Raw genomic sequence first — 55192 nt, 5'->3', positions numbered from 1 at the left:
AGATCCCCGGCCACCCGGTCGAGGAACGCGACGACCTCGACCGGGTCCAGGCCATGACGGCGGGTGGCGAAGGCCCGGCTGCGCACCTGCCACGGGCGAAGCGGGGGATACGACGGGGAGCGGTACGCGCCTGCCGGCGGCCGGTTCGACGGACCAGATCTGGTCGCCGGCCCGCCGTTGCGCCGCATGAGCAGTGGTCGCAAGAGGTTGCGCACGATGTTCGGTCCCTTCCTCGACTGGTTGTGCGGGGCTGGAAGGAGCGGCCCGGCCGGGCACCGTTGATCAGCCGGGCCGCCCCGCCCTGCCGCCGCAGCCCCGCTCGGCAGTACGACAGCAGGGCACGCCGGGAGGGGTCGGGACGGACTCCAGGGGCACCCGCCCCGACCGGGTGAGCGCCCCAAGTGCCATCCGGAGGCGTTCACGAGGAACCTACAATCGGTACCGGTCGTAGGTCAACGACCAACCCGCGATTGCTTGAGGTTGGAGGTTGCTGCGTGATCGAATGGGTGTGCCATCCGGGGAGTGTGTATGCCCAAGCAGCAGTACCAGGTGCTCGCAGACGAGCTGAAGAACAAGATTGATTCAGGAGAGTGGCGGCCTGGCACGAAGCTGCCCAGCCGCTCGCAGCTGTGCAAGGAGTACGGCGTATCGGACACGGTGGTCGGTAAGGCCATGATGATCCTCCGCGCGACCGGCCTCACCGAGACGCTGGAGGGGGTCGGGGTGTTCGTCGCCGGGCCGAAGTAGGAGGCGAAGACCTAGCCATCGGGTCAGTCGCCGTCCAGGATCAGCTTGATCCAGCGCCGGTTGGCGGTCCACCCCGTGCCGAGAATGACGTCGTCCGGCCCGAAAGCGGCGATCGTGCCGTCGGCGAGCACCGTGAGGTAGTGCTCGGCCGTGAGCGGCCAGTCGAGGTGGTAGTAACGACCCCCGGCCACCATTCCCACCCCGTCGGGGCCGATCACCGCCATCAGCCCGACCCCGATCGGCGCCACCGACCGGGCCTGCGCGGGGTGCCCGACCGCGGGCTCCGGCTCCCAGGACCGTGGACCGACGAAACGCCAGAGCGCCGGGAAATCGGTCCGGTCCGGCCGCTCCCCGATCAGCCAACCCGCGCCGTCGGGAGCGAAGGCCACCCGCAGCACCCCCACCTCGCCGCCGGAGAACGGCACCGGGGTGCGCAGCCAGTGCCGCCCCCGGTCCCCGGACACCGCGGCGTATGGCCGGCCTGCGGCCGCACCGGCCGCCACGATCAGGTCACCGTAGCGACCGGCAGTGTTCAACCCGGGTACCGACGGCTGTACGGTCAGTGGGCGCAACCGCCGGCCGTCCCACTCACCGACTTCGCCCCGGCCCTCGATGACCTGGTAGTCGCCCCGCGCGGCCACCAGCGGCAGCGGCTCCGCCCCGGTGGTATGGGTGAAGGTGACACCACCGTCGGTGGAGGTGTACCAGCCGTACGGCTCGGCGAGCAGCACCAGCGCCCCCGGTACCGCGTAGAGCTGCTGGTCCTGCGCGACCGGACGGGGATGCCGCAGCGCTCGCCAGGAGCGTCCACCGTCCACGGTGGCGAAGAGCAGGGCGGCACAGCCGCGACCGGGCGGCACCCCGTCGCAGGCGGCGAAGAGCGCGTAGCCGTGCGCCGCGTCGACGAACTCGACGTACGGCCGGTCGTACCGTGGTGGGACGGCGACCCGGACGTGCCGTACCTCGTCGAAGCCGGCGGCCCGCGGCGGCGCCGGCGCGGTCACGACCGGTCGGGGTGACGCGGACGCCCAGTTCGGCGGCGGCCGGCGGACGTCCCCGATCGAACAGGCCGCCAGGGCCGGCAGGAACAGCAGTGCGGTCACCGAGCGGGCTGTCCGCCGATTCATGGCGCCTCCAGCACACGGCAGCCAGCCTCACCTGGGTGCGAGTACCTACAGATTGTCCTACCGAGACCGGGACGGGCAGCGCGACCAGCGGAGAAGATCTCCCGGGCTCATCAGATCTCCGACGCAGGGTAGCCTCACCTGGGTGCGAGTACGTGTCGAACAGACTGCCCTACCGGGGATCGGCGTACGTCATGACCTGGTGACCGAATCTGGCCGCCGGTTGGGGGTGGTCTCCCACCGCAACGGCCGCCGGGACCTCGTCCTGTACGACCCGGACGATCCGGACGCCTGCCAGGCAGACATCCCGCTGACCGACGACGAGGCGGAGGCGCTCGCCGACATCCTCGGCGCGTCGCTGATGCTCGGCCAGCTCTCCGGGCTGCGCGAGCAGGCCGCCGGGCTGCTCACCGAGCAGATCGCCATCACGGCCGGCTCGAAGTACGTCAACAAGCGGCTCGGGGACACCCGGGCACGCACCCGTACCGGCGCCTCCATCGTGGCGGTGCTGCGGCAGGGCGAGGTGAACGTCTCGCCGGATCCCACCTTCCGCTTCGCGGCCGGTGACGTGGTGGTCGTGGTCGGCACCCGCCAGGGTCTCGATGGAATGACCGCCATCCTCGCCGACGACGGCCCGGACGGCTGAGGCGGATGCACGAAACCACGACTCTGCTCGTCGAGGTCGGGGCGCTGCTGCTCCTGCTCGGCCTCCTCGGCCGGCTCAGCCGTCGGGTCGGCGTCTCCCCGATCCCCCTCTACCTGCTCGCCGGTCTCGCCTTCGGGCACGGTGGCCTGCTCCCGCTCAACGCCAGCGAGGAGTTCTTCGCGGTCGGCGCGGAGATCGGCGTGATCCTGCTGCTGGTCATGCTCGGCCTGGAATACAGCGCCAACGAACTGGTCGGCAACCTCCGCTCCGCGGCACCCGCCGGGCTGATCGACGCGGTGCTCAACGCCCTGCCCGGCTTCGCGTTCGCGCTGCTGCTCGGCTGGGGCTGGGTGGCCGCCGTGGTGCTGGCGGGCGTCACCTGGGTCTCCTCGTCCGGGGTGATCGCCAAGGTCCTCGGCGACCTGGGCCGGGTCGGCAACCGGGAGACCCCGGTGATCCTCTCCGTGCTGGTGATCGAGGACCTGGCGATGGCGCTCTACCTGCCGCTGGTCACCGCGCTGCTGGCCGGCGTCGGCCTGGTCAAGGGCGGGATCGCCCTGGCCGTGGCGGTGTTGACGGTGGTGCTCGTGCTGGCGGTCGCCATCCGGTACGGCCACCTGATCTCCTCGGCGCTCTCCGCCAAGGATCCGGAGGCGCTGCTGCTCGGGGTGCTCGGCCTGACCCTGCTGGTCGCCGGGGCCGCCGCCAAGCTCCAGGTCTCCGCGGCGGTCGGCGCGTTCCTGGTCGGCATCGCGCTCTCCGGGCCGGTGGCGCACCACGCGACCCAGCTGCTCTCCCCCCTGCGGGACCTCTTCGCCGCGGTCTTCTTCGTGTTCTTCGGGCTGGTCACCGACCCGCTGGACATGCCGCCGGTGCTGCTGCCGGCGCTGGCGCTGGCCGTGGTGACCATGGGGACCAAGCTGCTCACCGGCTACCTGGCCGCCCGGCGAGCCGGGATCGCCGAGCCCGGTCGCTGGCGGGCCGGCTTCGCGCTGACCCCGCGCGGGGAGTTCTCCATCGTCATCGCCGGGCTGGCGGTCGCCGCCGCCCAGCCCGTGGAGCCCCGGCTGGCGGCGCTCGCCACGGCGTACGTGCTGATCACCGTGGTGACCGGGCCGATGCTGGCCCGGCTGCCCGACTTCCCGTGGTTCAAGACCTGGCTGCGCCGGCGCAGCCAGGTCCGCCGGCCGCAACCGGTGCCGACGACCGACTGACGTCTACCGATGCGGATAGGACCGGGTCGGCCGTACGGTGGACCCGGCCCGGCCAACGGTTGCCGAATTGGTCCCGCAGAGGTCTTCCGCCGCCGCGCGAAACCGCGTTACCGTGTCGCCCCAGCAGCCAGGTCCGCGGGTGGCTGGTTCCCCCGCAAGCGGAAGCGGAAGGTTGGCCGTGAGCGTTCAGGAGTCGACGTTCCACGGCTTTGCCAACCCCGTTGATCCGTCGTCGGCGGAGCTGCGGGCGTGGGCGTACCAGCCGGATTCGGTGCCGCTCGCGTCGATGCCCCCGGACTGGGACCTGCTGGTCGCCGGCGACCATCTGGTGACGACGCTCTTCGAACTGGCGATGGACCCGGCCTGCCCGGCCCGGCGGTTCGCCCTGCACTGCCTCTACATCTATGCCGCCGACGGCATCCGGACGAACTTCCGGGCCCACCCGAAGCGCCGCTTCCGCAAGCTGGTCGAGCAGGCCGAACGGGCCGGCGACGAGCCGATGCGCAACTGGGCGCACAACAGCCGGGTGCTGCTGGCCCGGCCGGACCTCTTCGTCTACCACCACTGGTGCGAGGGCGGCCTGGTCCGGGAGAACAGCCGCCTCGGCTGAACCACGGCGGCCCGGCGCTGCTCGCCACGCGTCCACCCGACTGGAACCCCGCCGCCTTGAACGGCGAACGGGCCGGGACCCCCCGTGGGTCCCGGCCCGCACGTCGGCGGATCGTCAGCGTCCCGATCCGCCCTGCTTCCGGCGTCTGGCCTCGGTCCGCCCCTGGTCGATGCCGTGGTCGACCTGATCGGCGAACCTGCCGTTCTTGATCTCGTCGGTGAACTTGCCCTCGGTGACCTGGTCGAACTTCTCCCGTACGTTCTCGGCCACCTCTTCGAGCCGGTCCTCCGTCTGTTGGGCCACCTTCTTCGCCGATTCCGCCATGGCTCCCCCTGCCAGTTCGGAGTCCGGATTGAGCTGGTTGGACCTGATTCCGAGGCTAGCGAAACGGCCCGACCCGCGCCCGGGGATTCCCCGAACTGCGAGCCGGGCCGGTGTGGACCAGCGATCGAGCGGCGGGCGGGTCAGCGCTCCGGGTTACGGCGGGGACGCCAGACCACCAGCGCCGTCGAGGTGCGGTTCGTGGGCACGAGATCCCGGCCCGGGAAGGTGGCCAGCGCCTCCAGCTCGGCGATCCGCCGGTACGCGGCGTCCAGCTCCGCCTCCAGCTGGGCCACCCGCTGCTGCGCCTGCTCCAGCAGCCGCTCCAGCCCGATGATCCGCTTGACCCCGGCCAGGTTGATCCCGTCGTCCTGACTGAGCCGCTGCACCTCGCGGAGCAGCACCACGTCCCGGACGCTGTAGCGACGGCCGCCGCCGGCGGCGCGGCCCGGCTGCACCAGGCCGAGCCGGTCGTACTGGCGCAGGGTCTGCGGGTGCATCCCCGCCATTCGCGCGGCGACCGAGATCATCAGCACCTTGGCCTCGTAGGCAGGGTCACCCGAGCCGATGAACTCCTGCGACATCCCCACTCACCTCCGCAGCACCCGACCGGATCAACTGAACCGACGCACCCGCGCGTCGAGATGTTCCCGCGCGGCGTGCGGGGTCTGGTCGGCGAACGACTCCAGCGCCGCCCGCGCCTCGTCCGACACCTTCGCCGGCACCACCACGTCGAGGGTGACCAGCAGGTCCCCGGCCCGGCCGTCCTTGCGCACCACACCCTTGCCCCGGGCCCGCAGCACCCGACCGCTCGGCGTACCCGGTGGCACCCGCAGGGTCACCGTGCCGTCCAGGGTCGGCACCCGCAGGTCGGTGCCGAGCACCGCCTCCGGGAACGTGATCGGCACGGTCAGGGTCAGATCGTCCCCGGAGCGCCCGAACAGCTCGTCCGGGCGCACCTTCACCTGGACGAAGAGGTCGCCCGCCGGGCCGCCCCGCTCGCCGGGCTCGCCCCGCCCGGCGAGCCGGATCCGCTGGCCGTCGGCCACTCCGGCGGGGAAGCGGACGTTCAGGGTGCGGGTCTTGGTGACCCCGCCGGTGCCGCGGCACTCCGGGCACTTCTCCTCGACGACGGTGCCCACGCCCTGGCAGTTGCGGCACGGCTCGGAGAAGCTGAACGACCCCTGGTTGCGGGTGGTCACCCCGGCACCGTGGCAGGCCGGGCAGGCCACCGGCTGGGTGCCCGGCTTCGCCCCGTTGCCGTGGCAGGTGTCGCAGACGCCGGGAGCGCGCAGCGAGAGCGGCAGGGTCACCCCGCGTACCGCGTCGTCGAAGTCCAGGGCGACCTCGGTCTCGACGTCCCGACCGCGCGCCGGGCCTCGGGGGCGGGCCGGACCGCCGGCGCCGGTGCCGCCGGAGAAGATCGAGCTGAACAGGTCGGTGAAGCCACCTCCGCCGAAGCGGGTGTCACCGCCGCCACCCGCGCCGCCGGCGAACAGGTCGGAGACGTCGAACGGCACGCCGCCGGGTTGGCTCCCGCCGCGGGCGTTGCGGCGGAACGCGCCCGAGCCGAAGAGCGAGCGCATCTCGTCGTACTCGCGGCGCTTCTTCTCGTCGCCGAGCACCGCGTACGCCTCGGAGACGGCCTTGAACCGCTCCTCGGCCTTCGGGTCGCCGGGGTTGTGGTCCGGGTGCGACTCCCGGGCCACCTTCCGGTACGACTTCTTGATCTCGTCCGAGGAGGCGGACTTCTCCACGCCCAGCTCGGCGTAGTAGTCCTTCTCGATCCAGTCCTTGGAACTCAACGGTCCACCCCCTTCCACGGGACGTACCCCGTCGTCCCGCCCACCCCGGACGGGCGGGCGGGACGACACGGGTCGGTACTACTCCGGATCGGCCACCGCGACCAGCGCGGGCCGCAGCAGCCGCTCGCCGAGCTGGTAACCCCGGCGCATGACCTGCACGCAGGTCGGTTCGGTCACGTCGGCGGAGGTCTGGTGGGCCACCGCCTCGTGCCGGGTCGGGTCGAACGGGTCGCCCTGCTCGCCGAACGCGGTCAGGCCGAACTTGCCCAGCGCCGTGGTGAGCTGCTCGGCGACCGTGCCGAACGGGCCCACCAGGTCGCCGTGCTCGCGGGCCCGGTCCAGGTCGTCGAGGATCGGCAGCAGCGCGGCCAGCACCGAGCCGGTCGCCTGCTCCTGGACCAGGCTGCGGTCCCGGTCCACCCGCTTGCGGTAGTTGGCGTACTCCGCTGACACCCGCTGCAGGTCCCGGGTCCGCTCGTCCAGCTCGGCGCGGAGCGACTCCAGCTCGGCGCCGAGCAGCGCACCGCCGCCCTCCGCCGGCTGGGCCGGTGCGTCCACCACCGGCGGCCCGGCGGGCGCCGGACCGTCGACCGCGTTCGCCTCGACCTCGATCTCGTCGACGACGACCTCTGCCTCCTCGACCAGCCCCTCGGCCGGTGCCTCGGCCGGCGCGTCGGCGGGTGCGTCGGCGGCGGCCGGCTCCTTCGTCTTACTGATCTTGCGCTTGTCACGGATGACGACCCGCGGCTCCTCGCCAGCGGCCTGCCCGGCGCTCGCGGAGCCACCCGACGCCGACCCGGTGGAGCCCGGGCCGGCGGCTCGCGGCTTCTCCGTCATGCGGCTACCTCATCCCTCTGCCGTGGGTACGTGTCCGTCGGCGGCAGGTCACTTCTTGCCGTCCTCGTCCACGATCTCCGCGTCGACCACGTCGTCGGCGCCGCCGGCCTGCGGGCCACCGGTCGCACCCGCGCCCGGCCCGGCCGCACCCGGCTGCTCACCCTGCTCGGCCTGCTGCGAGTAGAGCAGCGAACCGGCCTGCTGCGAGACCTGGGCCAGCCGCTCGTGCGCCGCCTTGATCTTCTCGATGTCCTGGCCGCCGAGCGCACTGCGCAGCTCGCCGAGCGCCTCGTTGAGCTGCTCCCGGTTCTCGGCGGGGAGCTTGTCGCCGCTCTCGGCCAGGAACTTCTCGGTCTGCCACTGGAGCGCCTCGGCCACGTTCCGGGTCTCGGCCTCCTCGCGGCGGCGCTTGTCGTCGTCGGCGTGCTCCTCGGCGTCCCGGCGCATCCGCTCGATGTCGTCCTTCGGCAGCGAGGAGCCACCGGTGATCATCATCTTCTGTTCCTTGCCGGTGCCCAGGTCCTTGGCGTGCACGTTGACGATGCCGTTGGCGTCGATGTCGAAGGTGACCTCGATCTGCGGCACGCCACGCGGCGCCGGCGGGAGCCCGGTGAGCTCGAAGGTGCCGAGCTTCTTGTTGTAGGCCGCGATCTCCCGCTCGCCCTGGAACACCTGGATCAACACCGACGGCTGGTTGTCGTCCGCCGTGGTGAAGACCTCGGAGCGCTTGGTCGGGATGGTGGTGTTGCGCTCGATCAGCTTGGTGAAGATGCCGCCCTTGGTCTCGATGCCCAGGCTCAGCGGGGTCACGTCGAGCAGCAGGACGTCCTTGACCTCGCCCTTGAGCACACCGGCCTGCAGGGCGGCGCCGACCGCGACGACCTCGTCCGGGTTGACGCCCTTGTTCGGGTCCCGGCCGGTGAGCTGCTTGACCAGGTCGGTCACGGCCGGCATCCGGGTCGAGCCGCCGACCAGGATCACGTGGTCGACGTCGGAGACCTTGATCCCGGCGTCCTTCACGGCCTGCTCGAACGGGCCCTTGCAGCGGTCCAGCAGGTCCTGCGTCATCCGCTGGAACTCGGCGCGGCTGAGCGACACGTCCAGGTGCAGCGGACCGGCCGCGCCGGCGGTGATGTACGGCAGGTTGATGTTGGTGGTGGTGGCGGCGGAGAGCTCGATCTTGGCCTTCTCGGCCGCCTCGCGGAGCCGCTGCAGGGCCATCTTGTCCTGGCCCAGGTCGATGCCGTGCTCGCCCCGGAAGGTCTTCACCAGGTGGTCGATGATCCGCTGGTCCCAGTCGTCGCCACCGAGGTGGTTGTCACCGCTGGTCGACTTGACCTCGATGACGCCCTCGGCCAGCTCGAGCAGGGAGACGTCGAAGGTGCCGCCACCCAGGTCGAAGACCAGGACGGTCTGCTCCTTGGAGCCCTTGTCCAGCCCGTACGCCAGGGCGGCCGCGGTCGGCTCGTTGACGATCCGCAGCACGTTGAAGCCGGCGATCTCACCGGCCTCCTTGGTGGCCTGGCGCTGGCCGTCGTTGAAGTAGGCCGGGACGGTGATCACCGCGTCGGTGATCTGCTCGCCCAGGTACGCCTCGGCGTCCCGCTTGAGCTTCATCAGCGTCCGGGCCGAGATCTCCTGCGGGGTGTACTTCTTGCCATCGATGTCGACGGTCCAATTGGTGCCGATCTCCCGCTTGACCGACCGGATGGTCCGATCCGGGTTGGTGACCGCCTGGCGCTTGGCGACCTCACCGACGAGCACCTCGCCGTTGCGGGCGAACGCGACGATAGAGGGGGTCGTCCGCGAGCCTTCAGCGTTGGCGATGACGGTGGGTTCACCGCCCTCGAGAACGCTGACGCAGGAGTTCGTCGTGCCGAGGTCGATGCCGACCGCACGTGCCATGTTCGCTTCCTCGCTTCGTAACGTCGAGCAGGTGACGGGCATCGCCCGCTGGGTTCCGGCGGGCGTCGCCGTCAGCGATCCCACCACAAGTTGAGTGAACTTGACTCAATAGTGCCACGCCCCCTGGAAACCGCAAGTCGAGGTTGAGTCGACCCGACGCAACCCGACCGTTATTACCGTCCGGTTGTCTTCCCTTGCATCGGTCGGGCACGCTTTAGCGGTGACGACGCATGGCGATCCCGCCACCCCGCCCGGCGCGCCCGCCGTCGCAGTCCGCACCGGACCGCACGAGGCCGGGGAGGCTCCGCCCGGCACCACCGGCGACGGCCTGTCCGCGGCGCTCGCCGGCCTGCGGGCCGCGATCGGCGCGGCCCGGTTCCCGCTGGCCCTGCCCTCGGCCGAACCGGCCCGGCACGCCGCGGCCGGCCTCACCGACCAGCTCGACGACTACCTGCTGCCCCGGCTGGCCCGGCTCGACGCGCCGCTGCTGGTGGTGGTCGGCGGGTCCACCGGGGCCGGCAAGTCGACCCTGGTCAACAGCCTGGTCCAGGCGCGGGTGAGCGCCGCCGGCGTGCTCCGCCCGACCACCCGCTCCCCGGTGCTGGTCTGCAACCCGACCGACTCGGCCTGGTTCCGCCAGGGCGACCTGCTGCCCGGCCTCACCCGCACCAACGAGCCGAGCGAGAACCCGGGCACCCTGCACCTGGTCACCGCACCCGCGCTCCCCGCCGGGCTGGCCTTCCTCGACGCGCCCGACATCGACTCGGTGGTCGACGCCAACCGGGCCCTCGCCGGCCAGCTGCTGGCCGCGGCCGACCTCTGGCTCTTCGTCACCACCGCCGCCCGGTACGCCGACGCCGTCCCTTGGGAGCTGCTGCGCAGCGCCCGCGCCCGGGGCGCGGTGATCGCCATGGTGCTCGACCGGGTGCCCCCGGAGGCGGCCGACGAGATCGCCGCCCACCTGTCGGAGATGCTCGCCGCCCAGGAGCTCGGCGCCGCGCCGCTCTTCGTGCTGCCCGAGACCTGGGTCGACGGCCAGGGGCTGCTCCCCGACAAGGTCACCGCCCCGCTGAGCGCCTGGTTCTCCCGGCTCGCCGCCGACGCCGACGTCCGGTCCGCCGTGGTCCGGCAGACCCTGGACGGGGCGCTCGCCGCCCTGCAACCCGCCGTCGACGGGCTGGCCGACGCCGCCGACGAGCAGGTGGCCGCCGCCGACGCGCTGGAGGAGCGGGTGCGGGCGGCGTACCGGGGAGCGGAGCGGACCGTCGAGCAGGGGCTCAAGGACGGCCGGCTGCTCCGCGGCGAGGTGCTGGCCCGCTGGCAGGAGTTCGTCGGCACCGGCGAGTTCTTCCGCACCCTGGAGGCGCGGATCGGTCGGCTCCGGGACCGGGTGGTCGCGGCGGTGACCGGGCGTCCGGCGCCCGCCGCCGAGCTGCGGAACGCGATCGAGTCGCAGCTGGTCATCCTGTTGCGCGGGGTCGCCTCGGAGGCGGCGGAGAACGCGTACACCGGATGGAAGGCGCACCCGGCGGGGGCGGCGCTGCTCGACCCCCCACTCGCCCATCCCTCCGAGGACCTGCCCGAACGCGCCGAGCGGCTGGTCCGCGACTGGCAGCGCGGGGTGCTGGACCTGGTTCGCGAGGAGGGCGGCGACCGCCGCTTCGTGGCCCGGACGGCCGCGTACGCGGTGAACGCCACCGGACTGGCCGTGATGATCGCCGTTTTCGCCTCGACCGCCTTCATCCCGACCGGCCTGGAGGTGGCCACCGGCGCCGGCACCACGGTCGCCGCGCAGGCGGTGCTCCAGGCGATCTTCGGCGACCAGGCGGTGCGCAACCTGGCCAACAAGGCCCGGGACGAGCTGCTCGACCGGGTCGGGGCGCTGCTCGAGGAGGAGGCGGCCCGCTACCTCGGCCGGACGGCGGAGGCCCGCCCGGTCGCCGAGACCGGCACCGCCCTGCGCCGGGCCGCCGCCGAGGTGGAGATGGCCCGGCACCGCAGCGGCCTGTCCCGCACCGACGGCCCGGTGCTGCCCCCCGCCGGAACGGGTGGGGCGCGGTGAGCGCGAGGAGCGAGCGTTCCTGGACGGCTCGCGTGACACGCCGCCGCGCCGGAACGCGAGTCGAGCCTGCGAGCCCCGCAGTCGCGAACGAAGGCTGGCGCAGATGACCAACATCGTCGGCCGGGTGCGCGAGGCGTTCCGGGGTGACCAGCAGGTCGACCCGGATGCGCTGATCGCCCGCCTGGAGGCCGTCCAACGCTTCCTCGGCGCCGTGGACGGCCAGGTGCCGGACGCGCGCCTGGTCACCGCGCACACCGTCGTCGAGCGGGCCGGCACCCGGCTCACCCTCTCCGGCGACCACACCGTGGTCGCCCTGGCCGGGGCCACCGGCAGCGGCAAGTCCAGCCTGTTCAACGCCCTCGCCCGGCTGGACCTGTCGCCGGTCGGCGTGCGGCGGCCGACCACCGGCGTGGCGCACGCCTGCGTCTGGGGGCCGCTGGGTGGCGCCAGCCGGCTGCTCGACTGGCTCGGCGTGCTGCCCCGGCACCGATTCGTCCGGGAGAGCGCGCTCGACGGCGAGGACGAGTCCGCCCTGCGCGGGCTGGTCCTGCTGGACCTGCCCGACTTCGACTCGGTGCAGCGGACCCATCGGCTGGAGGTGGACCGCCTGCTCGGCCTGGTCGACCTGGTGGTCTGGGTGGTCGACCCGCAGAAGTACGCCGACCGGGTGATCCACACCAGTTACCTGCGCGAGTTCCACCGGCACCGGGACGTCACCGTGGTCGTGCTCAACCAGGCCGACCGGCTGGCCCCGGCCGAGCTGCCCCGGGTGCTGGCCGACCTGCGCCGCCTGCTCGACGCCGACGGGCTGGACGGGGTTCCGCTGCTCCCCACCGTCGCGGTCGACCCGGCCGGGTTGGCCGGGCTGCGCGGGGCGCTGGAGCGTACGGTCGCCGAGCAACAGGCGGCGCTACGCCGGTTGGCCGGCGACGTGGACACCGTGGTGGCCGGGCTGGAACCGCTGGTCGGCGCGGAGCCGCCGCGTACCGGCCCGGACGACGGGTCGACGCGGGAACTCACCCGGGCGCTGTCCGGTGCGGCCGGAGTGCCGACGGTGGCGGAGGCGGTCGAGGGCGCGTACCGGCACCGGGCCGGCGGGACGACCGGCTGGCCGCTGGTCAAGGGCTGGCGCAGACTGCGGCCGGACCCGCTGCGCCGGCTGCACCTGCCGGGGCCGGGCGGGGACGCCGACGCGCCCGCGGAGAGCCTGGTCGCGGCGACGTCCGTACCGGATCCGACCACCGCGCAGCGCTCGGCGCTCAACCTGGCCATCCGCGCGGTGGCCGACCGGTCCGGCGCCGACCTGCCGGCGCCCTGGCCGACCGCGGTGACCGCCGCGGCCCGGTCCCGGCTCGGCGACCTGCCCGACGGGCTGGACCGCGCGGTGGCCGGCACCGACCTGGGGCTGGACCGGCGGCCGGCCTGGTGGCGGGTCGTCGGCGGCCTCCAGTGGCTGGTCACCGCCGCGGCGCTGGCCGGGCTGGGCTGGCTCGCGCTCGGCTACGGCCTGCGGGCGCTCGGCCTGCCGGAGCTCGACTACCCGAGGGGGGGCGAGGTCCCGCTGCCGACGGTGCTCCTCCTCGGCGGGCTGCTCGCCGGGCTGCTGGTGGCGGCGCTGACCAGACCGGTGGTCCGGTGGGCGGCGCGGCGGGCCCGCCGGCGGGCGGAGAAGCGGCTCATCATCTCGGTGGGGACGGTCGGCGAGGAGTACGTGCTCGTCCCGGTACGCGCCGTGCTGACCCGGTACGCGCAGGCCCGCGAGGCACTCCGGGACGCCGCCCGGCGCTGCGCGCCGACCGACCACTCCGGGACGCCGCGACCACCCGCCCGGCCGGACCGGCCGGGAGCGCGGGGGCCGGCTCGGCGTGCTGGCAGGTGTCCGGGCCGGGACGGCGGCGTAGGGTCGGTGCATGGCCACGCCACAGACCCCCTACGAGGCGGTGCTGCACGCCGCCCGCGACGTGACGAGGCTCGACTGCGCCCTCGACGCGGAGATGCTCGGCGCCGCGCTGCTCGGCAGCGTGTACGCCGTCGCGGAGACCGACCGGGAGACCGCCGTCCGGGAGTTCGTGACCGGCTTCCTCGCCGCCACCTCCCGCCGCCGCAGCGCCGCCGCCACCACCATCCGCGCCGTCTTCGCCGCCCTGGTGCCGGACGCCGACGGGACCGGCCGGGTCCGCCCCGGCGCGCAGGCGCCGGCCTGGGCCGGCCAGCTCGGGCGGGTCCACCTCACCGGCGTCTGGTCCTACGGCGACGTGTACGGCGACCAGACCTCGTACCTCGCCACCTACGCGTACGACGACGCCGAGGGTGGCCCGGAGCACGCCCTGGTGGCGCTGGTCGACCACAACATCGGCATCACGAAGGACGTGTTCGTCGGCGGCCCCGCCGAACGGATCCTCGAACAGGTCCGACAGATGTGCACCGAGGACGAGCTGACCTGGTTCCGCACCGAGGAGCCGGCCCGGATGCGCGGGGAGGTGACCCGGCACCTGACGGTCACCGACGACCTGGGCGAACTGCCCGCGGCGGGCTCGCTCGCCACCGACCGGGCTCTGGTCGGCGCGCGGCTGGCCGTGCTGCCCGCACCGGCTGGCGCGAACGGCGCCGCGTCCGTTCCGCCGCTCACCGACCACGAGCGCACCCGGCTGGTCCGGGGCTTCCTCGGCTCGGCGGACGCCGCCCGGTTCGGCCTGGACTCGGTGGCCGATGCCGAGCTGGCCTCGCTGCACTTCTGCCTGGGCCTGCTGCTCGACCACGCGCAGAGCTTCCCGGACGCCGACCCGATGCGGTGGAGCCCCACGGTCGCCGAGCTGTTCCTGCTCGACTGGGTGCACCGGCGGGCCGTGCTGGACATGGACGACGCCGCCATGCTGCCCCGGGTGCTCCGTGGCTGGGCGGCGTACGCGGCCCGGCAGCGGGGCCTGCCGGAGGCGGCGGCCCGCCGGACGGACGAGGCGGTCGAGGAGATGGTGCCCGAGTTCGCCCGCCTCTACAGCACGGGCGAGCGGCGCAGCCCCGCGACCGCCGCCGTGGCCCAGCTGATGGCCGACGGCGTCGACCCGGACGACCCGGCCGCCCTGGACGCCTGGATCGAGGCCAACCGGCACCGCCTCACCGACGACCCCGCCTGACGCACCCGCCGCCCCCGCCCCTCCGGGTGCGGGGGCGGCGGGGGCCGCAGCGGGCCGCTCAGGGCTCTACGAGGGTGAGGCGGCGGGGAGCGACGTCGACCGTGACGCGTTGGCCCCAGGCCAGGGTGAGGCGGTCGGCCTCCAGGCCGTCGGCGAAGGCGACCAGGCCGTCGGACTCGGCGACCAGCTCCAAGCGGTCGACGCCGTCGATCCGGCCGGCGGTGAGGCTCACCCCGGTGACCGGGGAGGGCCACGCCTCCCGGACGAACCAGCAGAGCGCCTCCTCCTCCGGGGCGGGCGGCCGCGGCGCACCCGGACGGTCGCGCGCGATGGACGCGCACCAGCCGGTCGCCCCCGTACCGCTGCCGATCACCACCCCGGAGGAGGAGTGCCGTTCCCGCCGGGCCCGCCCGGCGTCGGCGACGGTGAGCAGGTAGCGGGCGGACTGGTGGGAGGCGTGGCCGACGTACACCTCGTTGAGGCCGACCAGCTCCTGCTCGTCGTCGAGCGCGGCCCTGACCATCGCGCGGCCCCGGGTCGGCGCCGCGCCGGCGGCGACCGCCGGGAGCAGACCGGCGAGCTGCCTGGCGGCGAACCGGACCAGCACACCGGCGTTGCGGCCGGGCTCCGGGTCGACGCCGATCACCGGCTGCCGGTCCAGGTACTTCGCCACGTTGGCGACCAGGCCGTCCGGACCGACCGCGACCACGACGTCCTCCGGACCGAAGAGGAACCGGGGCAGGTCGTCACGGTCCACCGCGCCGCGCCGCCAGTTGGCCGGGACGGCGGCGCCGACCGTGGTCAGCGCCGCCTGCAGGGCCGCGTGCCGGTCGACCACCGCGGCGAGGTCCCGGCCCCGCTCCCGCAGGTACCAGGCCGCCGCCGCGCGGGTGCCGTGCCGGGCCAGCAGCTCGTCCAGCTCGCTGCGGCGGCTCACCATGACCACCCGCGGGGCCAGGGTCGCGCTCACCGGCCCGGCGCGCCGGCCAGCTTGGCCAGCAGGTCGGTCACCACGTCGGGGGTCACGGTGAGCTGGCCGATCTGCGGAAGTTGGCCGGCGATCTCCCGGACCGTCAGGGCCCGCAGCACCTCCGGCGGGAGTTCGGCGTACGCGGCCAGCTTCGCCGCCTCCGCCTCGGCCTCGGCGTGGCCGACCGCGCGTACGCCGTCGGCGCGGGCCGCCGCGAGCACCCGGTCCTTCTCGGCCGCGCCGCCGGCAAGGACGCGCTCCTTCTCCGCCTCGGCGGCGGCGAGCACTCGGGCCCGCTCGGCGGCCGCCGCGTTGGCGACCTTCTCGCGTTCCGCCTTGCCCTGGGCGGCGGCCAGCTCGGCGGCGGCGTCCAGTTCGGCCCGGCGGCGGGTGTTCGCCCCGTGCTGCTCGACGAGCTGCTGCTCCCGGCGGGCCAGTTCGATCTTGTTCTGGAGCTCGTTCTCGGCGATGGAGCGCTCCTGCTCGACGGCCTGGGCGCGGCGGGCATAGGTGGCCCGGTCGGCCTCGACCTGCACCGCCTCCCTGGTCGGCGTCTGGAGGGCGCGTTCCAGCTCGGGCTCGGGCCGGATCGCCACCACGCGGGCGCTGACCACGGCGACGCCGAGGTCGGTGAGGCGGGGGTCGTCGTCGAGCGCGCCGGAGACCGCCTCGCGGACCGGCGCCACGGTGGTCAGCGCCTCCGCCAGGGGCACCCGGGCGAGCAGGTCGAGGGCGGGCTGCTGGGCCAGCTCGGCCAGCAGGGTGGCCACCTGGTCGAGCGGCCGGGACCGGGCCCTGCCGGTGCGCGGGTCGACGGAGAAGTCGAGGCGGCCGGCGGCCCGCGCCGGGTCGGCGACCCGGTAGGTCACGGTGGCCTGCACGGTGATGTCGGCGAAGTCGCCGGTCCGGGCGTGGAAGAGCAGCGGCAGCTCCCGGTCGTCCACGGGCACCTCGCTGAGCACGGCGTTCAGCGGCCGGTACCAGAACGACTGCCCGGTCCCCTCGCGACGGACCTTGCCGCCCACGTGCAGCCGGACCCAGCTGGTCGGCGTCCCGCGCAGGTGGCGCAGGAACAGTCGCCTCGTCACATCGGCCATGATCGGCTCCTCCCCTTTTTCGTCTAACCGACGATAACTGTTCTGCTAGGTTATCGTCAAGGTGGTGATAAAGAGATGTCCGAGTACCCGCCCTTCGCCGTGACGGTCGACCTGGTCGTGCTCACCGTCCGGTCGGACGAGCTGAGCGTGCTGCTGGTCCGCCGCGGCATCCCGCCGTACCAGGGGCGCTGGGCGCTGCCCGGCGGCTTCGTCGGCATCGACGAGGACCTGCCCGACGCGGCCGCCCGGGAGCTGACCGAGGAGACCGGGCTACCCGAGCCCGCCGGGCACCTGGAGCAGCTCGGCACGTACGGCCGGCCGGACCGGGACCCGCGCGGCCGGGTGGTCACCGTGGCCTGGCTGGCCCTGCTGCCCGACCTGCCGACCCCGGTGGCCGGCAGCGACGCCGCCTCCGCCGACTGGCTGCCGGTCTCCCGGCTCACCCCCGGGCAGCTCGCCTTCGACCACGACCGAATCCTGGCCGACGGACTGGAACGGGCCCGGGCCAAGCTGGAGTACACCCCGCTGGCGAGCGCCTTCTGCCCACCCGAGTTCACCGTGGCGCAGCTGCGCACGGTCTACGAGACGGTGTGGGGCACCCGACTGGATCCGCGCAACTTCCACCGCAAGGTCACCGGCACCCCCGGCTTCGTGGAGCCGGTCGGCCGCGCCACCGAGGGCGAGCGCGGGCGGCCCGCGCAACTCTTCCGGCGCGGCCCGGCCACCCTGCTGCACCCACCGATGCTCCGCCCCGAACGCTGACCGCCCCGGCTCCGGTCGGGCCCGTCGGCCCTGCCTGGGGCAGACCCGTCAGCTCAGGGTCGTCGGGCTCAGCGTCGGCCCCGGAGACCCGACCGGCGGCCCGCTGGTGACGGTGGGCGCGGGGGAACCCTCCGGCGACGGGGTCCCGGTTGGTCCGGTGGTGGCCGTCGGCGAGGGGTCGGGCGCCGGCGCCGAGAGGGTGCTGGTCGGGTCGGCGGTCGGAGTCGGGGACGGATCCGGCGTCGGCGGGTCGGAGGGTGAGGGCGAGGGGGTCGGCGACGGGCGCGGTGAGCTGGTCGGCCTGGTCCGGATGGGTCCGGGGGTGGGCCCGGGCGGGGGTGTCGCCGGGCGCGACCGGCACACCGAGCCGGGATCGGCGGCCGGGGGCAGCACCGGGGCGGCCGCCAGCAGCGGCGGCGCGGGCGGCGGCAGGGTGCTCGTGGCGGTCGGGCCGACCGCCGGCGTCCGGGGCGTGCCCAGCATCGGCTGACCGGTCGCGGGGAGCGAGATCACCACCGGGCCGACCGACGGCGTCGGGATGAACGGCGTGCTGTTGTCCGGCAGCGCGGTGCTGCCGACGGTGGCCGACCCGGCGCTGATGGCGGCGAGGATCGGCATCGACGCGGTGCCGGCGAGCAGGGCGACGGTGAACAGGTAGCCTCGGCTGGGGCCGCCCAGTCCGGGCGCCCGGTGCGCCCCGACCACCGGTCGGTAACCGGCGCCGGGGGCCGCGTGGCGGCGGCCGAGGAATGGCGTTCCGGGACCCTCGCCTGGCTCGGACACCGGCACACTCCTCGTCATCGACATCGGCGGGCTCGTCGGTGGCGTGGGCGCGGGACCTAAACGGACAAACGCCACTTAAGGCTCACCAGATACCAGTCAGCTTGGACCAGTTACGCTCAGTTCACCAGCCATCACCGCGTGTCGACACACAATTTGTCCGCCGGGGCGACCGTTCCAGGTGACAAACCTGTCTATCCGTCGCGTACCAGACGGAACGCCGCAGGCACCGAGGGTCATATTGTGGGGCCACTCACCTCCTCTGCAATCATTCAGGCACGACGGCAACGCAGCCGCTACCTCCGCGCACCCCGCGGCTGGTGCGGTACGGCGCCGGCGCTCCCGATCCGGGTTCGCCCAAGAATCCGGCTCAACGCCGCGCGGCAACCCTCACCGGGGCTAGGCGCGGCCGCCAGAGACCAGCCCGGCACCAGCCGGGCGGCGCACGAGTTGCGCGGCACGGGTCACCCCCGGCGCCGACGCAGACACGACAGGGAGAGACGGATGGCAAAGGGCGACCCCGGGGTCACCACCCGCGGCCGGCGGGCCGCACCCCGTTCCACGCGAGCCGCCACGGCGGGCGAGCCGGAACTCGTACAGCTGCTGACGCCCGAGGGCGAGCGGATCGAGAGCGCGACCGGCCCGGACGGGACCGAGTACCGCGCCGACTTCACCGACGAGGAGTACCGCGGGCTCTACCGCGACCTCGTGCTGGTCCGCAAGCTCGACGCCGAGGCGACCGCGCTGCAGCGCCAGGGCGAGCTGGGCCTCTGGGCCAGCCTGCTGGGCCAGGAGGCCGCGCAGGTCGGCTCCGGCCGGGCGCTGCGTACCCAGGACATGGCCTTCCCGACCTACCGGGAGCACGGCGTCCTCTACTGCCGGGGCATCGACCCGATCATGCCGCTCGGCCTGTTCCGTGGCGTCGACCAGGGCGGCTGGGACCCCAACGAGTTCAAGTTCAACATGTACACGATCGTCATCGGGGCGCAGACCCTGCACGCGACCGGGTACGCCATGGGCGTCCACATGGACGGCAAGACCGGCAGCGACGACGGCGAGGCGGTGATCGCCTACTTCGGCGACGGCGCCACCAGCCAGGGCGACGTCAACGAGGCGTTCGTCTGGGCCAGCGTCTTCAACTCCCCGCTGGTGTTCTTCTGCCAGAACAACCAGTACGCCATCTCGGAGCCGCTGGAGCGGCAGACCCGCGTCCCGCTGTACCAGCGGGCGGGCGGCTTCGGCTTCCCCGGCGTCCGGGTGGACGGCAACGACGTGCTCGCGTCGTACGCGGTGACCCGGCACGCGATGGACAACGCCCGGCTGGGCCAGGGCCCGAGCCTGATCGAGGCGTACACCTATCGGATGGGGGCGCACACCACCTCCGACGACCCGACCCGCTACCGGATAGCCAGCGAGGTCGAGGCCTGGAAGGCCAAGGACCCGATCGCGCGGATGAAGGCGTTCCTGACCAAGCAGCAGATCGCCGACGCGGACTTCTTCGCCGCCGTCGACGAGCAGGCCCGTACCGAGTCGGTGCACCTGCGCGAGCGGGTGCTCGAGATGCCCAACCCGGAGCCGGTGACGATGTTCGACCACGTCTACCCCAACGGGTCCCCGGAGCTCGACGAGCAGCGGGCGCAGTTCAGCAAGTACATGGAGTCGTTCGAGGGGAGCGCCCACTGATGGCCACGGAGACGCTCACCCTCGGCAAGGCCCTCAACACAGGTCTGCGCAAGGCCCTGGAGAACGACCCGAAGGTCGTCATCATGGGCGAGGACGTCGGCAAGCTCGGCGGCGTCTTCCGGATCACCGACGGCCTGCAGAAGGACTTCGGCGACCAGCGGGTGATCGACACCCCGCTGGCCGAGTCCGGCATCATCGGCACCGCGGTCGGCCTGGCCATCCGCGGCTACCGCCCGGTCTGCGAGATCCAGTTCGACGGCTTCGTCTACCCCGCGTACGACCAGATCGTGTCGCAGGTGGCGAAGATGCACTACCGCTCGCAGGGCAAGGTGCGGATCCCGATGGTCATCCGGATCCCCTACGGCGGTGGCATCGGCGCGGTCGAGCACCACTCCGAGTCGCCCGAGGCGTACTTCGCGCACACCGCCGGCCTGAAGGTCGTGACCTGCTCGAACCCGCAGGACGCGTACTCGATGATCCAGCAGGCGATCGCCTCGGACGACCCGATCGTCTTCATGGAGCCGAAGCGGCGCTACTGGGAGAAGGGGCCGGTCGAGCTGGACGCCCCGCTGGGCGCGGCGTACCCGCTGCACTCCGCCCGGGTCGTCCGCGCCGGCACCGACGCCACCGTGCTGGCGTACGGGCCGATGGTGCGGACCTGCCTGGACGCGGCGACCGCCGCCGCCGAGGACGGCCGCGAGCTGGAGGTCATCGACCTGCGCACGCTCTCCCCGCTGGACCTGACCGCCGCCTACGAGTCGGTGCAGCGCACCGGCCGCTGCGTGGTCGTCCACGAGGCCCCGGGCAACCTGGGCCTGGGCTCGGAGATCGCGGCCCGGATCACCGAGGAGTGCTTCTACTCCCTGGAGTCCCCGGTGCTGCGCGTCACCGGCTTCGACACCCCCTACCCGGCCAGCCGGGTGGAGGAGGAGTACCTGCCCGACCTCGACCGAGTGCTCGACGCCGTCGACCGCACCTTCGGCTGGTGAGCGGCATGTCACGGATCAAGGAGTTCAACCTCCCCGACCTGGGCGAGGGCCTGACCGAGGGCGAGATCCTCGCCTGGCTGGTCAAGGTGGGCGACGTCATCGAACTGAACCAGCCGATCGTCGAGGTGGAGACGGCCAAGGCGGCCGTCGAGATCCCGGCGAAGTGGGCCGGCCAGGTGCATGCGATCTTCCACCCGGAGGGGAGCACGGTCGAGGTCGGCACGCCGATCATCGCGATCGACACCGACCCGGGCGCCGGGCCGATCGCGCAGTCGACGACCGGTGCGCCGGCCGCCGCGCTGCCGACCCCGTCGGCGGCCTCGCTGGCCGCGGTCGAGGTGGCCCCGGCCGAGGGCGCGATCGAGCCGGGCCTGATCGGCGGTCCCGCCCCGGGCGGGCGTACCGCCGTGCTGGTCGGCTACGGCCCGCGCACCACGGCGGCCAAGCGCCGGCCGCGCAAGGGCGGGGCCCCGGCCCAGCCGCCGGCGGCTCCGGCCGCGCCGGTCCAGGCCGCGCCGGCTCCGGCCGCTCCGGTGGCCCCGGTGTCGCCCGCTCCAGCGGCGAACGGCAACGGGCGGGCCGGCGGGCTGGTGCTGGCCAAGCCGCCGGTGCGCAAGCTCGCCAAGGATCTCGGCGTCGACCTGGGCACGCTGACCGGCTCGGGCCCGCAGGGCTCGATCACCCGGGAGGACGTACAGCGGGCGGCGAGCGGGACCGCGGCGGCGGCCGAGCCGCTGACGGCCGCGGTGCCGGCCACGGCGGCCGCGAGCTTCGGCGCGGACCGCGAGCAGCGCATCCCGGTCAAGGGGGTACGCAAGCTCACCGCCGAGAACATGTCCCGCTCGGCGTTCACCGCCCCGCACGTGACGGAGTTCCTGACCGTCGACGTGACCCGGGCGATGAAGGCTCTGGACCGGCTCCGGGAGCGGCGGGAGTGGCGCGACGTGCGGGTCTCGCCGCTGCTGCTGGTGGCCAAGGCGGTGCTGCTGGCGGTCAAGCGCCACCCGATGGTCAACTCGACCTGGGCCGGCGACGAGATCGTGGTCAAGGACTACGTCAACCTGGGCATCGCGGCGGCCACCGAGCGTGGCCTGATCGTGCCGAACATCAAGGACGCCGGGCGGCTCTCGCTGCGCGAGCTGGCGGACGCGATGACCGGCCTGGTGCAGACGGCGAAGGCCGGCCGCACCTCACCGGCCGACATGTCCGCCGGCACGCTGACCATCACCAACGTCGGCGTGTTCGGGGTGGACACCGGTACACCGATCCTGCCCCCGGGCGAGTCGGCGATCCTGGCCTTCGGCGCGGTCCGCGAGCTGCCGTGGGTGCACAAGGGCAAGGTCAAGCCGCGCCAGGTGACCACCCTGGGCCTGTCGTTCGACCACCGGATCATCGACGGTGAGCTCGGCTCGAAGTTCCTCCGCGACATCGGGGACTTCCTGGCCGATCCGGAGGCGGCGCTGCTCGCCTGGACCTGACGGTCCACGACACCAGGCCACGGCCGGTGTGCCACGGGTGAACACCCGGCACACCGGCCGTGTCCGTTGGGCAAAGGAATCGTCAGCCAAGACCACCTGTTGACCTACGATCCTTAGGTAAGTGGTTCAGCTCACCTACTAATCGATGGTATTTGGCCGCGCGATGCGCTTCAATGGAGACATCAAGGGGCTAACAACCGAATAGCCAGGAGGAGAGACCCAGATGAGCATGATCGAGCGAATCCGCAACCGCCGCGACGCCAACCGCCGCGCCCGTGCCATCGAGCACGCGCTGCGTTCCGCCAACTCGCCCGCGGTCCGCGAGGAGCTTCTCGCCATCGCCCAGCGTCACCTCAGCTGACGCCCCACGACTTTCCTCTCCTCCTCCAGTCCGAAGACCCGCCCGGCGCAGCCGGGCGGGTCTTCGGCGTTCCGGGGTGATTGAGACCGGGATTCCACCTCGACGCACCGCCCGGTACGGTGGGCCTCGGTCGCCACCCATCCGCCCCGGGAGCAGATCGCGCCGATAGAAGCCGATCGACACCCTCCGGCAACGGTGAGTGACGGCCCGTGCTCCCCGGACGCCTCCGGGCGGCCACCGGATACGGTGCGGGGAGCCCGCACGGCCGGTACCCGCCGGCGACGCCGGCAACCATGCCGACGGTCCCCGATCGGCATCGGCGGCCGACATGTGATGGAGGAGGCGCACCCATGACGTCCGAGGCCCCGCACCGCCCCGGCCAGGAGCCGGGCGAGGTGTCGCCGGGCGCCGGCGGACCGGCGCCCTACGGCGACCACCCGGCGCAGCAGGACAACGGGTACCCCAACGCCCCCGACCTCGGCTGGGCACCACCCCCGCCGGCCGGTCGGCCGAGCCAGCCGACCCCCGCCTGGGCCGGGCAGGACGACCAGTCGCCCGCCCCCGCCTGGGCGCAGCCGGGCGGCCAGCCACCGAACTCCGCCCGGGGTGCCGCCCAGGTGCCGCAGCAGACCGAACCGGGTGCCTGGGACGGCTCGCCCCAGCCCGCCTGGGCCGCGCCCGAGCAGGCCGGCCCCGCCTGGGCCGCCGCTTCCGCACCCGGCGCCAACCCGTCGAGCCCCCAGGCCGAGCAGTCCCCGCCCACCTGGGGGACGCCGCCGGAGCAGGCCGGCAACGCCTGGGGCGCCGCACCGGCGCGCGGGGAACAGCCGGCCTGGACGCAGGCCGCCGACCAGGGTGCCCGGGGCGCCGCACAGGTACCCGCCCCCACCGGGCAGCCGCACGACGACCGAGCCCGCTCCGGCGGCTGGGCCGCTCAGCAGGACGACCCCGCCCGGTCCGGACGCTGGAGCGCGGCACCCACCACCCCGGACGACCGCTCCGACGGCTGGGCCGTCGGAGCCGCCGCGCAGCAGCCGGACGACCCGGCCCGCTCGGGTGGCTGGGCCACCCCGCCGCAGGACGAGCAGCCGGCCTGGGGCCAGCAGGGCGAGCAGTCCGCGCCCGCCTGGTCTCCCGCCCGCGCCGCCGCGCAGGTTCCCGCCCCGACCGGCCAACCGAACGAGCCGTGGTCGGCGCCGAACGAGCCGAACCGCTCCGGCGGCTGGACGACCGGGAACCAGGATCAGCAGGACGATCCCGCCCGCTCGGGCGGCTGGGCCGCGGGCGCGCCCGCCCGGCAGGACGACGCGGAGCCGGCCCGCGGCGGGGCGGCCCCGCAGCAGGACGACGCCGCGCGCGCCGGCGGCTGGGAGGCCGGCCCCGCCGGGCAGCGCCACGACGACCCGGACCGCTCCGGCGGCTGGGCCGCCGGACGGGCGGCCACGCCAGGCGAGCAGCCGCAGCAGCCCGCCTGGGGTACGCCGGACGACCAGCGCCTTACCAGCGGCTGGAGCGGCGCCGCCGCCGTGCCGCAGCAGCAGGACCGGCCCGCGTCGGAGGAGTCGGCGCAGGCCGGTTCCTGGGGCGCGACCGCCGCCCCGGCGCAGGACGACCGTCCGGAGGCCGGCGGCTGGACGCCCCCCGAGCCCGCACCGGCCCGGGCCACCGCCTCGGTGCCGTCCCCGGACGGCCCGCCGACCTGGGGCGCCAACCAGGACGACCCGCCGCAGTGGACCCGCGGGGACCGTCCCGCCGTCCTGGACGCCGAGCCGTGGACGTCCAGCGAGGCGTGGGGTCGGTCCGCCGAGGCGGAACCCGCCGCGCCGCAGTCGAACGGCTGGGAGCCGGGCCGGGCCGAGGAGGCACCGGTCTACCAGCCGGCTCCGGGCCCGGGCATCTCACCGGCCAACGCCGTGCCGCTGCCGGCGCAGGAGCAGCGGGTGCCAGGCGCCAGCCTGGCCGCCTCGCCGCCCGCCGACTACCTGCCACCGGCGCAGTTCGCCCCGGCCGGAGAGGCGCACGGCGAGCCGGCCGGCCGGGACCCGCAGGCGTACGAGTCGGAGCAGTCGGGCGAGGTGCCCGGCTGGGGTCGGGCCGAGCCGTCGCACCAGGAGCCGCAGTCGCCGGCCGGCCCGGTCGTGCCCGCGCCGCGTACCTCCCCGGAGGCTGGCGGCATCTCCGCCAGCGCGTCGGTGCCGCTGGCCAGTCGGGTGATGCCCCCGACCGACCAGGCCCTGCGGCCCGCCGGCTCGCCGGCCCCGCAGCCCCGGGTGTACGGCCGCCCGACCCGGCCGGAGGCGGCGGAGGCCGCCGAGCAGGACGACCCGAACGGCTACCCGGACCAGGGCCAGCGCTACGACGACCCGGGCCCGCAGTCCGGCTTCGACGACCACGGCCGGCCGGTGGGGCCGCAAGGCTTCGCCGAGGCACCCTCGGTGCCGTCCGCGCCGCCGTCGTCGCCCGCGGGTCCGCCGCCGTTCCCGTCCGGTGTGCCGTCCTTCGTGGACCCGGCCGCCAACAACCGCCCGGCCAACGGGGTGCACCCGCACAACGGCGAACGCCCCGGCGACCCGTTCGGCGGTCCAGGCGGCCACGGTGGTCCGGGCGGCCCGTTCGGCACTCCCGGCCAGGGCGACCCGTACGGCGGTCCGGGTGGACACAACGACCCCTTCGGTGCCCAGGCTGGCCCGGGTCACCACGGTGATCCGTTCGGCGGTCCGGGCGGACCGGGCGACCAGTTCGGCGGGCCGGCCGGTGGCCGCGCCTCCGTCGCCGTGCCCGGTCAGGGTCCGGGGGCGGTGCACGAGCAGGGCCCGGGCGGGTTCCCGGCGGCCTTCCCGCCGCCGCCCCACCAGGCGCCGCCAGCCTGGCAGCAGAGCCTCGGCGCCGGGCCGGAGCAGGGCCGCTTCGACGCGTTCAAGCCCGACGCCGAACCGAAGACCGAGGCGCCGACGCCGAAGGTGCGCAACGGGCGGGTGCTGGCCGTCGTGCTGATCACCGCGGTGCTGATCCTGGCCGTTCCGCTCGGCCTGCTGACGCTGCTCGGCAAGGTCGGCGGCGCCGACAAGCCGGCCTCGTTCGACCCGGCGGTGGGCTCCTGCGTGAAGCAGTCCGGCGGGGGCGCGGTGGCCGCCGCCTGTGGCGATCAGGGCGCCTTCACGGTCGTGTCGAAGGTCGACGCCGAGGACAAGTGCGGCGATCCGACGCAGCCCCGCGTGGTGATGCCGGGCGAGGGGACCAACCGGGTGCTCTGCCTGAAGCCGGGCGGCAAGTAGACAGCTCGTCGACGGCGGGGCCACGGTGATCCGTGGCCCCGCCGTCGTACCCGGGGTGTGATCGAGCCCGCGCCGGGTGGCGGCCGGTCGGGGCCGCCCGGTCCGGCAGACTGGGGGCATGAGCGCACGAGTACGGGCACCCGAGCTGCGCGGTCGGGGCTGGCTGAACACCGGCGGCAGGGACGTCAAGCTGGCCGACCTGCGCGGCAAGATCGTTTTGCTGGACTTTTGGACCTTCTGCTGCATCAACTGCCTGCACGTGCTCGACGAGCTGCGCCCGCTCGAGGAGAAGTACGGCGACGTGCTGGTCGTCATCGGGGTGCACTCGCCCAAGTTCGAGCACGAGAAGGATCCGGACGCGCTGGCCGCCGCCGTCGAGCGGTACGGGGTGCACCACCCGGTGCTCGACGACCCCGAGCTGGACATGTGGCAGCAGTACGCGGCCAAGGCCTGGCCGACCCTGTCCGTGGTCGATCCCGAGGGCTACGTGGTGGCCACGATGGCCGGCGAGGGACACGCCGAGGGGCTGGCCCGGCTGGTCGACGAGCTGATCGCCACCCACGAGGCGAAGGGCACCCTGCACCGGGGCGACGGCCCGTACGTCCCGCCGGCCGAGCCGGACACCACGCTGCGTTTCCCCGGCAAGGCGGTGGTGCTCGACGGCGGCAACCTGCTGGTCTCGGACTCGGCCCGGCACTCGCTGGTGGAGCTGGCGCCGGACGGCGAGAAGCTGGTTCGCCGGATCGGCACCGGTGCCCGTGGCCACGCGGACGGCCCGGCGGAGACGGCCACCTTCTCGGAGCCGCAGGGGCTCTGCCTGCTCCCGGCGCACGCCGCCGAGGTGGCCGGTTACGACGTGGTCGTCGCGGACACCGTCAACCACCTGCTCCGCGGGGTGCGGCTGGACACCGGCGAGGTGGTCACGATCGCCGGCACCGGCCGGCAGTGGCGTTCCACGGTCGACGACCATGCGCACGACGCCCACTCGGTCGACCTCTCCTCCCCCTGGGATGTCGCCTGGTACGACGACAAAGTCGTCATCGCCATGGCCGGCATCCACCAGCTCTGGTGGTTCGACCCGATCCGGCGGACCGCCGGCATGTACGCGGGCACCACGGTCGAGGCGCTGCGCGACGGCCCGCTGCCGGACGTCTGGATGGCGCAGCCTTCCGGTCTCTCCGTCTCGGCCGACGGCGCCCGGCTCTGGATCGCGGACAGCGAGAGCAGCGCCGTCCGGTACGTCGAGAACGGCGTCATGGGCACCGCCGTGGGGCAGGGCCTCTTCGACTTCGGCCACGTCGACGGCCCGGCCGACCGGGCGCTGCTGCAGCACCCGCTGGGGGTGTGCGCGCTGCCGGACGGCTCGGTGCTGGTCGCGGACACGTACAACGGGGCGGTCCGCCGCTTCGACCCGGAGACGGACCAGGTCGCCACGGTGGCGGACGGCCTGGCCGAGCCGAGTGACCTGGTGCTCACCGCCGAGGGTGAGGTGCTGGTGGTCGAGTCCGCCGCGCACCGGCTGACCCGGCTGGCCCCGGGCGCACTCTCCGCCGCTGGCGCCAGCATGGTGGACGGCCCCCGGCACCGGATGGAGCGCAAGCCGACCGACGTGGCGGCCGGGGAGCTGACGCTGGACGTCATCTTCACCCCGGCGCCCGGGCAGAAGCTCGACGACACGTACGGGCCGTCGACCCGGCTGGTGGTCTCGGCCTCGCCGCCGGAGCTGCTGCTCGAGGGGGCGGGCACCACCACCGACCTGTCCCGCCGGCTGGTGGTCAACGGCGAGGTGGCCCAGGGCGTGCTCCAGGTGACCGCTCAGGCGGCGACCTGCGACGCGGACGTCGAGCACGCCGCCTGCCACTTGACCCGGCAGGACTGGGGCGTGCCGGTACGGGTGGTCGACGCCGGCGCCACCCGCCTCCCACTGGTCCTCCGCGGCATGGACGTCTGACGCCGCCCCACCAGGATCCGCGCCCGGCGGTCAGGCGAACGGGGAGAGGGTGACGCCGGCGTCGAGGAGCGCGGCCCGGACCAGGGCGGCGGAGGCCACCGCGCCGGGGGTGTCGCCGTGCAGGCAGATCGACTCGACGTGGCAGGGCACCACGCGGCCGTCGATCGCGACGACGGTGCGCTCGATCGCCATCCGGACCGCCCGGTCGGCCACCTCCTCGGGGTCGGTGACCAGCGCGTTCGCGGCGGTCCGGGGCACCAGCGAGCCGTTGGGCAGGTAGTTCCGGTCGGCGAAACCCTCGGCGACCACCCGCAGTCCGGCGCCGACGGCGAGCTGGGCGAGCACCGAGCCGGGCGCGCAGAGGATGGGCAGTTCGTGGTCGTACCCGCTCACTGCGGCGACCAGGGCGGCGGCCTGGGCCTCGTCGCAGGCCGCCGCGTGGTAGAGCGCGCCGTGCGGCTTGAGGTAGCGGATCCGGCTGTGGACCAGCCGGCAGAACGCCTCGAGCGCGCCGAGCTGGTAGGTGACCTCGTCGCGGAGTTCGGCGAACTCGTACGCGATGTGCCGGCGGCCGAAGCCGGCGAGGTCCCGGTAGCCGACCTGGGCGCCGACGGCGACCCCGCGCTCGGCGGCGGCGGCGCAGACCCGGCGCATGGTGGGCGGGTCGCCGCCGTGGAACCCGCAGGCGACGTTGGCGGAGGTGACCAGGTCCAGCAGGGCCTGGTCGTCGCCGAGCCGCCAGATGCCGAATCCCTCGCCGAGGTCAGCGTTGAGGTCCATGGAATCTCACCGTAGTCCCTGGGCGGGCCTGCGCGAGCGGGGTCACGTCGTCCACCACACCCACGACCGGGTATCCGCCGGTGGTCGGATGGTCGGCGAGGAAGATCAGCGGTTGCCCGTCGGCCGGCACCTGCACCGCCCCGAGGACCAGCCCCTCGCTGGGCAGTTCCCCGGTCACCGCGCGGGGCAGGGCCGCGCCGGCCAGTCGCGCGCCGACCCGGTTGCTCACCGGGCTGACCGTGTACGCGGTGCCGAGCAGCAGGTCGAGCGCGGCCGGGGTGAACCAGTCGTGCCGCGGGCCGAGGTGCAGGGTGAGCCGCAGCTCGTCCGGGACGGGCGGGGTGACGGTGACGTCGACCGGGGCGGGGTGCCCGACCGGCGGGCCGAGGGGCAGCCGGTCGCCGTCGCGTAGCGGGGGCGGGCCGAGTCCGGAGAGGGTGTCGGTGGCCCGGCTGCCCAGCACCGGTGGCACGTCGAGCCCGCCGGAGACGGCCAACCAGGTGCGCAGGCCGGCCCGGGCGGGACCGATCCGCAGCACCGCCCCGGCGGTGAGGGAGAGCGGCCGGCCGAGGTCGCCGGGGCGGCCCACGTCGGCGGGCCGGTGGCCGGGCGGCTGGCGGTCGATCCGGACCTCGGCCTCCGCCCCGGTCAGCGCGACGCAGGCGGCGCGACCGAACCGCAGGTCGCAGCCGGTCAGCGTGATCTCCAGCCCGGCGGCGGTCTCCGGGTTGCCGACGAGCCGGTTGGCCAGCCGCAGCGCGGCCGGATCGAGGGCGCCGGAGCGGGGCACGCCGAGGTGGGCGAAGCCGGGTCGGCCCTGGTCCTGGACGGTGGTGAGCGCGCCGGCCCGGAGCACCTCAATCACGCTGAGCACGCCGGTTCGCGGCTGCGGGGCTCGCAAGACCGGCTCACTCCTCGCGCGCACGGGACACCAGCCGCACCCGGGTGCCGGGGGTGAGCCGGGCCGGCGGGTCCGCGTGCACGTCGAAGAGGACGAGGTCGGTCCGGCCGACCAGCAGCCAGCCGCCGGGCGAGGCGGTGGGATAGATCCCGGCGTACGGCCCGGCGAGCGCCACCGAGCCGGCCGGCACCCGGGGCCGGGGGCTGGGCCGCCGGGGAACGGCGCACGCTGGCGGCAGCCCGGTCAGGTACGCGAACCCCGGAGCGAATCCGCAGAACGCCACCCGGAACTCGGTGCGCCACAGCCGGTCGACCACCTCGGGCACCGTCACCCCCCAGTGCCCGGCGACGACGGGCAGGTCCTCCCCGTCGTACACCGTGGGGACCTCGACCTCGTGCGCGGCGGCCGTGGTGGCGGCCGGCTGCGGGGTCCAGCCACCGATCAGCGCGGCGGCCGCCGCCGGGTCCGGTACGCCGTCGAGCAGCACCGTTGCCGCGGCGGGGACGATCTCGACCGCGGTCAGGTCGCCGGCGTCGCGCCGGCGCCACAGCTCGGCCCGCCACGCCTCCACCTGCTCTGGGTCGTCGCAGTGGAGCAGGAGGGCGTGCGCGCCGACGGGCCGGATCCGCATCCCGCCATCCTCCCGGGCGAAAGCGGCTCAGTCGACGATCGCGTGTTGGCGGTCAGTACCAAGCGCCACTACTTACAAGTAACCTACGGTGTCGTAGCCTATTGGGGTGACCACCTCCGCACCGCTTCGGCGCAAGCCGGTCGACATCGGTAAACCCCGGATGCGCGGCTGGCTGCACACCTACGCGTTCTTCGTCGCGCTCGTCTGCGGCATCGTGCTCTGCTCGATCGCGGCCGCCCGGCCCGGCTGGGCGCCCCTGGTCAGCTGCCTCATCTACAGCCTGACCGTCTGCGGGCTCTTCGGCACCAGCGCCCTCTACCACCGGCGGGTCTGGTCCGAGCGCGGCTACCAGCTCATGCGCCGGCTGGACCATTCGATGATCTTCTTGTTCATCGCTGGCACGTACACGCCGTTCTGCGCCCTGCTGCTGGACACCCGGCACGCCACCATCATGCTCGGCCTGGTCTGGGCCGGGGCGCTGGCCGGGGTGGCGGTGAAGGTGATCTGGCCGCACGCCCCGCGCTGGGTCTCCGCGCCGCTCTACCTGGCGCTCGGCTGGGTCGCCGTGACGATGCTGCCGGAGATCCTGCACTCCGGCGGCGTGACCGCCCTGGTGCTGCTGACCGTCGGCGGCGCGATCTACAGCGTCGGCGCGGTCTTCTACGCGCTGCGCAGGCCCAACCCGTGGCCCACCGTCTTCGGGCACCACGAGTTCTTCCACGCCTGCACCCTGCTCGCGGCGATCTGCCACCACATCGCGATCTACTTCGCGCTCTTCTCCTGACCCGGACACGGTTCGAGGGCCCCGCGCCGTCGCGGGGCCCCCGAGGTCGCTGCGGTACGGCTCAGGCCGGGTAGCCCGGGCGGCGCACCTCGCGGTACTCCTCGCGCACGACCCGCTCGTCCTGCACCGGCACGACCGGATCGGCCACCACCCGCTGGCGCACCGGCGCGGCGACCACCGTACGCCGGCGGGTGTTCCAGAAGTAGAGCGTGGTGATCAGACCCGCGACGCCGGCGAGCATCAGCACCCAGCCGACGACGTTCAGGTCGAGCCATCCCAGGTTAGCGTCGATGGCGAACGCGAAGATCGCGCCCAGCGCGATCAGAAAGATGCTGGCACCGATGCCCATGACGTCGCCTCCTTGGCGTTCAGCTGGCGTTTCCTACCGCCGCGGCCATGGATGAGGTAGCGGCATCCATCGACTTACCCAGGCGCTCCGATCGCCAATCAGGCAAGCTGTGCGCATGACAGACGGCAGGAACCCGGAGCGGACGCTGGTGCTGCTCCGGCACGCCAAGGCCGAACAGTCCCCGGAGGCCCCGGACCCGGACCGGCCGCTGACGGCCCGCGGGCACGCCGACGCGGCCGCGGCCGGCGCCTGGCTGGCCCGGCACGGGCTGCTCCCCGACGTGGTGCTCTGCTCCACCGCCCGGCGGACCCGGCAGACCTGGCACGGGGTGGCCATGGGCATGACGGGATCCCCGCCGGAAGGCGGACCGGCGGGGTCGCTACCGGTGGTGCGCTATGAGACCGGGGCGTACGAGGCGAACCCGGACCAGCTGCTGGAGCTGGTCCGGGCGGTGGAGCCGACCGCGGGCACGGTGCTGTTGATCAGCCACAACCCGGGCATCTCACTGCTGTCGGCGCTGCTGGACCCGGAACGGGCGGACCCGGACGGCCTGCGCACCACCGATCTGGTGGTGCACCGCCCGACCACCCGCTGGGCGGAAGTCGCCCCGGTCGGCGCGCCCGTCACCGCCCGCCACACCGCCCGCGGCTGAGGATCAGGACGGCGGGGCCGTCGGCGGCGGCGGGTCGGGCGGCGGAGGCATCATCGCGGTCGGGTGGGAGAGCCGGTTCTCCTCCACGATCAGCGTGCGCGCCCGCTTGCGGCGGTCCTGCCAGAACCAGAGCGTGGTGAGCAGGACGGCCAGCCCGGCCAGGATGAACACCCAGCCGACCGCGCGCAGGTCGATCCACCAGACGTTGGCCCGGATGGCGAAGGTCATGATCGCGCCGAGCGCGATGAGAAAGATGCCGCTACCGATGCCCATGTGCGCTGCACTCCCCCGTGCGGTGGCCCTTGGGCGTGCTCTGACGTGGTCCGCGACGGTTACCCGCACCATGGCCGCCCTACCGGGCCGGACCTCGCCAATCCCGGGCCGGCGCGGCGACCCGCCCCCCGACGGCCGGGCCCGCTTCGCGGCAGGGCGGGGTGTCGGAACGGGACGGACACCGTGATATGCCGCAACCCGGCCTCGGCTGCGGGAAAGACGGCGGCGGCCGGCGAGCAGGTGCTCGCCGGCCGCCGGTCGTCACTGCCGGATCCCGTCCGGGATCAGAACGCCTCCTCCGGGAGGTCCATGATCTCCAGGTCGGCGCCCTCGATGATCCGCCGGTCGGAGCCGATGCGGGGCAGCACCTCGCGCGCGAAGAACCGGGCGGCGGCCACCTTGCCGGTGTAGAACGCCTTGTCGGCGGTGGAGACCTCGCCGGCCAGCGCCTTGAGCGCCACGTCCGCCTGCTTCTGCAGCAGCCAGCCGACCACCAGGTCGCCGATGGCCAGCAGGAAGCGACGGCTGCTCAGGCCGACCTTGTAGAGGGCCCGGGTATCACCGGCCTGCGCCTCGCCCATCCAGCCGGTCATCACGGCGAGGATGTTCTGGATCTCGGCGAGCGCCTTGCCGAGCGCCAGCCGCTCCTCCTTGAGCTGGCCGTTGCCGGCCTCGGAGGCGATGAACTCCTGGATCTCGCCGGCGACCGCCATCAGAGCCTTGCCGTTGTCCCGGACGATCTTCCGGAAGATCAGGTCGAGGCTCTGGATCGCCGTGGTGCCCTCGTACAGAGTGTCGATCTTGGCGTCCCGGACGTACTGCTCCAGCGGATAGTCCTGGAGGAAGCCGGAGCCGCCGAAGGTCTGCAGCGACTCGTGGCCGAGCAGCTCGTACGCCCGCTCGGAGCCGACGCCCTTGACCAGCGGCAGCAGCAGGTCGTTGACCCGCTTCGCCAGCTTGGTGGCCTTCTCGTCACCGGCCGCCTCGGCGATGGCGACCTTGTCCTGCCAGGAGGCGGTGTAGCAGACCAGCGCGCGCAGGCCCTCGGCGTACGACTTCTGCAGCAGCAGCGAGCGGCGCACGTCCGGGTGGTGGGTGATGGTCACCCGCGGGGCGGTCTTGTCGGCCTGCTGGACCAGGTCGGCGCCCTGCACCCGGTTCTTGGCGTACTCCAGGGCGTTCAGGTAGCCGGTGGAGAGGGTGGCGATCGCCTTGGTGCCGACCATCATCCGGGCGTACTCGATGATCATGAACATCTGCCGGATGCCGTCGTGCTTCTCACCGAGCAGCCAGCCCTTGGCCGGTACGCCGTGCTCGCCGAAGGTCACCTCGCAGGTGTTGGAGACCTTCAGGCCCATCTTGTGCTCGACGTTGGTGGCGTACACGCCGTTGCGCTCGCCCAGCTCGCCGGTGCTCTCGTCGAAGTGGTACTTCGGCACGACGAAGAGCGAGAGGCCCTTGGTGCCCGGGCCGCCGACGCCCTCGACGCCGACCGGACGGGCCAGCACGTAGTGGACGATGTTGTCGCTCAGGTCGTGCTCACCCGAGGTGATGAAGCGCTTGACGCCCTCGATGTGCCACGAGCCGTCTGGCTGCTGCACGGCCCGGGTCCGACCGGCGCCGACGTCCGAGCCGGCGTCCGGCTCGGTGAGCACCATGGTCGAGCCCCACTGCTTGTCGATGAAGAGCCTGGCCCACTTCTGCTGCTGCTCGGTGCCCTCGACGTGGAGCACGTGCGCGAAGGACGGGCCGGAGGCGTACATCCAGATCGGAGCGTTGGCGCCGAGCACCATCTCGGCGAGCGACCACCAGAGGGCGCGCGGGGCGTTGGTGCCGCCGAGCGCCTCGGGGAGGTCCAGCCGCCAGAACTCGGAGTCCATGAACGCCTGGAACGACTTCTTGAACGACTCAGGCAGCGGCGCGGTGTGCGTCGCCGGGTCGAAGACCGGCGGGTTGCGGTCGCTGTCCGTGTAGCTGGCGGCCAGGTCCTCGCGGGCCAGGCGGTCGACCTCGGAGAGGAAGCTGCGGGCGGTGTCGACGTCCAGGTCCGTGTACGGCTCCTGGCCGAACGTCCGGTCCGCCCCGAAGACCTCGAACAGGTTGAACTCGAGGTCCCGAAGGTTGCTCTTGTAGTGGGTCATGCTCGCTGGCCCCGCTTCCGGACAGGTGTTACCGATCAGTAACCCCGACTGTATTACTCACCGGTAGCCAACGACAAGCCGATCGGGGAAGTGACAGCGATTACACACTTCCGGTTCAGTTCCCGGCCAACCCGAGCGCCAGCCCGGCCGCCGCAGCCACGCCGACCAGCGGGACGCCGAGCTAGTTGGCGACGCCCACGGTCCGCCGGACCGAGTCCGGCCGGTCGAGCAGGTCGAGCATGAGCTGGGCGACATCGGCCCGCGAGATGGTGACGCCGCCCCGGACGTTGCGGTCGTACGCCGTCCGGTAGGCGCCGGTCAGCGGCTTGTCGGTCAGCCGCGGCGGGCGGACCACGGTCCAGTCGAGGAAGCCGTCCCGCAGCTCCTCCTCCATCAGCGCCAGGTCGGCGTAGTGGTCGCGGAGCACCCGCCGGATCGCCGGCCCGAGCACGTAGCGCATCAACGGGCCGTCGCCCGGGTCGCGCCGCGGCGGGTGGGGCCGGCCGGGGGACGGCACCAGGCCGACCGGGGCGGCGCTGACCACCACGATCCGCCGGACGCCCGCGCCGGCCATCGCCTCGGCCATCGCCCGGGTGCCCCGGGCGGTGATGCCGGCGTCGGCCGCCGAGCGCGGGCCGAGGCCGGACAGCACGGCGTCCGCGCCGCCGACCGCCGTACGCAGCGTCTCCGGGTCCGCCGTCGCGAGGTCGGCGGCGACCACCCGTACCGGCGCGCCGGCCAGTTTCGCCGGGTCGCGCACCACGACGGTGACGTCGTGGCCGGCGGACCCGGCCTGATTGACGAGATGCCGGCCGATACCACCGGTGGCACCGAAGATCGTGAGCTTCATGGCGACTGCCTCCCTGCCTCGACCGCGATCGACGGTCGAGTCTCGTAAGATATGGAAACCGTAACAGTTGATACGAGGCTCAAACAATATGGATTCCGTAGAATCTGAGAACGCCCGTCGCCGTCGCCGGAGCGCCACCCGGATCAAGGAGGCGATGCGCGAGCTGAACAACCAGCTGGCGCTGCTGAACCACCAGGTCGGCGTACGCCTCGCGCTGCGGGACGTCGACCTGGACTGCCTCGACCTGATCGCCCGGCACGGGCCGATCAACCCCGGCGCGCTGGCCCGGCGCGCCGGCCTGCACCCGGCCACCATGACCGGCGTCCTGGACCGGCTCCAACGCGGCGGCTGGATCGTCCGGGAGCGGGACCCGGAAGCCACGGACCGCCGGTCGGTCACGGTCCGGGCGCGGCGGGAGCGCAACGCGGAACTGTTCGGCCTCTACGCGGGCATGAACGCCTCGATGGACGAGATCTGCACCGGGTACGACGAGACCCAGCTCGACCTGATCGCGGACTTCCTCCGCCGAGCCGGCGAGGCGGGCCGGCGGGCCACCGACGAGCTGGCGGACGGCTGAGCCGGCCGGTCCTCAGCTCTCGGCCGCGCCGACCTCCCAGCTCGGCACGGCGGCGGTCGCGCCGCTGCGCGGGCCGGTGTACTCCATCAGGACCAGGGCGATGTCATCATCGAGCCGGCCGTGCACCCACTCGACCAGCGCGGTCTCCAGCGAGGCCAGGCCGTCGGCGACCGTGCCGTGGCCGAGCAGCCGCCAGGCCCGGTCGGCGGTCGGGAAGAACTCGCCGTCCCGGCGGGCCTCGCCGAGGCCATCGGTGAAGAGCAGCAGCCGGTCGCCCGGTTCCAGCCGTTCCACCCGGGGGCGGACCACCGGCATGAAGCCGAGCGGCGGCGCGGGCGCGGGCGGCTCCAGCGGGATCACCGCACCCCGGCGCAGCAGCAGCGGCGGCGGGTGTCCACAGTTGACGATGGTCAGGGTCCCACCCCGCTCCTCGACCAGGGCGGCGGTGACGAAGTCCTCGTCGCCGACGTTGCGGGCCACCGCCCGGTCCAGGTCGGTCACCACGGCCCGCAGATCGGCCCGCTCGTACGCGACGTGCCGGTACGAGCCGAGCACGATGCTGGCCAGACGGACCGCGTCCAGCCCCTTGCCCCGGACGTCCCCGATGATCATGCGGACGCCGTACGGGGTGTCCATCGCCTCGTAGAGGTCGCCGCCGATCTCGGCGGTGGCGGTCGAGGAGATGTAGCGCGCCGCCACCGCGAGCGTGCCCACCTGGGGGCCGAGTGGCCGGAGCACCGCCCGCTGCGCCACCGTCGCCAGCTTCGACAGCTCGGCGATCTGCTCGGCCTGGCGCTGGCGGGCCGCCGCCACGGCGGCCGCGATCGCGGTGGCCAACGCGATGCCGGCGACGTTGACCGCGGTGACCAGCGACATCGTCCGCTCGGCGAGGGCGAAGCTGGCGCCGATGACGGTGGCGAGGGCGCCCACTCCGAGCACCACCCGCCAGGACGCCAGCGCGGCGGCGAGGAACGGCGCGGCGACCATCAGCGCCACGTAGTGCGCCGGCCGACCGTCGGCCAACTCCATGGCGGAGACGAGTGCGAGCAGCCCGAGGGCCGCGCCGAGGCCGGCGCGGGATCCGGGGCTCAGCGGGCCGCGGCCCGACTGGAAGGGTTGAGTGCGTACATCGGACAGCATGCCGGATGGACGTGAACGGGTGAATGAACCTGGCCCGTCGTCCGACAAGTTCTGCCCGGCCGGATCGCCTCACCGGCCCGATCGCCGTCGCTCACCCGGTCAGCCGAGCACCTCGTACCTGACGGTCACCTCGCCGAGGTCGACGGAGGCGATCGCCTGGAACGCGGCCCGGGACAGGTCGATGCAGCGGCCGTCGACGTACGGCCCACGGTCGTTGATCCGGACGACGACCGACTTGCCGTTCGCCGGGTTGGTCACCCGGACCTTCGTGTCGAACGGCAGGGTCTTGTGCGCGGCGGTCAGCGCGTCCGGGTTGAAGGTCTCCCCGTTGGCCGTCATCTGACCCTCGTCGTAGAAGGACGCGCCGCAGGAGCCGGTGTCCACCACCTTGGCCGCGGCGGTCTTCTTCGCCGTGGCGGTGGGCTTCGGGCTGGCGGTGCGGGCCTTGCTCCTGGAGGCGGCCTGGGTCCGGGTGGCCTTCGGGCTGGGGGTGGCCTTCGGCGACGGGCTGAGACTCGGCGCGGTCGACGCGCTCGGCGACGCGGACGGCGAGGTGGGAGCCAGGGTGCTCGGCAGCGCCTCGGCGACGGCCGGCTCGGGAGCGGCCGAGCCGGAGGTCAGCTGGACCGCGCCGACGGTGCCGCCGACGGCGAGCACCACGCCGACCGCCGCGGTGGCCGCGATGCCGGCGGGCGAGGAGAACTTGCGGGTACGGAAGTGCCTACCAGCCACCGGCCCGGTCCTTTCGTCATCTGAACAAACCGGCTCGGACCGTAACGAGAGAAGCACTTCCGAAGTCAACGTGATCATGATGGTATGCCCGCATTTACCCCGATACGTGTAGCCGATCGGACGATCACTGGTGGCCCGATCGGTGGAATGATCCCTGGCCACGACTCATTCGACATCGCCTGGCGTCGGTGTCCGAGGATGGGACGGTGCTGAACGAACGCCTGGTCGAACTCTTCCGCTGGGTCGACCCCGGCCCGGAGAGCGACCACCTGGTCAGCGACGTCTCCGGCTGGTGGCGGGACGCGGAGGTGCTGCTCGCCCTCGGGCCGGCCCTGGTGGCGCCCTTCCGGCCGGCCCGGCCGACCGTGGTGCTCGCCCCGGCGGTGACCGGGCTGCTGCTCGGACCGCTGGCCGCGACCGCGCTCGGAGTGGGCTTCGTGCCGGCGCACAAGGCGGCTGACGGGCGACTCCCGGCGGGGGCGGTGAGCTGGGCGCAGAGCCCGCCCGACTTCCGGGGCCGGCGGGTCACCCTCGGCGTCCGGGACCGGCACCTCGGCGCGGGCGATCGGGTGCTGCTCGTGGACGACTGGGTCGCCACCGGCGCCCAACTGCGCGCCCTGCACCAGATCTGCGCGGCCCGCGGCGCCGAGGTGGTCGGCACCGCCGCCGTGGTAGCCGACTGCCCGCCGGAGGTGGCCGCCGAACTGGGCGTCCGCGCCCTGGTCGACGCCGCCCGGCTCCTCGCCTGACGACAAGCCCTTGACCTGTAGCACGGTTCAGGTTCGAGGATTGTCGACATGAACGACGGCATCCTGGACGAGGCGTACCAACGGCTGCACCGGACCGGCCCCGAGTTCGAGGGCTGGCTCTCCAACCACGGCCCGATGGCGGTCGAGGCGCTGATCCGGCACGGGCACGGGACGCGGGTGCACCGCTGGCTGGACGACTACCTGCGCCGCCTCGACGAGCTGCCCCGCGGGCTGCGCCCGATCGACGACTGGCGGGCGGCGCTCGGCGACCCGAAGCGGGCCGGCGACTGGCTCACCCACTTCGACCGCGAGCTGCGCGACCGCCCCTGGCGGGACGTGCTCGGCACCTGGTGGCCCCGGCTGCTGCCGGGGATCGCCGCCGGCGCCACCCACGGGGTGATCCGGGTCGGGCACGCCGTCCGGGTGCTGCTCAACGACGGCGCCGGACCGGACCGGCTGGCCGAACTGGGCCAGGCGCTCGGCTACTGGGCCGCCCGCTGGCAGCCGGTGCCCGGGGCCGGCCCGCTCACCGGCCGGTCGGACGTGACCGCCGCGCTGGCCGGGGTGCCCCGGATCGCCGAACAGACCGGCGGCATCCGGGAGCGGCTGGGCCGACTGCCCGACCTACCGCAGTGGCCCGGGGCGGTGACGGCGCTCCGCCCGCCGACCACCCCGGCGGAGGCCGAGCGGACCCTCACCGACCTGGTGCACCGGGCGGCCCTGGACTACCTCCGGTTCGGGCACGGCAACCCGGTGATGCTGGTGCACGCGGTGACCGCGCCGACCGCGGTGCTGCGTACCCTGCCGGCCCTCGACCCGGCGGCGTGGGCGCCGAGCGTCGCCGCGGCCTGGTCGGCCACCGCCGCCGTCACCTCGGTGTACGCCGCGCCGGCAGCGGTCCCGCCGCCGGCGGTCGCGCCCGGCGACCCGGCGGAGGTCTTCGCCCGGGCGGCCCGGCACGGCGACGCGCACGTGGTGAAGCTGGCCGACGCGGTGCTCGACGCGCACGCGGCGACCGGCGACGGGCGGGTGCTCGCGGCGGCCGGCTACGCCGGACAGCTCATTTGACGAAGTCCTCGACCGCGGTGCAGACCCGGCCCAGCACCTCCGCGGAGCGGGCCAGCGGGCCGGGCACCATCATCGAATGGTCGGCGCCGGGGATCTCCAACACGTGCGGGGTGAGCCGGCGGGCCGCCTCCCCGTCCCAGAGCTGGTCCGCCGTGCCACCGACCAGCAGGAACGGCTCGCTCGCCCGGCTCAGCGCGTCCGTCACGTCGGCCCGGTTGAGCAGCGGGGTGAGCCAGACCGCCCGCAGCCCCCGGTCCGCGGCGAGTGGGGCGGCGAAGGCGCCGAGCGACTTGCCGACCAGCAGGTCGGTCGGCTCCCCGAGGGCGGGCGTCACCTGCTCGGCCACCCACGGCGCGGCCCGGTCGTCGCCCAGGTCGTGGGGCACCTGCCAGGTGACCTCGTGGGTGTCGAAGCCGAGCCGGCGCAGCGCCTCGCCGACGTGGACGAAGAGCGGGGCCCGGGTGTCGTACCACCGGCCCGGAATGAGCACCGCCCGGCGGTCCGCCATGGTCGCCTCCTCGTGGTCCCGACCTCCCTCACATTAGTGCCGACGGGCCCGCCGGTGGGGGACGTGAAATGGCGCGATGGGAGATCACCGGCGGCTAGCGTCGGCGGGATGTGGCCCCGGCGACGACACGCAGTCTGCATCCGCTTCCGGCTGGTCTCGGCCGGCGACGGCGGGATCAGCACCGGTGACCTGAGCACCTGAGCGCGGCCGTCCTCAGACGCCGCGCAGCTCCGGCAGGAGCCGGGTGGCGACATCGACCAGGACCTGCTCGTCGCCGGCGTACCAGCTGTTGGCCCGGGGCCAGTGCGTGGCGACGTCGGTGAAGCCGAGCCGGGCGGCCCGGTCGACCTGCTCGGCGAAGAAGTCCGCGCTGCTCAGCGAGAAGACCGGGGCCGCATCCAGCGACAGGTAACGGTCGAGGGTGGCCGGGTCGCGGCCCGCCTGCTCCAGCGTGGCGTCCATCCGGGCGGAGAACTCCGCGACCGAGGACCACCAGCTCTCCAGGTCCTCTTCGCCCGCGCCGGTGGTCACCCAGCCCTGGCCGAAGCGGGCCACCAGCCGCATCGAGCGCGGCCCGTTGGCGGCGACCACGAACGGCACCCGGGGCTGCTGGATGCAGCCGGGTTTGTTCCGGGCATCCACGGCGGCGAACCACTCGCCGCGCCACGTCGTCCCGTCCTCGCGCAGGATCAGGTCCAGCAGTTCGGTGAACTCGGCGAACCGGTCCACCCGTTGCCGCGGCGGCAACGTCTCGCCGCCCAGCACCGCCGAGTCGAAGCCGATGCCACCCGCGCCGAGGCCGAGCAGCAGCCGACCGCCCGAGACGTCGTCCAGCGCGGTGATCTGCCGGGCGAAGGCCGCCGGATGCCGGAAGTTCGGCGAAGCGACCAGCGTGCCGAGCCGGATCCGGGAGGTCACTGTCGCGGCGGCGGTCAGCGTGGTCATCGAGTCGAACCACGGGCCGTCGACCAGGTCCCGCCAGCCCAGGTGGTCGTACGTCCAGGCGTGGTCGAAGCCCCACTCGTCGGCCTGCCGCCAGCGGCGCTGCGAATCCGACCAGCGCTGGTCGGGAAGGATCACGATGCCAATCCGCATGATCGCCAGCGTACGTCCTGGCCGGCCGGCCCGAGCGGGTCCGGCCGGCCAGGGTGGGTTCAGTCCGCGACGACGTCGGCGACCACGCAGGCGATGTTGTCCGGCGCGCCCTCGCCGTACGCGAGATCCACCAGGCGCCCGACGGCGCTCTCCGGGTCGCCGGCGCCACCGAGCGCGCGGTGCAGCGCCTCCTGCCCGACGACCGCGGAGATCCCGTCGGAGCAGAGCAGGTAGCGGTCACCGACCAGGGCGGTCCGCAGCGCCAGGTCCGCCTCGACCTGGTTGCCGCCGGCGCCGAGTGCCCGCACCAGCAGGGCGCGCTGCGGATGCGCGGCGACCTGGTCGGGCGCGAGCCGGCCCTGATCGACCAGCGACTGCACGTACGTGTGGTCCTGGGTCAGCCGGAACAGCTCGCCCCCGCGCAGCAGGTACGCCCGGGTGTCCCCGACGTGCACCAGCGCGAGTTGCGATCCCCGCCGCAGCAGCGCGGTCAGCGTGGTGATCGGCTGGTGCTCGTCCGTCGCCGCGTCGCGTACCGTCCGCTCGGCCGACTGGACCGCCCCGGCCAGCGTGGCGAGCAGCTCAGCGGCCGGCGCGTCGGAGAGTTCCAGCGGCTTCAGCGCGTCGACGGCGGCGGCGCTGGCGGCGGCGCCGCCCGGACCGCGCAGGCCGTCCGCCACGGCCAGCAGGTTCCCGCTCGCGTACGCGGTGTCCTCGTTGCTGTCCCGGACGGCGCCGGCCTCGCAGCGGACGGCGTGGCGGAAACCGAGGGCGGGTCTGGTGTCGGACATGGTGCTGCTCCCTCCGGAGAGCTGTTCGACGAGGTCGGTGACGACGCGGGCGCGGGCGGCGGTGTCGGCGCTGACCCGTCGCCAGTAGGCGTCGATCGCCGTCGCGGCCGCGGCCCGGTCGAGACCGCAGACGGCGCGGACGTCCGCCAGCGGCATCCCGGCCCGGCGCAGCGCGGCTATCAGCCGGGCTCGGTCGAGCTGACCCGGCTCGTACAACCGGTACCCGGAGTGCGGGTCGACGGCGGCCGGCGGCAGCAGCCCGAGTTCGTCGTAGAGACGCAGGGCCTTCGGCGTCAGCCGCGCTGCCCGGGCGAACGCCCCGATGGTCAGCAACTCCACGTCGGGATCCTCCTCGTACCGGTCCGGATGACCGGCACGGACCAGGCTGTGGCTTGCCCCAGGGTCAAGGTCAAGACGCGTGGCCAGGCGTCGATCACCCGCTGCTCGGGTTGGCGATCGACCCCGGGCCGGGCCGGATCAGGCGGCCAGCTTGGCCAGCATCCGGCTCAGGTGCGGTTCGACCGTCGTCGGGGCCGCGGCCGTCACCTCCGGTGGCGTCCACCAGCGGACGCCACGGAACTCACCCGGGTCGGGGATCAGCTTCTGGTCCCGGCTTCCGCTCAGCACGAACCAGAGGCTGACGTCGGTGTGCCGCTCCTCCGGCGCGCCGACGGTGTCGGTCACGGTGAGGAAGGCCGGACGCTCGCCGAAGCGCGGTGAGAAGACGGCCGGCACGCCCAACTCCTCCACCATCTCCCGGCGCACGGTCTCGGCCGGATGCTCACCCGGCTCGACGTGGCCGCCGCTGGGCAGCCACATTCCCGCCTTGCGGTGGTCGACCAGCAGCACGCTGCCGTCCGCCTCGTCGTGGAGCAGGAAGTACGCCACCAGGTGCGGCGAGGGGGTGCGGGGCTTCTCCCGGCGGAAGATGTCGTCGGTCCCGGCCAGCCAGGCCAGGCTCTCCGCCCGGTGCCACGCCTCCACCTCGTCCACTGGAGCAACCGCCTCGACCAACTCCCGGATCTCTGCTTCCACCCGCATGTCCCGGATGCTGTCAGCCGGGTACGACAGCCGTCAGCCGGCCGGGGACGGATTGGCGTCGACCGCGGCCCGGACGAACTCGCGTACCCGGGCGGTGGTGTTGGTCTCCCGCCACACCGGACCGCGCCGGATCGGCGGCCCGTCGTGGATCGGCACGTACGCCACGTCCGGCCGCGGGTAGTACCGACGGGTGTGCTCGCCGACCGGCAGCACGCCGCGACCCATCGCCACCAGGGAGAGCATCTCCGAGAAGGTGTTGCCGACCGGTCCCTTCGGCACCGGCCGCCCAGACGGCGTCCGCTCCGGCGTACGGTCGCGTTTGAACTCGGCCGAGGTCACCGCCGGGTACTGCACCACCGGGTGGTCGGCGAGGACCTCCAGGGAGACCGACTCCTCGCCGGCGAGCGGATGGCCGGCGGCCACCGCGAGCGCCCGCCCCTCGGAGAGCAGGGCCGGCCCGTTGGCCATGCCGTCGAAGGGGTACGACGCGATGAGCACGTCGATCGAGCCGTCGAGCAGGCTCGACCGGGTGGAGGCGAGCTGCGCCTCGTGGACGTGCACCGCGCAGTCCGGGTGACGTTCGGTGAAGAGGCTGACCGCCCGGAGCAGCACCGGGGCGGTCCACTCGCCGAGGAACGCCACCCGCAGCTCGCCGGTGACGCCCCGCCCGGCCTCGACCGCCCGCCGGACGGCCTCCTCCATTCCGCCCATCAGGGGGCGCAGGTCGTCGGCGAGCCGGGCACCGATCGGGGTGAGGCGGACGACCCGGCTGGTGCGCTCGAAGAGCGGCGCCCCGATCCGACGTTCCAGCTTCTTCACCACGTGGCTGACCCGGCCGGTGGTCACCCGCAGCCGCTCGGCGGTACGCCCGAAGTGCAGTTCCTCGGCCAGGGTCAGCAACGTCTCGGCCTCGTACCGCTCCAGCAAGCCGCCCCCATCGTTCGATCTGAGTAAACGATCGTAGCCCGACCGGGGCTTGGTCCGGATCGGCGTCGGGACGAGTGTGGAGTCGTCCCGTTCCGCACTGACAGGAGCCCCCGTGAACACCATCACCGACTACCTGACCGGCCTCGACGCCCCGCTCCGGGAGGTCGGCGAGAAGCTACGACCGGTCATCGACGCCGGCCTGCCGAACGCCACCGGCGCGATGTGGCACGGACACCCGACCTGGAGCCTCGGCGACCGGCCCGGGCAGCGACCGGTCTGCCTGCTCAAGGCATACCCGTCGTACGTCACCTTCGGACTGTGGCGCGGGCAGGAGATCACCGACCCCTCCGGGCGGCTCACCCGCGGCGCCCGGCAGATGGCCTCGGTGCGGCTCCGTACCGTCGACGAGGTCGACCCGGCCCTCTTCACCGACTGGCTGCGCCGGGCGCACGAGCTGGAGGCGAGGTGACCGGCGTGCGGGTGACGGCCTTCGACCACCTGGTGCTCACCGTCGCCGACGTCGAACGCGCCCTCGGCTTCTACTGCGGCACACTCGGGCTGGAGCCGGTCCGGGTCGACCGGTGGCGGGCCGGCGAGGTCCCCTTCCCCTCGGTACGGGTCACCTCGGAGACCATCATCGACCTGGTCCACGGTCGGCGCGGCGAATCGAACGTCGACCACATCTGCCTGGTGGTGGAGCCGCTGGACTGGCCGGAGGTCATCGACTCGGGTGTCTTCGACGTGCTGGTCGGGCCGGTGCCGCGGTTCGGGGCGCGGGGCAGCGCCACCTCGATCTACGTACGCGACCCGGACGGCAACACCGTCGAGCTCCGCTGGTACCCACCGGCCGCCTGAGCCTCGAACTTCCGGACACCGAAAAGCCCCGGCGGGGACTGCGGTTCTGGCCGGGCTCTTCGTCCGTGGAACGCGATACCGTCGGAGGCTGTGACAGCACCTGAGATCACCGTCGCCACCCCGGCCGACCGTCGACGTGTCGTCGGCTCGCTGGTCGTCGCCTTCACCAAGGATCCCGTGCTGCGGTACCTGTTCCCGGGCGAGGCGACCTATCCGCGGTACGCCGCCGCCTTCTTCGGGCACCTCTTCGACAAGCGGGTGCACAAGGGGACGGTCTGGACGATCGGACGCGGCGCCTCGGTCGCTATCTGGGAACCTCCCGCAGCCGAGAGCGGGTCGCCGGAGGACAGTCTCGCCGCCCACCTCCCCGCCGACGCACTGACCCGCGTCCGCGCCTACGACGAAGCCGTGCACGCCGCCCTGCCGACCGCCCCGTTCTGGTACCTCGGCGTCCTGGGCACCCATCCCGCCATGGCCGGTCGTCGTTGGGGCCACGCTGTCATGGGAGCCGGACTGCGTCGCGCCGCCGCGGACGGACTGCCGGCGATCCTGGAGACCAGCAACCCCGCCAACGTCGAGGTGTACCGCCGCGCCGGCTGGGAGGTGGTGCGCGCCGTGCCGGAGCCCCTGACCATCTGGATCATGCAACAGTCGACCCACTGATTCGGAGGACAAGGGCGGGCTGGCGGAGCGGAAAGAGGCCCTGCTCTGGACTTGAGGCCTGAGCAGGGCGGCAGGCCTGTCACACCGATGGGGTCGTCGACGTCGCCGTCATGGGGTGGACCTTCTCGGTCAGACATAGCTGAACAACGGAGGGAAGAGGAGGACCACGATCCAGGCCCACACGGCGTACACGGGTAGGTAGCCGGTCTGCCAGCGCTCGAGCGCCGCGAACGGTGTGCGCCGCCGGATGAACCTCAGCAACAGCCACGCCGAGTAGGCGAGGTTGGCCAGCAGGATGACGTTCTCGCCGAGCGCGGCAGCCCTGTTGGGTGTGGTGCCGTACTCGTCGGTGATGCGTCCGGTGATCGCGAGCAGTACCAGTACGTCGATGGCCAACGCGCTGACCACGAGAGCGAGCTGAAGTTTGTCGAACAGGCCGGTCGGGGCCAGCGGATCGCGGGCTGAGATCGAGTAGAGCAGTAGCCCCAGCACCACGACCAGCAGGAGGTCGAACAGGATCAGCGCTTCGCGCTCCACGTTGATGCCATGGCTGGTCCAGACGACGGCGACGAGGAAGGCCAGCAGTGCTGCCGTGAACAGCGGAGTGAATAGCCGCGTGAGCACCGGGGCGATATTTTCGACCACGCTCTGCTTGGCCTCGACCAGCCACCCGGCCACGACAGCCCCGGCCACGGCGCCGCAGGGAAGGAGCCACTGCGAGATGAACTCCTGCGGGATGATCCCGATGGCTTTGAAGGTGTGGAACAGGAACAAGCTGAGCACACCGCCGCCGAGGGCGATGAGGACGAAGTAGATGAGCCACTCGCCGGTGAAGCGGATGAAGTCCATGCGTCGGCGCGAGGAGCGCCAGTCGTCGGCAACGTAGGCCAGACCCACCACAAGCCACAGGGCGATGGGGAGGTGGATGCTGGTGAGGACCAGCGACTTTGACTCCTCGGCCAGGGGGTAGGCGTTGGCCGCCACGGCACCGAGCCCGAACAGCGCCACCAGTGTCCCGATCAGCGGGCGTCGGGCCTGTCGGCGCCAGGCCAGGAAGACCGCCAGCCAGGGCAGGGCGAACAGGGTGAAGTTCCGCGCGTAGAACGCGCCGTCGTCCGCCAACCTCAACCCGAACAGCTCCGGCACCTTGATGGACGCCGCCGCGCCCGCCGCGCAGATGACCATCGCCCACAGGTCCCGCCGCGACCGCGTGTCCGCCGCCGGGCTGTCAGGGTCGCCGGTCAGCACCAATTGCTTCCACAGCCGTTCCGAATGCTCCCGGGCGAACTCGCGCGACAGTTCGTCGAGGCTGCCCATCCGCTTCACCGCGACGAGGAACGCCTCGTCCGGGCTCAGGCCTGCAGCTATGAGCTCGTCGACGGATCCGCGGAGATGGTCTTCGAGCTCGTCGGCGTCGGACGGCTGCAGTTCCCTGCGGCGCTGTACGTACTGACGCCACTGCCCGAACTGCGCCTCCAACTCCTCCTGACCCTCCCGCGCCGTCATGCCCGGCACCCCAGCGGGATCGCCGTCAGCGGCCTGCGGTCGCCGAGGCCGAGCCAGATCTCCTTGAGCGCGTCGGTGACCGTGTCCCACTGGCGGCGTTGCTCGGCCAACTCAGCCAGGCCCTTGTCAGTGATGCGGTAGTACTTGCGCCGCCGCTCGCCGGCTACCGACTGCCAGCTCGACTCCGAATAGCCGAGGCGCTCAAGCCGGTGCAGCAACGGGTAGAGCAGCCCCTCGGTCCAGTCCAGCTCGCCACCGGACAGCTCGTTGATCCGCCTGAGGATGGCGTAGCCGTAGCTCTCCCCCTCGGCCAGGATGCCGAGCACCATCGGTGTCGCCGAGGCGGCCACCAGATCCTTGGCGACCTTCACGAGAACTCACCCCGTTCCATACCCTAGAAGTATTGTGCATAGTACTGCTAGGTATTGCGTGGCACAACGGCCCGGTCACGCGTCCGTGGCGGCGGTACCCGCGATCCCGCCGCAGCCAGATGACCTCTCATGGGCAGCCGATGAGAGAGCGACCCCACCGGTCACCTCGACTAAGAGGTCGCGCGGAATGGTGAGGTTGCCCGGCGCGTCTGAACGGGTGCAGGCACAGAACCGGTGATCATGAAGGTGCTTACGCCTCGTGATCACGGGAGGTTCTGTGCCTGCCATCCCAGCATGGCTGATCGAGCCGTTGTGGGTCCAGTTCGCCGCGCTGCTACCCGATCGGCCCACCTACCAGCCGACCCATCCGTTGGGCTGCCACCGCAGGCGGGTCGATGACCGGATCGTGTTCGACAAGCTGATCCAGGTACTGCGGTTCGGCTGCTCCTACGAGGCGATCGCCGACAGCACATGCGCGGCCACGACGATCCGTAACCGTCGTGACGAGTGGATCACGCTCGGGTTGTTCGCCCAGCTCAAACAGATCGCGGTGGAAGCCTACGACCGGCTCGTCGGCCTGATGTTGGACGACATCGCCGTGGACGGCTGCATCACCAAGGCCCCCGGCGGCGGTGACTGCGCCGGACGGTCCCCGGTCGACCGGGGCAAACAAGGCATGAAACGCTCATCGATGGTGGACGGCTACGGCATCCCCCTGGGCCGGGTCCTGGCCGGCGCGAACCGGCACGACTCACCGCTGCTCGGCCCCACCCTCGACCACCTCGACGACCTGGGCCCACTGCCCGACGAGGTCACCGTGCACCTCGACGCGGGATACGACTCCGCCGTCACCCGCACCCTGCTCGCCGAACGCGGCCTGACCGGCAAGATCGCCCACAAGGGAGACAAAGCACCCATCCAGGCCGGGCAACGGTGGCACGTCGAGCGGACGAACAGCTGGCACAACGCGTTCAACCGGCTGCAACGCTGCTACGAACGAACCGAGAAAGTCATCGACGCCTACTTCGACCTCGCCGATACGATCATCACCGTCCGTAGCCTGACCCGACGCGCGTGGACCATCTACCGGTGGGACACCCGTCCCACCCGGCGCCCATGACCACCACCCATTCCGCGCGACCTCTAAACCTGGCCGCCGGATGGGTCACGCCTCCACCCGCGCCGCGATGATCTATCAGCACACCGCCCGCGACAGAGACGAGCACATCGCCGACGCGCTCAGCTCGCAGATCAAACAGGGCCGGGATCGGGCACGTAACGGGCACGGCAAGCACGGGCAGCGATAGCAACGAATGAGGCCCCAGCCAGGAAACCGGTCCTGAGCTGGGGCCTCACGTTGGAGCGGGTGACGGGAATCGAACCCGCACTGTCAGCTTGGGAATTGTCGATTCCCGCCTGTTTAGGGGCTTCGCGGGCTGGTCGCCCCGGTCCTACGTGGCCTGGTCTACCACCGGTTCGCCCTCACCAATGGCACGCTAATGGCACGTGGTCGACCTGGCGGCTACGTGCGGAGGAGGTGGGTGAGGTCACCGGCGAAGCGGGTCATCTCCTCCCCCGCTTCGAGCACGTAGACCGCTCTAGCGGACCAGGCTGTGTCCTCCAGGTCGAGACCGGGAGCCCGGAGAGTCACGCCCAGCGACACGTATCCTCGTCCGTCGTGCCGGGCATCGATCGCGAGCTCGCGCTCCATGGACGTCCAGGTACGGACCCCGTTCCAACCATGCCAGTCCGCTGCGAGCCCCTGAACGAATCCGGACAGCGTCGTAGCCAGGTCGGCATAGAGGCCGTCGATCTTGGCGACCGTCGAAGCGGTCATACCCTGCTCGTGCAGCTCAGTCGCGATCGTGTAGACGTAGCCGTCACCGTACGGATCCTGCGGCGCATGGACGACCCGTCGCGCACCGCCGGAGGGCTGCAATACAAACGGCTCACTCATGGTGGCTCGCAGTATGCAGGGTCGTTGACGGCCTCGCCTTCGCGTTTCCTTGTCGATGCACGCGCCCATCTGATCCGTAGCCTCGGCCGGGCTGTCCGGCTCGGTCCAGAAGGGTCGGCAACTACTGGTCTCAGCGCTCTACTCGTCCGCTGCTGCGTCGGTCCGTCCAGCGCCGTTGCTGTCACCCGCTGCTGTCACCCGCTCGACGGCAGCCAGCTCGGCAACCAACTACTCGGAGGGACTGCACCGGGGGCGAGCGGAACGGCACGCCCGTGGTGCGGAGCCGATGGTCGGCCGTCTGCCGTTAGATGCCGTTGCTAGCCTTCCGGGCGTGGGCGTGGACGTTGAGCTGATCAGGGTCGAACAGTTGGGCACGAGCCCGCGCCGCCGGCGGGATTTTGAAGTAGCTGTAGTAGGTGACCCGCACTTCCGGTTCGCTGCCGTGCTTGAGCGCTCGCAGCACGGCGGCAGGACTCCGATGGTGGACCGCATCGACCCCTACGGGCTGCTGGAACTCACGCCCGCTGAGATGACTCAGTTCCTCGGCGAATTGGATGTTCTCGTTGCGAACGTCCAGAACGTCGGCGAGCGCCAGGTGCTCGACGTCATTCGAGGGTTCGCCGAGCGATGCCGCGTCGATTCAGACCTGCGTCTCCGATTCGTCGGCGACTAGGCCGTTTAGCGCCGGACCGTGCTGGGACTGCGACCACGGTTTAGGAAATGTCGATCAGAGGTCGATGGCGGTCCGCCTGCCTGGCCCTCTTCCAGGTCACGCCCTGGTCGCCGTTGTCATCGTTGACTGCGGTTGTCCGTCGTCGACCACCGCATCGGGCACGCCACGGGCATGACGCCCGGCCGATTGCGCGCCCTGCCGCGCTTTCACCATGTGCCATGGTCGTGCCCGTGGATCCGGGCCCGAGCTCCATCATCGCTAACATGTTGGGCGCCGTTGCGCGGCGGGATAACCCCGGGTTCTTCACCTGGCGGAACGAGATGAACCGGAACGACTTGGCGCAGCAACTCCTCTACCCGTTCCTGTACGAAGTCTTCCGCCTGCTCGTCGTACGTCGCTTCCACGACAGTGATGAGGTCGCCGAGATCCGCGGCTTCCTTGCGCAGCCACGGCTGTTGCTGTGGCCCGAATCCGGCTTGTGCGCCCCCGATGCGGAGGCCTTGATCCGGTCCGCCCTCGGCGCCTCCGGCCTAGTCGGCCACCTGGCAACCGGCGACATCGTCGTCCTTCGGCTCCAGCTCATGACCTACCTGGTCGAAGATCTCAAACTGTCCCCGACGGACCTGGATGCTCTGATCGCCGAAGCGGAACGGTTCGTCCTTGACAGCGAGCTTCCGGCCTGACCGCCCCCAGGCTCCTCTGGAAGTCAACCGGCACCGTCAGTTTGGAAGAGCGTGCTCAACTGGTCGTGATGCCCAGAACGCCTGCGGCCGGCGGCCGCTGGTGTTGCGGCTCGTGCCCGTTCGTGACCGCTGCGCGCCGCCGCTACTGGCCCATGGGTGGCCCAGGGATGCCATCCCCAAGCGCCCGGCGCACGCTCCGTCCTGATCTCCGAGGGAGGGTCGGGGTCCGGGGCAGCGCCCCGAGTCAGTCGTGCTTGACGCTAGGTTTTGGTTCCCAGACCAGAACGGGTGATGACGTGGGCGATGTGCAGACTACCTATCGTGCGATGCTGCGCGACGATATTGCCCCCGCTCTACGCGCCCTCGCCTTCAAGGGATCGGGCTCGCGGTACAGCCTGCCGGACCCGGAGTCCTGGGCGCTGCTCGGGTTCCAATCCTCGCGGTTCAACACCAGCGAGTCCCTGACGTTGACCGTCAACCTCTGCGCTGTGTCACGGCTCGTCTGGGAGTCGCGCAGGCGTGAGCAGAGCCACCTACCGGAGAGGCCGTCGCCGGGCACCTTCTACGGTCATTCCGTCTGGTCCTGCCGCCTGGGCCATCTGATGCCCATCAACAAGGACGTCTGGTGGGATCTGCACGTAGACGCTGCTGCCAAGAATGTTGCGAGCGAGGTCGTCGCCGCCATCAGCGCGTATGGCCTTCCAGCTCTCCGCGAGCGGCTTTGATCCAACGGCCTTCGACACGGCCGGCCGGCCCGGCCCGCTTGCGGGCCGCCTTGATCCAGTACAGGCCAATTCGGCGACAGATCACAGGCAGCGTCTGTCCCGTCACGGGACATGCTTGACAGCGAGGATGTCGGGGACGGAACTTGTCAAGGTCGGTGGGACCAGTGGGTGTTACGCCGCTTGGGGTAGCGGTTGATCGGTTGCCGGTTCGGGCGGGTTGATCCAGACGGCGTCGGGCAGGTGCAGCGTTTTCGGTCTGGGTCGGCGGGAGAAGCGTTCGGGGTGGGCGGTCCAGGCGGTGTCGAGGGCCTGTTCGCGTTGTTTCTGTTGGGTCGCGGCGTGGCCGTAGTGGACGTCGGCGGGGGTGTGCAGGCCGATGCCGGCGTGGTGGTGTTCGTGGTTGTACCAGGCGAAGAACGTGTCGCAGAACGCGCGGGCGTCGGCCAGGGATCCGAAGCGTTCGGGGAACGTGGGGTGGTACTTCACGGTTTTGAACGCGGCTTCGGAGAACGGGTTGTCGTTGCTGACCCGGGGTCGGGAGTGTGTGCGGGTGATGTGCAGGTCGGCCAGGAGTGTGGCGACGCGGGTGGAGGTCATGGAGGTGCCGCGGTCGGCGTGCACGACGTGCGGGACGCCGTGCAGGGTGATGATCTCGGAGATGAAGTCGTGGGCGATCTCGGCGCTTTCTCTGGCGGCGACGTGGTGCCCGACGATGTATCGCGACCAGATGTCGATCATGACGTAGGCGTCGTAGTAGACGCCCTTGGCCGGGCCGGGGAGTTTGGTGATGTCCCAGGTGAACACCTGCCCCGGCCCGGTCGCGGTCAGCTCTGGACGGGCCCGGGTGGGGTGTCGGGCCTGGCGGCGCCGGTCGACGACCTGATCGTTGGTGCGCAGGATGCGGTAGAGGGTGGAGATCGAGGCCAGGTAGACGCCCTCGTCGAGCAGCGTCGCGAATGCCTCGGTCGGGGTGGTGTCGACGAACCGGTCGCTGTCGAGCACCGCCAGAACGTGAGCGCGTTCAGCGTCGGACAGTCGGTTCACCGGCGCCGGCCGCGGCGCCGGCGCACGCCCATCAGGGGTGCGGGCGCGTCGGTGGGCGGTGCTGCGGGCGATCCCGGTCAGCCTGGCCGCACTTCGGGTCGACGTCGCTGCGGCGAGCAACTGGGTGTGGGCGTCGGTCAGGGCTTGGTCGGCTTGGTGTCGGTGTCCGCGCTCTCGGAGATCTCGGCCAAGAGCGCGTGTGCTTTTCCCATGATGTCCAACGCCGCCTCAGTCCGGGCGATCTTGCGGTTCGCCAGCTCCAACTGGCGGCGCAGCCGGGCGATCTCGGCCTGCTCCCCACTCGGGCGTCCGACGCTCTGACCGGGCTTCTTCCCCTCGAGCAGGCCGGCATCACGGGCACGGCGCCACTCACTCATCAACGACGAGTACAAGCCGTTACGGCGCAGATACCCGTTGCCGTCGCCGTCGGCAACGGCCTGCTCATACTCGGCGAGCAGCCGCAGCTTCTCCGCCGGAGGAAACGACCGCCGCCGTGGCCGGTCTGATCGGGGTCCTTCCGTCGTCATGGCCCCATCGTGCCTGACGGACATATCTGTGCTGGGAATCGTCATCGAAGGAGAATCCATCCTCGCCCCGGGAGGGCTACTTGCTCTGAACCACTGGACTCACCCAACCCTGACACCCAGGGGGACGCTGCTGGGCCGGTCTGACCCGATGCTTGACCGACGCGAAGGTTGCTGTCCTGCGAGTGATTCGTCGGCCGGTTCAGTGGCGTCGCCCCGCACGCGGCCGAACGGGCGTCGTGACCTCAGGAGCTTGTGCGAGAAGCCCCGTCGCTGTCTTGTCCGCCCGCCCGACCGGCGCGTGCCGCCCACCGGTGTCAGCGAAGGGACGGCCAGATCAGCATGACGCAGGACAGCCAGCAAGCGCAGCGCATCGTCGGTGGAGTCGATACGCACGGCGAGACCCATCACGCCGCGGTGGTCGACAAGGTAGGCCGCCAGCTGGCCGATCGACAGTTCCCGACCACCCCGCAGGGATACCGCCACCTGTTGACGTGGTTGCGCAGCTTCGGCGACTTGGACCGGGTGGGTGTGGAAGGCACCGGTGCCTACGGTGCCGCATTGGCGCGGCTTCTGCATCAGGCCGGCGTGCTCGTGGTGGAGGTGGATCGACCTGACCGCAAGACCCGCCGGATGAAGGGCAAGTCCGACCCGGTCGACGCCTACGCCGCCGCCCTGGCCGCGCTGTCGGGCCGGGCAACTGGCACGCCGAAGAGCCGCGATGGGCGCATTGAGGCCATCCGCGCTCTCCGGGTGGCCCGCCGCAGCGCCGTCAAGGCCCGCACCCAAGCGATCAACCAGCTACGCGCCCTGCTCACCACCGGCCCCGCTGAGCTACGCGAGCAGCTACGCACCCTTCCCACCGGCGCATTGATCACCACCTGCGCCCGGCTGCGTCCCACCGCCGATCTGGCTGACCCGGTCCAGGCCACCAAGGCCGCGTTGCGCCGGCTGGCCCGACGCCACCAGCAGCTCTCCGCCGAGATCAGCGAACTCGACAGTGATCTTGCCCCGCTGGTAACCGCCGCCGCACCCGAACTCGTCGCACAGCCCGGGGTCGGCATCGACGTTGCCGGCCAGCTCCTGGTCACCGCCGGCGACAACCCGCAACGGCTGAAGTCCGAGGCCGCCTTCGCCCACCTCTGCGGCGCCGCCCCCATCCCCGCCAGCTCCGGGCGCACCAACCGTCACCGGCTCAACCGCGGCGGAGACCGCTGGGCCAATCGCGCCCTGCACACCGTCGCCCTGTGTCGCCTCCGCTGGGACCCCGACACCCGCGCCTACGTCACCCGCCGGCGGCAACAAGGCCTGTCGAACAAAGAGATCATGCGATGCCTCAAACGCTTCATCGCCCGGCAGATCTACCACGCACTGCCCAGACCACGAGTCGCCTCGTGAACACAAAATGCCGGTTGACTATCCATAGGAGCATCAGTGGCGTCCCACCAGATGCTTGACATGATCGATATTCGGTTTCTTCATCACGTGATGGTTGCGGGCATCGCGGGCTGGGGAGGCCGGGATTGGCGCTGGTGGAGTTGTCGATCGTGGAGCAGCGGTATCGGGCGGTGTTGGCGGTGCGGGCCGGAGAACCCGTGGTCGAGGTAGCAGCTCGGACGGGGGTGTCTCGTCGGAGTATCTCGGCCACCACGATCCTGGATTCACGCTGCGTACGTACACGCATCTCATGCCGGAGAGCGAGGCGCGTACGAGGCGGGCGGTGGACGCGATCCTCGGCCGTGGCCTGATCGATGTTCATGGCCTGTGGACGGCCTGAGATGCCTGCGTTCCGCAGCTTCGCTTCGATATAGTCCGCGAATCTGGGGCTTGAGCTGGGCAAACACGGGTCGGCCCGGTGACATGGCGTGTCACTAGGCCGGGGTGTTCGTGCTGGTCAGGCGGTTGCGGGTGTCGCGTTGATGACGCGTGGCGGTTCGGTGATCTTCAGCTTGGCGAACAGGGCCTTCTGGGGCTGCGACAGCTCGGTGCGCTGGCGGAAGGTGCCGGCGGCGCCGGTGAACACGCCGACGTGCAGCCGCTCGGCGTCGGCGCGGATTTTGCTCCAGGTGTGGCCGGTGGTGGTCTCGGCGACGCGGATGAGCAGCAGCGCCAGCCAGCACAGCAGGATGTGGGCGCGGATGCGGTCTTCGCGGCGGTGGAACACCGGCCGCAGGTCCAGGGTGGTCTTCATGTCGCGCCAGCCACGTTCGACTTCGAGGAGCTGCTTGTAGCCCAGGGCGATGTCCTCGGCGCTCAGCTTCGGGTCGGAGCAGCGCAGCAGGTACTTACCGTCCAGGCGCGCCTCGGCCTTGACCGCCGCTTGCTCGATGCGCAGCAGGCCGCCGGGTGTGACACGTAGGTAGCGGTGCAGGCCGGGCTTGGTGGAGATCACCCCGCGTAGCTCGGCGCGCTTCGTGGCGCTCAGCTTGTCCGAACCGTCGATTTTGGCGG

General features: G+C 72.6%; 55 protein-coding genes and 3 pseudogenes (1 of these 58 cut by a window edge). 29 read left to right on the top strand and 29 right to left on the bottom strand.

The genetic code is table 11. The features are described 5' to 3' along the window. Nucleotides 1-215 carry the 5' portion of a DivIVA domain-containing protein gene (locus tag SLP03_RS14470; protein WP_413644522.1) on the bottom strand. The gene continues 121 nt to the left of window position 1, outside the view, so only the first 215 of its 336 coding nucleotides appear in the window; its start codon is at nucleotides 213-215; its stop codon lies off the left edge, out of view. A 313-nt stretch (nucleotides 216-528) separates the two neighbouring features. Between SLP03_RS14470 and SLP03_RS14465 the strand changes: the two genes are divergently transcribed. Further along, a complete protein-coding gene (locus SLP03_RS14465) occupies nucleotides 529-747 on the top strand; it encodes a winged helix-turn-helix domain-containing protein (protein WP_319461106.1) in 219 nt (72 codons plus the stop codon). 23 nt (nucleotides 748-770) lie between these two features. Here the strand turns inward: SLP03_RS14465 and SLP03_RS14460 are convergent, their stop codons facing one another. Continuing rightward, nucleotides 771-1874, bottom strand: a complete 1104-nt coding sequence (locus tag SLP03_RS14460) for a hypothetical protein (RefSeq protein ID WP_319461105.1) — start codon at nucleotides 1872-1874, stop codon at nucleotides 771-773. 142 nt (nucleotides 1875-2016) lie between these two features. Here SLP03_RS14460 and SLP03_RS14455 point away from each other — a divergent pair, with 142 nt between their 5' ends. The 3 genes from SLP03_RS14455 to SLP03_RS14445 all read left to right on the top strand — a co-directional run bounded on the left by SLP03_RS14455 (nucleotide 2017) and on the right by SLP03_RS14445 (nucleotide 4341). Then, nucleotides 2017-2517 carry a cation:proton antiporter regulatory subunit gene (locus SLP03_RS14455; RefSeq protein WP_319461104.1) on the top strand — a complete coding sequence of 167 codons (501 nt, stop codon included), beginning with the start codon at nucleotides 2017-2019 and terminating at the stop codon, nucleotides 2515-2517. A 5-nt stretch (nucleotides 2518-2522) separates the two neighbouring features. Then, on the top strand, nucleotides 2523-3731 hold the full coding sequence (locus SLP03_RS14450; protein WP_319461103.1) for a cation:proton antiporter: 1209 nt from the start codon (nucleotides 2523-2525) through the stop codon (nucleotides 3729-3731). Between the two features lie 178 nt (nucleotides 3732-3909). Further along, the gene (locus SLP03_RS14445) at nucleotides 3910-4341 is read left to right on the top strand and encodes a hypothetical protein (RefSeq protein WP_319461102.1); all 432 of its coding nucleotides are present in this window, start codon (nucleotides 3910-3912) and stop codon (nucleotides 4339-4341) included. Between the two features lie 114 nt (nucleotides 4342-4455). Here the strand turns inward: SLP03_RS14445 and SLP03_RS14440 are convergent, their stop codons facing one another. The 5 genes from SLP03_RS14440 to dnaK form a co-directional block, all read right to left on the bottom strand. Then, nucleotides 4456-4665, bottom strand: coding sequence for a hypothetical protein (locus tag SLP03_RS14440; protein ID WP_319461101.1), 210 nt, complete (start codon nucleotides 4663-4665; stop codon nucleotides 4456-4458). A 140-nt stretch (nucleotides 4666-4805) separates the two neighbouring features. Beyond that, nucleotides 4806-5246, bottom strand: coding sequence for a heat shock protein transcriptional repressor HspR (locus tag SLP03_RS14435; RefSeq protein ID WP_319461100.1), 441 nt, complete (start codon nucleotides 5244-5246; stop codon nucleotides 4806-4808). A gap of 30 nt (nucleotides 5247-5276) precedes the next feature. After that, a complete protein-coding gene (gene dnaJ / locus SLP03_RS14430; protein ID WP_319461099.1) occupies nucleotides 5277-6467 on the bottom strand; it encodes a molecular chaperone DnaJ in 1191 nt (396 codons plus the stop codon). A 78-nt stretch (nucleotides 6468-6545) separates the two neighbouring features. Continuing rightward, the gene (gene grpE / locus SLP03_RS14425) at nucleotides 6546-7304 is read right to left on the bottom strand and encodes a nucleotide exchange factor GrpE (protein ID WP_319461098.1); all 759 of its coding nucleotides are present in this window, start codon (nucleotides 7302-7304) and stop codon (nucleotides 6546-6548) included. Between the two features lie 48 nt (nucleotides 7305-7352). Next, nucleotides 7353-9209 carry a molecular chaperone DnaK gene (dnaK, locus tag SLP03_RS14420; protein ID WP_319461097.1) on the bottom strand — a complete coding sequence of 619 codons (1857 nt, stop codon included), beginning with the start codon at nucleotides 9207-9209 and terminating at the stop codon, nucleotides 7353-7355. 220 nt (nucleotides 9210-9429) lie between these two features. Between dnaK and SLP03_RS14415 the strand changes: the two genes are divergently transcribed. The 3 genes and pseudogenes from SLP03_RS14415 to SLP03_RS14405 all read left to right on the top strand — a co-directional run bounded on the left by SLP03_RS14415 (nucleotide 9430) and on the right by SLP03_RS14405 (nucleotide 14405). Next, nucleotides 9430-11271, top strand: a complete 1842-nt coding sequence (locus SLP03_RS14415) for a GTPase domain-containing protein (RefSeq protein WP_319461096.1) — start codon at nucleotides 9430-9432, stop codon at nucleotides 11269-11271. Nucleotides 11272-11374: 103 nt separating this feature from the next. Beyond that, nucleotides 11375-13057: pseudogene (locus SLP03_RS14410) on the top strand (GTPase); the annotation flags it as partial. A 124-nt stretch (nucleotides 13058-13181) separates the two neighbouring features. Further along, nucleotides 13182-14405, top strand: a complete 1224-nt coding sequence (locus tag SLP03_RS14405) for a hypothetical protein (protein WP_319461095.1) — start codon at nucleotides 13182-13184, stop codon at nucleotides 14403-14405. 58 nt (nucleotides 14406-14463) lie between these two features. On the opposite strand, the gene SLP03_RS14400 is transcribed toward SLP03_RS14405, so the two are convergent. Continuing rightward, entirely contained in the window at nucleotides 14464-15375 is a 912-nt protein-coding gene (locus SLP03_RS14400) for a hypothetical protein (protein ID WP_319461094.1), read from the bottom strand. After that, complete coding sequence (locus tag SLP03_RS14395; RefSeq protein ID WP_319461093.1) at nucleotides 15372-16472, bottom strand: SPFH domain-containing protein; 1101 nt, start codon at nucleotides 16470-16472, stop codon at nucleotides 15372-15374. Before SLP03_RS14395 ends, SLP03_RS14400 begins: the two co-directional genes overlap by 4 nt. Before the next feature lie 75 nt (nucleotides 16473-16547). On the opposite strand from SLP03_RS14395, the gene SLP03_RS14390 reads away from it, so the two are divergent. Continuing rightward, nucleotides 16548-17234, top strand: coding sequence for an NUDIX hydrolase (locus tag SLP03_RS14390; protein WP_319461092.1), 687 nt, complete (start codon nucleotides 16548-16550; stop codon nucleotides 17232-17234). 48 nt (nucleotides 17235-17282) lie between these two features. Here SLP03_RS14390 and SLP03_RS14385 read toward each other — a convergent pair whose 3' ends face one another. Beyond that, complete coding sequence (locus tag SLP03_RS14385) at nucleotides 17283-18017, bottom strand: hypothetical protein (RefSeq protein ID WP_319461091.1); 735 nt, start codon at nucleotides 18015-18017, stop codon at nucleotides 17283-17285. A gap of 501 nt (nucleotides 18018-18518) precedes the next feature. Between SLP03_RS14385 and pdhA the strand changes: the two genes are divergently transcribed. From pdhA to SLP03_RS14355, 6 genes are all read left to right on the top strand, one after another. Continuing rightward, nucleotides 18519-19697, top strand: coding sequence for a pyruvate dehydrogenase (acetyl-transferring) E1 component subunit alpha (gene pdhA, locus SLP03_RS14380; protein ID WP_319461090.1), 1179 nt, complete (start codon nucleotides 18519-18521; stop codon nucleotides 19695-19697). After that, a complete protein-coding gene (locus SLP03_RS14375; RefSeq protein ID WP_319461089.1) occupies nucleotides 19697-20686 on the top strand; it encodes an alpha-ketoacid dehydrogenase subunit beta in 990 nt (329 codons plus the stop codon). The genes pdhA and SLP03_RS14375 overlap by 1 nt, the downstream gene beginning before the upstream one ends. A gap of 5 nt (nucleotides 20687-20691) precedes the next feature. Beyond that, the gene (locus tag SLP03_RS14370; RefSeq protein WP_319461125.1) at nucleotides 20692-22164 is read left to right on the top strand and encodes a dihydrolipoamide acetyltransferase family protein; all 1473 of its coding nucleotides are present in this window, start codon (nucleotides 20692-20694) and stop codon (nucleotides 22162-22164) included. Nucleotides 22165-22387: 223 nt separating this feature from the next. Next, nucleotides 22388-22525 carry a hypothetical protein gene (locus tag SLP03_RS14365; protein ID WP_262283549.1) on the top strand — a complete coding sequence of 46 codons (138 nt, stop codon included), beginning with the start codon at nucleotides 22388-22390 and terminating at the stop codon, nucleotides 22523-22525. A gap of 350 nt (nucleotides 22526-22875) precedes the next feature. Then, nucleotides 22876-25800: a hypothetical protein gene (locus SLP03_RS14360; RefSeq protein WP_319461088.1), complete on the top strand. Its 2925-nt coding sequence runs from the start codon at nucleotides 22876-22878 to the stop codon at nucleotides 25798-25800. A gap of 118 nt (nucleotides 25801-25918) precedes the next feature. Beyond that, nucleotides 25919-27751: an NHL domain-containing thioredoxin family protein gene (locus SLP03_RS14355; protein ID WP_319461087.1), complete on the top strand. Its 1833-nt coding sequence runs from the start codon at nucleotides 25919-25921 to the stop codon at nucleotides 27749-27751. A 30-nt stretch (nucleotides 27752-27781) separates the two neighbouring features. Here SLP03_RS14355 and SLP03_RS14350 read toward each other — a convergent pair whose 3' ends face one another. From SLP03_RS14350 to SLP03_RS14340, 3 genes are read right to left on the bottom strand one after another with little or no spacing between them, the layout of a single operon-like run. Then, nucleotides 27782-28531: a 5-oxoprolinase subunit PxpA gene (locus tag SLP03_RS14350; RefSeq protein ID WP_319461086.1), complete on the bottom strand. Its 750-nt coding sequence runs from the start codon at nucleotides 28529-28531 to the stop codon at nucleotides 27782-27784. Next, the gene (locus SLP03_RS14345) at nucleotides 28515-29396 is read right to left on the bottom strand and encodes a biotin-dependent carboxyltransferase family protein (protein WP_319461085.1); all 882 of its coding nucleotides are present in this window, start codon (nucleotides 29394-29396) and stop codon (nucleotides 28515-28517) included. The genes SLP03_RS14350 and SLP03_RS14345 overlap by 17 nt, the downstream gene beginning before the upstream one ends. A 43-nt stretch (nucleotides 29397-29439) precedes the next feature. Then, on the bottom strand, nucleotides 29440-30063 hold the full coding sequence (locus tag SLP03_RS14340; protein WP_319461084.1) for a 5-oxoprolinase subunit B family protein: 624 nt from the start codon (nucleotides 30061-30063) through the stop codon (nucleotides 29440-29442). Between the two features lie 106 nt (nucleotides 30064-30169). On the opposite strand from SLP03_RS14340, the gene trhA reads away from it, so the two are divergent. Continuing rightward, nucleotides 30170-30847, top strand: coding sequence for a PAQR family membrane homeostasis protein TrhA (gene trhA / locus SLP03_RS14335; RefSeq protein WP_319461083.1), 678 nt, complete (start codon nucleotides 30170-30172; stop codon nucleotides 30845-30847). A 61-nt stretch (nucleotides 30848-30908) separates the two neighbouring features. Here the strand turns inward: trhA and SLP03_RS14330 are convergent, their stop codons facing one another. After that, entirely contained in the window at nucleotides 30909-31196 is a 288-nt protein-coding gene (locus SLP03_RS14330; protein WP_319461082.1) for a DUF6458 family protein, read from the bottom strand. A 115-nt stretch (nucleotides 31197-31311) separates the two neighbouring features. Here SLP03_RS14330 and SLP03_RS14325 point away from each other — a divergent pair, with 115 nt between their 5' ends. Then, nucleotides 31312-31848: a SixA phosphatase family protein gene (locus SLP03_RS14325; RefSeq protein WP_319461081.1), complete on the top strand. Its 537-nt coding sequence runs from the start codon at nucleotides 31312-31314 to the stop codon at nucleotides 31846-31848. A gap of 3 nt (nucleotides 31849-31851) precedes the next feature. Here SLP03_RS14325 and SLP03_RS14320 read toward each other — a convergent pair whose 3' ends face one another. From SLP03_RS14320 to SLP03_RS14310, 3 genes are all read right to left on the bottom strand, one after another. Continuing rightward, nucleotides 31852-32121 carry a DUF6458 family protein gene (locus SLP03_RS14320; protein ID WP_067300694.1) on the bottom strand — a complete coding sequence of 90 codons (270 nt, stop codon included), beginning with the start codon at nucleotides 32119-32121 and terminating at the stop codon, nucleotides 31852-31854. Between the two features lie 284 nt (nucleotides 32122-32405). Next, nucleotides 32406-34262, bottom strand: coding sequence for an acyl-CoA dehydrogenase (locus SLP03_RS14315; RefSeq protein ID WP_319461080.1), 1857 nt, complete (start codon nucleotides 34260-34262; stop codon nucleotides 32406-32408). A 181-nt stretch (nucleotides 34263-34443) separates the two neighbouring features. Beyond that, nucleotides 34444-35112, bottom strand: a complete 669-nt coding sequence (locus tag SLP03_RS14310) for an NAD(P)-dependent oxidoreductase (RefSeq protein ID WP_319461079.1) — start codon at nucleotides 35110-35112, stop codon at nucleotides 34444-34446. 88 nt (nucleotides 35113-35200) lie between these two features. Here SLP03_RS14310 and SLP03_RS14305 point away from each other — a divergent pair, with 88 nt between their 5' ends. After that, nucleotides 35201-35689 carry a MarR family transcriptional regulator gene (locus SLP03_RS14305; RefSeq protein WP_319461078.1) on the top strand — a complete coding sequence of 163 codons (489 nt, stop codon included), beginning with the start codon at nucleotides 35201-35203 and terminating at the stop codon, nucleotides 35687-35689. A gap of 12 nt (nucleotides 35690-35701) precedes the next feature. Here the strand turns inward: SLP03_RS14305 and SLP03_RS14300 are convergent, their stop codons facing one another. After that, complete coding sequence (locus SLP03_RS14300; protein ID WP_319461077.1) at nucleotides 35702-36829, bottom strand: PP2C family protein-serine/threonine phosphatase; 1128 nt, start codon at nucleotides 36827-36829, stop codon at nucleotides 35702-35704. 99 nt (nucleotides 36830-36928) lie between these two features. After that, a complete protein-coding gene (locus tag SLP03_RS14295) occupies nucleotides 36929-37561 on the bottom strand; it encodes a septal ring lytic transglycosylase RlpA family protein (protein WP_319461076.1) in 633 nt (210 codons plus the stop codon). A gap of 206 nt (nucleotides 37562-37767) precedes the next feature. On the opposite strand from SLP03_RS14295, the gene SLP03_RS14290 reads away from it, so the two are divergent. Both SLP03_RS14290 and SLP03_RS14285 read left to right on the top strand, forming a co-directional pair. Beyond that, nucleotides 37768-38310 carry a phosphoribosyltransferase family protein gene (locus SLP03_RS14290; protein WP_319461075.1) on the top strand — a complete coding sequence of 181 codons (543 nt, stop codon included), beginning with the start codon at nucleotides 37768-37770 and terminating at the stop codon, nucleotides 38308-38310. Nucleotides 38311-38358: 48 nt separating this feature from the next. Continuing rightward, a complete protein-coding gene (locus SLP03_RS14285; protein WP_319461074.1) occupies nucleotides 38359-39378 on the top strand; it encodes a questin oxidase family protein in 1020 nt (339 codons plus the stop codon). On the opposite strand, the gene SLP03_RS14280 is transcribed toward SLP03_RS14285, so the two are convergent. The 5 genes from SLP03_RS14280 to SLP03_RS14260 form a co-directional block, all read right to left on the bottom strand. Then, nucleotides 39371-39886 carry an alpha/beta hydrolase gene (locus SLP03_RS14280; RefSeq protein ID WP_319461073.1) on the bottom strand — a complete coding sequence of 172 codons (516 nt, stop codon included), beginning with the start codon at nucleotides 39884-39886 and terminating at the stop codon, nucleotides 39371-39373. The genes SLP03_RS14285 and SLP03_RS14280 overlap by 8 nt on opposite strands. 213 nt (nucleotides 39887-40099) lie before the next feature. Beyond that, a complete protein-coding gene (locus SLP03_RS14275) occupies nucleotides 40100-40981 on the bottom strand; it encodes an LLM class flavin-dependent oxidoreductase (RefSeq protein WP_319461072.1) in 882 nt (293 codons plus the stop codon). Nucleotides 40982-41040: 59 nt separating this feature from the next. Further along, nucleotides 41041-42111, bottom strand: coding sequence for a MerR family transcriptional regulator (locus SLP03_RS14270; RefSeq protein WP_319461071.1), 1071 nt, complete (start codon nucleotides 42109-42111; stop codon nucleotides 41041-41043). 138 nt (nucleotides 42112-42249) lie between these two features. Then, nucleotides 42250-42813, bottom strand: a complete 564-nt coding sequence (locus tag SLP03_RS14265) for an NUDIX hydrolase (protein WP_319461070.1) — start codon at nucleotides 42811-42813, stop codon at nucleotides 42250-42252. 33 nt (nucleotides 42814-42846) lie between these two features. After that, complete coding sequence (locus SLP03_RS14260) at nucleotides 42847-43740, bottom strand: LysR family transcriptional regulator (RefSeq protein WP_319461069.1); 894 nt, start codon at nucleotides 43738-43740, stop codon at nucleotides 42847-42849. A 112-nt stretch (nucleotides 43741-43852) separates the two neighbouring features. Between SLP03_RS14260 and SLP03_RS14255 the strand changes: the two genes are divergently transcribed. From SLP03_RS14255 to SLP03_RS14245, 3 genes are all read left to right on the top strand, one after another. Next, a complete protein-coding gene (locus tag SLP03_RS14255) occupies nucleotides 43853-44209 on the top strand; it encodes a DUF1801 domain-containing protein (RefSeq protein ID WP_319461068.1) in 357 nt (118 codons plus the stop codon). Between the two features lie 5 nt (nucleotides 44210-44214). After that, complete coding sequence (locus tag SLP03_RS14250; RefSeq protein ID WP_319461067.1) at nucleotides 44215-44595, top strand: VOC family protein; 381 nt, start codon at nucleotides 44215-44217, stop codon at nucleotides 44593-44595. A 90-nt stretch (nucleotides 44596-44685) separates the two neighbouring features. Next, nucleotides 44686-45258 carry an N-acetyltransferase gene (locus SLP03_RS14245; RefSeq protein WP_319461066.1) on the top strand — a complete coding sequence of 191 codons (573 nt, stop codon included), beginning with the start codon at nucleotides 44686-44688 and terminating at the stop codon, nucleotides 45256-45258. A gap of 129 nt (nucleotides 45259-45387) precedes the next feature. Here the strand turns inward: SLP03_RS14245 and SLP03_RS14240 are convergent, their stop codons facing one another. Continuing rightward, on the bottom strand, nucleotides 45388-46764 hold the full coding sequence (locus SLP03_RS14240) for a permease prefix domain 1-containing protein (protein ID WP_319461065.1): 1377 nt from the start codon (nucleotides 46762-46764) through the stop codon (nucleotides 45388-45390). After that, the gene (locus SLP03_RS14235; protein ID WP_109801855.1) at nucleotides 46761-47135 is read right to left on the bottom strand and encodes a PadR family transcriptional regulator; all 375 of its coding nucleotides are present in this window, start codon (nucleotides 47133-47135) and stop codon (nucleotides 46761-46763) included. The genes SLP03_RS14240 and SLP03_RS14235 overlap by 4 nt, the downstream gene beginning before the upstream one ends. Before the next feature lie 277 nt (nucleotides 47136-47412). On the opposite strand from SLP03_RS14235, the gene SLP03_RS14230 reads away from it, so the two are divergent. Continuing rightward, nucleotides 47413-48255 carry an IS5 family transposase gene (locus tag SLP03_RS14230; RefSeq protein ID WP_319461064.1) on the top strand — a complete coding sequence of 281 codons (843 nt, stop codon included), beginning with the start codon at nucleotides 47413-47415 and terminating at the stop codon, nucleotides 48253-48255. Between the two features lie 40 nt (nucleotides 48256-48295). Further along, nucleotides 48296-48442, top strand: a complete 147-nt coding sequence (locus SLP03_RS14225; protein ID WP_319461063.1) for a hypothetical protein — start codon at nucleotides 48296-48298, stop codon at nucleotides 48440-48442. Between the two features lie 215 nt (nucleotides 48443-48657). Here SLP03_RS14225 and SLP03_RS14220 read toward each other — a convergent pair whose 3' ends face one another. Beyond that, nucleotides 48658-49092, bottom strand: coding sequence for a DUF6228 family protein (locus SLP03_RS14220; protein WP_319461062.1), 435 nt, complete (start codon nucleotides 49090-49092; stop codon nucleotides 48658-48660). A 331-nt stretch (nucleotides 49093-49423) separates the two neighbouring features. Here SLP03_RS14220 and SLP03_RS14215 point away from each other — a divergent pair, with 331 nt between their 5' ends. From SLP03_RS14215 to SLP03_RS14205, 3 genes are all read left to right on the top strand, one after another. Beyond that, on the top strand, nucleotides 49424-49765 hold the full coding sequence (locus tag SLP03_RS14215) for a hypothetical protein (protein ID WP_319461061.1): 342 nt from the start codon (nucleotides 49424-49426) through the stop codon (nucleotides 49763-49765). A gap of 263 nt (nucleotides 49766-50028) precedes the next feature. Further along, nucleotides 50029-50448, top strand: a complete 420-nt coding sequence (locus SLP03_RS14210; protein ID WP_319461060.1) for a hypothetical protein — start codon at nucleotides 50029-50031, stop codon at nucleotides 50446-50448. A gap of 296 nt (nucleotides 50449-50744) precedes the next feature. Continuing rightward, a complete protein-coding gene (locus tag SLP03_RS14205; protein ID WP_319461059.1) occupies nucleotides 50745-51173 on the top strand; it encodes a DUF4304 domain-containing protein in 429 nt (142 codons plus the stop codon). 171 nt (nucleotides 51174-51344) lie between these two features. On the opposite strand, the gene SLP03_RS14200 is transcribed toward SLP03_RS14205, so the two are convergent. Next, a protein-coding gene (locus SLP03_RS14200) for an IS3 family transposase (RefSeq protein WP_319461058.1) occupies nucleotides 51345-52789 on the bottom strand; the annotation gives its coding sequence in 2 pieces (ribosomal slippage) (nucleotides 51345-52420 and nucleotides 52420-52789; 1446 coding nt in all). 294 nt (nucleotides 52790-53083) lie between these two features. Here SLP03_RS14200 and SLP03_RS14195 point away from each other — a divergent pair. Together SLP03_RS14195 and SLP03_RS14190 are read left to right on the top strand one after the other, a co-directional pair. Beyond that, nucleotides 53084-54139: an IS110 family transposase gene (locus tag SLP03_RS14195; RefSeq protein ID WP_319461057.1), complete on the top strand. Its 1056-nt coding sequence runs from the start codon at nucleotides 53084-53086 to the stop codon at nucleotides 54137-54139. 140 nt (nucleotides 54140-54279) lie between these two features. Beyond that, nucleotides 54280-54381: pseudogene (locus tag SLP03_RS14190) on the top strand (helix-turn-helix domain-containing protein); the annotation flags it as partial. Between the two features lie 254 nt (nucleotides 54382-54635). On the opposite strand, the pseudogene SLP03_RS14185 reads toward SLP03_RS14190, so the two are convergent. Beyond that, nucleotides 54636-55192, bottom strand: a pseudogene (locus SLP03_RS14185) (transposase); the annotation flags it as partial.

The organism is Micromonospora sp. RTP1Z1 (assembly GCF_033804685.1).
GTDB lineage: Bacteria > Actinomycetota > Actinomycetes > Mycobacteriales > Micromonosporaceae > Micromonospora.
Note: the sequence above shows the minus strand (reverse complement) of the source record. Positions and strands in the feature narration are given on the sequence as shown.

Excerpts from the sequence above, each read along its gene's own strand:
- SLP03_RS14330 (WP_319461082.1), bottom strand. The coding sequence starts at position 31,196 with ATGGGCATCGGTGCCAGCATCTTTCTGATCGCGCTGGGCGCGATCTTC.
- SLP03_RS14355 (WP_319461087.1), top strand. The coding sequence starts at position 25,919 with ATGAGCGCACGAGTACGGGCACCCGAGCTGCGCGGTCGGGGCTGGCTG.
- SLP03_RS14435 (WP_319461100.1), bottom strand. The coding sequence starts at position 5,246 with ATGTCGCAGGAGTTCATCGGCTCGGGTGACCCTGCCTACGAGGCCAAG.
- SLP03_RS14220 (WP_319461062.1), bottom strand. The coding sequence starts at position 49,092 with ATGAGTGAGCCGTTTGTATTGCAGCCCTCCGGCGGTGCGCGACGGGTC.
- SLP03_RS14225 (WP_319461063.1), top strand. The coding sequence starts at position 48,296 with ATGGGTCACGCCTCCACCCGCGCCGCGATGATCTATCAGCACACCGCC.
- SLP03_RS14390 (WP_319461092.1), top strand. The coding sequence starts at position 16,548 with ATGTCCGAGTACCCGCCCTTCGCCGTGACGGTCGACCTGGTCGTGCTC.
- pdhA (WP_319461090.1), top strand. The coding sequence starts at position 18,519 with ATGGCAAAGGGCGACCCCGGGGTCACCACCCGCGGCCGGCGGGCCGCA.
- SLP03_RS14300 (WP_319461077.1), bottom strand. The coding sequence starts at position 36,829 with ATGCTGTCCGATGTACGCACTCAACCCTTCCAGTCGGGCCGCGGCCCG.
- SLP03_RS14440 (WP_319461101.1), bottom strand. The coding sequence starts at position 4,665 with ATGGCGGAATCGGCGAAGAAGGTGGCCCAACAGACGGAGGACCGGCTC.
- SLP03_RS14360 (WP_319461088.1), top strand. The coding sequence starts at position 22,876 with ATGACGTCCGAGGCCCCGCACCGCCCCGGCCAGGAGCCGGGCGAGGTG.
- SLP03_RS14240 (WP_319461065.1), bottom strand. The coding sequence starts at position 46,764 with ATGACGGCGCGGGAGGGTCAGGAGGAGTTGGAGGCGCAGTTCGGGCAG.
- SLP03_RS14350 (WP_319461086.1), bottom strand. The coding sequence starts at position 28,531 with ATGGACCTCAACGCTGACCTCGGCGAGGGATTCGGCATCTGGCGGCTC.
- SLP03_RS14365 (WP_262283549.1), top strand. The coding sequence starts at position 22,388 with ATGAGCATGATCGAGCGAATCCGCAACCGCCGCGACGCCAACCGCCGC.
- SLP03_RS14285 (WP_319461074.1), top strand. The coding sequence starts at position 38,359 with ATGAACGACGGCATCCTGGACGAGGCGTACCAACGGCTGCACCGGACC.
- SLP03_RS14195 (WP_319461057.1), top strand. The coding sequence starts at position 53,084 with ATGACGCAGGACAGCCAGCAAGCGCAGCGCATCGTCGGTGGAGTCGAT.
- SLP03_RS14375 (WP_319461089.1), top strand. The coding sequence starts at position 19,697 with ATGGCCACGGAGACGCTCACCCTCGGCAAGGCCCTCAACACAGGTCTG.
- SLP03_RS14210 (WP_319461060.1), top strand. The coding sequence starts at position 50,029 with ATGTTGGGCGCCGTTGCGCGGCGGGATAACCCCGGGTTCTTCACCTGG.
- SLP03_RS14320 (WP_067300694.1), bottom strand. The coding sequence starts at position 32,121 with ATGGGCATCGGTAGCGGCATCTTTCTCATCGCGCTCGGCGCGATCATG.
- SLP03_RS14450 (WP_319461103.1), top strand. The coding sequence starts at position 2,523 with ATGCACGAAACCACGACTCTGCTCGTCGAGGTCGGGGCGCTGCTGCTC.
- SLP03_RS14340 (WP_319461084.1), bottom strand. The coding sequence starts at position 30,063 with ATGCGGATCCGGCCCGTCGGCGCGCACGCCCTCCTGCTCCACTGCGAC.
- SLP03_RS14280 (WP_319461073.1), bottom strand. The coding sequence starts at position 39,886 with ATGGCGGACCGCCGGGCGGTGCTCATTCCGGGCCGGTGGTACGACACC.
- SLP03_RS14370 (WP_319461125.1), top strand. The coding sequence starts at position 20,692 with ATGTCACGGATCAAGGAGTTCAACCTCCCCGACCTGGGCGAGGGCCTG.
- SLP03_RS14325 (WP_319461081.1), top strand. The coding sequence starts at position 31,312 with ATGACAGACGGCAGGAACCCGGAGCGGACGCTGGTGCTGCTCCGGCAC.
- dnaK (WP_319461097.1), bottom strand. The coding sequence starts at position 9,209 with ATGGCACGTGCGGTCGGCATCGACCTCGGCACGACGAACTCCTGCGTC.
- SLP03_RS14310 (WP_319461079.1), bottom strand. The coding sequence starts at position 35,112 with ATGAAGCTCACGATCTTCGGTGCCACCGGTGGTATCGGCCGGCATCTC.
- SLP03_RS14465 (WP_319461106.1), top strand. The coding sequence starts at position 529 with ATGCCCAAGCAGCAGTACCAGGTGCTCGCAGACGAGCTGAAGAACAAG.
- SLP03_RS14405 (WP_319461095.1), top strand. The coding sequence starts at position 13,182 with ATGGCCACGCCACAGACCCCCTACGAGGCGGTGCTGCACGCCGCCCGC.
- SLP03_RS14395 (WP_319461093.1), bottom strand. The coding sequence starts at position 16,472 with ATGGCCGATGTGACGAGGCGACTGTTCCTGCGCCACCTGCGCGGGACG.
- SLP03_RS14460 (WP_319461105.1), bottom strand. The coding sequence starts at position 1,874 with ATGAATCGGCGGACAGCCCGCTCGGTGACCGCACTGCTGTTCCTGCCG.
- SLP03_RS14265 (WP_319461070.1), bottom strand. The coding sequence starts at position 42,813 with ATGCGGGTGGAAGCAGAGATCCGGGAGTTGGTCGAGGCGGTTGCTCCA.
- SLP03_RS14315 (WP_319461080.1), bottom strand. The coding sequence starts at position 34,262 with ATGACCCACTACAAGAGCAACCTTCGGGACCTCGAGTTCAACCTGTTC.
- SLP03_RS14275 (WP_319461072.1), bottom strand. The coding sequence starts at position 40,981 with ATGCGGATTGGCATCGTGATCCTTCCCGACCAGCGCTGGTCGGATTCG.
- grpE (WP_319461098.1), bottom strand. The coding sequence starts at position 7,304 with ATGACGGAGAAGCCGCGAGCCGCCGGCCCGGGCTCCACCGGGTCGGCG.
- SLP03_RS14305 (WP_319461078.1), top strand. The coding sequence starts at position 35,201 with ATGGATTCCGTAGAATCTGAGAACGCCCGTCGCCGTCGCCGGAGCGCC.